Source organism: Geodermatophilus arenarius (assembly GCF_042654585.1).
Taxonomy (GTDB): Bacteria; Actinomycetota; Actinomycetes; order Mycobacteriales; family Geodermatophilaceae; genus Geodermatophilus; species Geodermatophilus arenarius.
The window spans coordinates 1-57,671 of sequence record NZ_JBHSGR010000020.1; the positions used below are offsets into that span (position 1 = coordinate 1).

Genomic DNA, 57,671 nt, shown 5'->3' on the forward strand with positions numbered 1-57,671 from the left:
CGACTTCGGCGCTGGCCCGCGGGGTGGAGGCCGCCCGCCGCGAGCTGGCGGCGGCCGAGCAGCGGCGCGACGCCGCCGCCGCGGCGCTGGCCGCCGAGCGCGAGGACCTGCAGCGGGTCACCGCCGAGTACGCCACCCGCGCCGAGTCCCACGCCGAGCTGGCCGCCCGCCTCGCCGACGCCCGCGGGGAGGACCGGGACCTGCCGGCCCGCGTCGCGCGGCTCACCGCCGAGGCCGCCCGCTTCGAGGCCGCCGTCGCCGCCGCCGTGGAGGAGGGCCGCGCCCGCACCGCCGCCGGGGAGGCCCGGGACGCCGCGGAGCAGCGCGCCGCCGCGGCCGGGTTCGCCGGCGTGGGGGAGGCGGCCGCCGCCCTGCTGGAGGACGGCCGGCTGGCCGCGCTGGACCGTCGGCTGCGCGACCACGACGAGGCGCACGCCGTGGTCGTCGCCACCCTCGCCGACCCCGAGCTCGCCGACCTCGGCGAGCGCCCCGATGTCGCGGCCGGGCAGCAGCGCTGCGCGGAGCTGACCGCCCGCCGCGAGGACGCCGTCACCGCGCTCGACCAGGCCCGCCGCTGCGCGGACGCCCTCGACGCGCTGGCCGGCGACGTCGTCTCGGCCGAGGTCGAGCTGGCCGAGCGGCGGGCCCGCGCCGAGCAGGTCTCGGGCCTGGCCGACCTGGTCGGCGGGCGCGGGGCGAACACGCTGCGGATGCGGCTGCAGTCGTTCGTGCTCGCCGCTCGGCTCGAGCAGGTCGCCGAGGTGGCCAGCAGGCGGCTGCAGGAGATGTCCCGCGGCCGCTACACCTTCCTGCACAGCGACGCGCTGGGCCGCCACGGCGCCCGCGGCGGCCTGGGCCTCGACGTCCTCGACGAGTACACCGGCGTGCGGCGGCCGACGAAGACCCTGTCGGGCGGGGAGAGCTTCATGGCCTCCCTCGCCCTGGCCCTGGGCCTGGCCGACGTCGTCACCGCCGAGGCCGGCGGGGTGCAGATGGACACCCTGTTCGTCGACGAGGGCTTCGGCACCCTCGACGCGCAGGCGCTCGACGCGGTCATGGGCGTGCTCGACGAGCTGCGCCGCGGCGGGCGGACCGTCGGCGTGATCAGCCACCTGGAGGAGCTGCGCACCCGCATCCCCACCCGCCTCGAGGTCGTCGCGGGACGGTCGGGGTCGCGGCTGGCCGGCTGAGCGCGGCCGGCGGCCGGGTCAGCGCGGCCGGCGGCCGGGTCAGCGCGGCTCGGCCGCCGCCAGGGCCGGGGCGGCCTCGGCGATCCGCTGCAGCAGCCGGTCGAGGGGGTCGCCGCACAGGGTGGCGATCCGGTCGACGGTCCGGGTGAGCTCGGCGACGGTGAGCGGGTGCTCGGCGACGCCGGCGTTCGACCACGCCGGCCGCATGCCGGGCTCGCCGTGCGCCGGCTCCCACACCGTGTGCACCACGGTCGTGCGCACCGCGTAGAGCTTGCGCACCTGGTGGGTCCAGTCGACGACGTCGTCGTTGAGCCGGCGGTCCCGGACGCGCAGCGGCATGAGGTTGCGGATGAGGCGGACCAGCGCGTCGAGCTCCAGCGGGAGCAGGTAGGGCGCGGCGACCCGGTCGATGCCGGACAGCGCCCGCGCCAGCCGGGACACCGCCCGCTCCGCCGACGCCGCCGCCGCGACCAGCCGCCCGACGGCGGCCTCCCACTCCGGGGCCTCGACCGCCGTCACGCCTCCCCTCCCGGGAGGGCCGTCGGCCGGGGGTCCCGGCGCTGCGCTCGGGCGGGTGCGGGGAGCGGTGCGTGCACGCCCCCAGTCTGCCGGGTCCGCGGCGCGGCTACCGGTCCGCGGGGGACAGGCGGCCGGTCGCCAGGCCCGCCGGCGCGCGCGGGGCCGGCGCGGCGGGGAACACCCAGGTGCGGTAGCTGACGAAGCGGATCACCGTGCCGACGGCGATGGAGACGACGTTCGCGGCCTGCAGCACCAGCGCGCTCTCCTGGCCGAGCGGGTGCCGGACCACGTAGACGATCGCCAGCCCGAGCAGCAGCGTCACCGCGTTGACCACGGCGAAGGCGAGGTACTCGCGGCGCAGCCCGGTGCGCGCCCGGCCGGCGAAGGACCACCAGCGGTGCCCGGCGAACGCCACCGACGTCGACACCGTGGTGGACACCAGCTTCGCCACCACCGCGCCGGCACCGGCGTGCGCGTACAGGTACTGGAACAGCGCGAGGTCGAGGACGAACGAGACCCCGCCCACCACGCCGAACGCCGACAGCTCCCGCAGCAGCACCCGCCAGGTGCCGCGCAGCCGCTGGAGGAGGGCGCCGCGGCGACGTCGACGTCCCGGGGCCAGCACGGACCCGAGGGTACGGGCCGCGGCGCGGCGGACGCCGGGACACACGGGATACTCGGGCATCGTGCGCAGCTCCCTCGGGTCCCCGTCCCTCCGGTGGCCGGGACGCCGGTGGGCGGCCGCCGTGCTCGCCGCAGCCCTCCTGACCGCCGGCTGCGGCGCCGCCGACGAGGCTCCCCCGTCGGCGAGCGCCACCGCGCCGGCCCCCCAGGCGGGCACCGCTCCGGAGGGGACGACGCAGACCGTGGGCTTCGCCGTCGTCGGGGACTCGATCACCGCCGGCCTGGACGCCCCCGTCGAGGGCACCGAGGTCCGCGGGCGGAACTCGTGGGTGCGCGCGGCCGACGTCGCCCCGCTGGAGTTCCGGGGCGGCTGGGCGGTACCCGGCGCCCGCACGGCGGACATGAGCGCGGGCGTCCGGCCGGTGCAGGCCGACGTCCTGGTCGTCCTGGCCGGCACCAACGACGTGCTCCACTCCGTCCCGTGGGAGGAGACCCGGCAGAACCTGCTCGACGCCGTGGCCACCGCCGGCGTGCAGCGGGTCGTCCTGGTCGCCGTCCCGCCGCTGGACGTCGACCCGGAGGGGCGGGAGGAGCTCGACGCGCGGCTGGTCGAGCTCGCCGGCGAGCAGGGCTGGGCGCACCTGGACCCGTGGACCGACGTCGACACCGGGGAGGGCACCTTCGCCCCGGGCGCCTCCGAGGACGGCGTGCACCCGACCCAGGCGGTCGCGGACCTGGTCGGCGCCCGCATCCGGGCGGCGCTGCTCGACCTCGCCGGGAACTGAGCCGGCCGGCCCCGGCTAGCCTCGTCCTGCCATGTCCTCCGATCCCGCCTCGCCCGATCCCGCCTCGCCCGATCCCGCCTCGCCCGATCCCGCCTCGCCGCCACCCGCCCCGACCGACCCCCGGACCGGGCTCCCCGTCGTCGCGATGGTCGGCGGGGGCCAGCTCGCCCGGATGACCCACCAGGCCGCGATCGCGCTCGGCCAGTCGCTGCGCGTGCTGTCCACCGGTCCCGACGAGTCCGCGGCGCTGGTCGCCGCCGACGTCCGGATCGGCGACCACCGCGACCTCGACGCGCTGCGCGCCGTGGCCGACGGCGCCACCGTGCTCACCTTCGACCACGAGCACGTGCCCACCGAGCACCTGCGGACGCTGGCCGCCGAGGGCGTCCGCGTCGCCCCCGGCCCCGACGCGCTCGTGCACGCCCAGGACAAGCTCGTCCTGCGCCGCGCCCTCGCCGCCGCCGGGGAGCCCCAGCCGGCGTGGGCCGAGGTCGAGACCCTGCAGGGCATCACCGACCTCGCGGAGTCGGTGGGCTGGCCGGTGGTCGTGAAGACCCCGCGCGGCGGCTACGACGGCCGCGGCGTGTTCGTCGTCGGCGCGGCCGAGGAGGCCGCCGGCCTGCTCGAGGCGCACGGCCGGCTGCTGGTCGAGGAGCGGGTGCCGCTGGTCCGCGAGCTCGCGGTGCTGGTGGCCCGCTCGCCGTTCGGGCAGGTCGCCGTCTGGCCGGTGGTGGAGACCGTGCAGCGCGACGGCATCAACACCGAGGTCCTCGCGCCGGCCCCGGACCTCGACGAGGACACCGCGACGGCCGCGCAGGAGCTCGCCGTGCGGGTCGCCGACCGCGTCGGCGTCGTCGGCGTCATGGCCGTCGAGCTGTTCCAGACCCCCGACGGCGTGCTGGTCAACGAGCTGGCGATGCGCCCGCACAACTCCGGGCACTGGACGATCGAGGGCGCGCGCACCAGCCAGTTCGAGCAGCACCTGCGCGCCGTCCTCGACTACCCCCTGGGGTCGACGGCGATGGCCGCGCCCGCCGTCGTCATGGCCAACGTCCTCGGCGGCCGCGCGTCGGAGCCCGGCTGGGACGGGCCCGGCCTCGACGAGCGCGTCCACCACCTGATGGCGCACTGGCCCGACGTCAAGCTGCACTGGTACGGCAAGGGCCAGCGCCCCGGGCGCAAGCTCGGCCACGTGACGGCGCTGGGGGAGGACCTCGCGGAGGTGCGCGCCCGCGCCGTCGCCGCGGCCCGCTACCTCGCCGACGGCGTGGTCGACCCCGCGTTCGCCTTCCCCGAGGAGCACTGACGTGAGCGAGCCGCTGGTCGGGATCGTCATGGGCAGCGACTCGGACTGGCCCACCATGGAGCCGGCCGCGGAGGCGCTCATGGAGTTCGGCGTCCCGTACGAGGTGCACGTGCTGTCCGCGCACCGCACGCCGCAGCGGATGCTCGACTACGCCGGCTCGGCCGCCGGGCGCGGGCTGCGGGTGCTGGTCGCCGGCGCCGGGGGAGCGGCGCACCTGCCGGGGATGCTCGCCGCGGCCACCCCGCTGCCGGTGGTCGGCGTGCCGCGGCCGCTGGACCGCCTCGACGGCCTGGACAGCCTGCTGTCGATCGTGCAGATGCCCGCGGGCGTGCCGGTCGCGACGGTGTCCATCGGGGGCGGCCGCAACGCCGGCCTGCTCGCGGTGCGCATCCTCGCTGCGGGCGACCCGGGGCTGCGGGCCGCCGTCGAGCGGTTCCAGGCCGACTTGGCCGACTCCGTCGTGGCGCGGGACGCGGCGCTGCGGGCCCGGCTGACCGGCGACGGCGGATCTGCTGGGACGTCCTAGCATCTACCCGTGAGTACGAGCGGGCTGTACCAGCTGACCGAGGAGCACGACGCGATCCGGGCCGCGGTCCGCGACATCGCCGAGCGCGAGATCGCCCCGCACGCCGCGGACGTCGACGCGAACTCCCGCTTCCCGATCGAGGCGCAGAAGGCGCTGACGGCGGCCGGCTTCCACGCCACGCACATCCCGGAGCAGTACGGCGGCGAGGGCGCGGACGCGATCGCCACCTGCATCGTCATCGAGGAGGTCGCCCGGGTCGACGTCTCGGCGTCGCTCATCCCGGCGGTCAACAAGCTCGGGTCGATGCCCGTCATCCTGTCGGCCTCGGAGGACCTCAAGCGGAAGGTGCTCCCGTCGATCGCCGAGGGCCGGGCGATGATCAGCTACGGCCTCTCCGAGCGGGAGGCCGGCTCCGACGCCGCCTCGATGAAGACCCGCGCCCGGCTCGAGGGCGACACCTGGGTGCTCAACGGCACCAAGGCCTGGATCACCAACGCCGGCGTCTCCGAGTGGTACACGGTCATGGCCGTCACCGACCCGGAGAAGCGCGCCAACGGCATCTCCGCCTTCGTCGTCCACCGCGACGACCCGGGCTTCGCGGTGGGCCCCAAGGAGCGGAAGATGGGCATCAAGGGCTCGCCCACCTGCGAGCTCTACTTCACCGACTGCGCCATCCCGGCCGACCGGGTCATCGGCGAGCCCGGCACCGGCTTCAAGACCGCGCTGCGGACGCTGGACTTCACCCGCCCGACCATCGGCGCGCAGGCCGTGGGCGTCGCCCAGGGCGCCCTCGACGCCGCCGTCGAGTACACCCGCGAGCGGAAGCAGTTCGGCAGGGCCGTCAGCGACTTCCAGGGTGTGCAGTTCATGCTCGCCGACATGGCCATGCAGATCGAGGCCGCCCGGCACCTGGTCTACGTCGCCGCGGCCCGCGGCGAGGCGGGCCACTCAGGCGGCAAGGTGGACCCCGACCTCGGCCGGCTGTGCGCCGCGGCCAAGGCGTTCGCCTCCGACGTCGCCATGAAGGTCACCACCGACGCCGTCCAGCTGTTCGGCGGCGCCGGCTACACGCAGGACTTCCCGGTCGAGCGCATGATGCGCGACGCCAAGATCACCCAGATCTACGAGGGCACCAACCAGATCCAGCGGATGGTCATCGCCCGCAGCCTCCTGAGGTAGGGCTCTCCCGCCCCGTGACGGCGCGCCGCCACGGGGCACGGGACCCGCCCACCGGCTCTCGCGGCGCGCGACGATGGCAGCTCCCAGCCCGGGCCGGGAGCCGTCCGGCCCCATGCAGTGGAGGGCCGGACCGATGGGCGCAGCGGTGCGAGCGGGCGACGTCAGGCTGTGGGTCGAGCAGCGGGGGAGCGGGCCCGAGGTCCTGCTCGTCAACGGCGGCGGTGACCCGCTCGAGGCCTGGCAGGCCCAGCTCGACGGGCTGTCCGACCGCTACCGGCTGATCGCCTTCGACAACCGCGACGTCGGCCGCTCGACCCGCCCGGACCTGGCCTACACGGTGGCCGACCTGGCCGACGACGCGGCCGGCGTGCTGCTCGAGTGCGGAGCCGGCCCCGCCCACGTCGTCGGCTACTCCGGGGGCGGCGTGATCGCGCAGGAGCTCGCCCTGCGGCACCCGGACACCGTCCGCAGCCTCGTGCTGGTCGGCACCTGGGGCCGTCCCGACGTCCGCTGGCACCACGTGGTCGGCTCCTGGCTCTGGATGGCCGAGCGGGCGCCGAGCGAGCGGGCGTTCCTCGAGGCCTTCTTCGCCTGGGCCTACACCCACCGCGCCCACGAGGACGGGCGGGTCGACCGGACGATCGAGGCCGCGCTGGCCTTCCCGTACCCGCAGTCCAGCGAGTCCTTCCAGCGCTTCGCCGACGCCTTCTGGGACCACGCGACCCTCGACCGGCTGCCGCGGATCGCCGTCCCGACGCTGGTCCTCACCGGCAGCGCGGACCCCATCGCCCCACCGGACTACGGCCGGGCGGTGGCCGAGGCCGTCCCGGGAGCGCGCTTCGAGCTGATCGAGGGCCAGGCGCACGCGCCGTTCGAGGAGGTGCCCGAGGAGTTCAACCGCCGGCTCGACGCCTTCTGGCGCGAGGTCCCGGACCTCCCGCGCTGACCTCGGCGAACAGCTCCTCGTACGCGTCGAGGACGGTGCCCAGGGCGTAGCGCTCCCGCGCCCGGGCCCGGCCCCGGTCGCGGTCCGGCGGCGCCGCCGCGAGCCGGCGGAGCCCCTCGGTGAGCGCGGGCACGTCGCGCGGCGGTGCCACGACGCCGAACCCGGTCTCCTGCACCGGCGTCCGGACGCCGGGCAGGCCGCTGGCCAGCACCGGGACGCCGGCCATCATCGCCTCCACCTGCACGATGCCGAACGCCTCGAAGGAGTTCACCGACGGCAGGGCGAACACGTCGATCGAGGCGTAGAGGTCGGCGATCTGCTCCTCGGGCAGGAAGCCGAGCAGCCGCACCCGCGGGTCGCCGTCGGCCGCGCGCCGCACCTCCTCGACGACCGACCCGCCGGCGACGTCGGCGAAGTCCCCGCCGATGAGCAGGCGCGCGTCGGGGTCCCCGAGGGCGAGGAAGGCGCGCACCAGGTACTGCAGCCCCTTCTCCTCGACGATCCGGCCGAGGAACCCCACGTGCAGCCCGTTGCCGTCGCGGAACCGCGGCCGCCCGGCCGGCCGCTCGCGGCACGGCGGCGGGATCGCGGCGGTGCGCCCGGCCATCGCCGGCCACAGCCGGCTGGACCGCGCGTAGTCCTCGCTGGACACCACGACGCGGGCGCTGCGCCGCAGCGTGGCGCGGCTGGCGAGGTCCACGCCGAGCGTCTGCGCCCGGTTGACCGCGCCCGGCGGCAGGCTGACGTCGCAGTGGTAGGTGCTGACCAGCGGCGTCCGCGTCCCGACGGCGAGCAGGCCCGCCTCCGGCATGGGCAGGTGCAGGTCCACCACGTCGGCGGTCCGGCCCGCCGCGCGCACCCGCCGCACCAGCGCCGGGCTCACCACGCCCTTGCCCAGCCGCGCCACGACCGGCGCGCGCTCGACCTCGACCCCGCGCAGCACCTCCCGCTCCGGCAGGGCCCGGTCGTGCCGGCTGGTGAGCACCCGGACGCGGTGCCCGCGCGCGGCGAGCCCCTCGGCGACGTCGCGCGCCACGTTGGTGAGGCCGCTGACGTAGGGCGCGTAGTAGTCCAGCGCCACCACCAGGTCCAGCCGGTCGCTCACCGCGCTCCTCCCGTCGACCCCGCGGGGACCGGCGGCACCGGCGCGGCCCCCGTGCCCCGGCGGGTCAGCACGACCGCGCACCAGGCCAGCGCCGCCGCCGAGCCGCCCGCGAACGCCCACGCCGCCCCCGCGGTGCCGGGCACCACCAGCGCGACGACGGCCGCCACGGCGAGCCCCGCTCCCCAGGCCAGCGCGCTGTCGCGGTGGCGCGCGTCGGCCACCACCGCCTGCGCGGCCACCAGCAGGGCCAGGTGCACGACGCTGCCGGCGGCCAGGACGGCGACGTCGGCGGCCGCGGGCTCGTAGCGCTCGCCGAACACCAGCCCCACCACCGGCGGGCCGGCCAGCGCCCCGACGACCGCGGCCGCCGCGGCCAGCGCGCCGACCGCGGCGAGCAGCCGGCGCACCACCCGGGCCCGCGCCCGCGGGGGACCCGAGCCGGCGTCGACCAGCGCCGGCAGCAGCGCACCCTGCAGGGGCACCGCCACGAACAGCGGCAGCCGCACGAGGGTGAAGGCCGCGACGAAGGCCGCGGCCGCGGTCCGTCCGGCGGTCCCGGCGGTCACCAGCACCGGCGCGGCGTTGAGCAGCGTCTGGGCGCAGACCGTGCCGACGACCAGGTGTGCCACGGCGCCGGGCGCCAGCCGCGGGACGCCGGGCGGCGCCGGGGGCCGGCGCCGCAGCCGCCACGCCAGCAGCGGCAGGTGCGCCAGCGCCAGCGCGGCGACCAGCGTCCACCCGAGGGCGGCCGGCCCCGCGGGACCGGCGAGCAGGACGACGACGGTGGCGCCGAGCACCCGCAGCACGGCGTCGGCCAGCAGCACGACGCCGTAGCTGCGGTAGCCGCCGGTGCCGACCAGCAGCCCGCGCAGCACGAACTGTCCGGGGGAGACCAGGCAGACCGCCGCCAGCGCGACGACCAGGCCGGCCGAGCCCAGCGTCGGCAGCAGCAGCGGGATCGCGGCGGCCACAGCGAGGAGGCCGGCCAGGGTCAGGACGGCGGCCACCCGCAGCGTGCCGCGGGGCAGGCCGCGGCCGGGACCCAGGTGCACCAGCCGGGCGATCTCGGTCTCCAGCGGCAGGAACAGGCCGAAGCCGAGCAGCAGGGACAGCGACCAGTACGCGCCGAACCCGGCGTACTCCCCGGCGGGCAGTGCGCGGGCCACCAGCGCCAGGTAGACGTAGACCAGGACGCCGGAGACGACGACGCACAGCGCCACCCAGCTCAGCGACGGGACGAGGCGGCGCGCACCGCGGGGTGCCGGTGTCCGATCCCGGCCGCGCTGGGGCACGGGCCGACGCTAGTGCTCCGGAGGGTGCCGGGCGCGCCGGGAACGCCTGGTGGGGGGCGACGCGGCACCCGCTCGGGGTGTTCACTGGCCGGAGCCGGTCAACAGCGATCAGCAGGGGGAGCGTGTGGACGTCGTCGGGGAGGCGCGCCCGCGCCCGGTGGCGGACCCGGGACCACCCCCGCCGCCGCGCTCCCGGGGCCTCTCCCGCCTGGGGGTCCTGGCCGCGCTGGTCGCCGTCCTCGGCGCGGTGCTCCTGCCGCTGGCCCCCGTCCGCATGAGCACCCCCGCCGTCACCTGGCCGCAGGACCCCGCGCGGCCGGAGTCGACGATGCTCGAGCTGACCAACCAGGAGCCGCTGGCCCTGGACCTGCGCGTCGGCTGCGCCGCGGTCCGCGCCGCGGCGGACGTCCCCGGCGGGGTCGTGTTCTCCACGATCGTGCCGGAGCACCCCGCGGCCGGGACCGACGGCCTGCTGGTCACCTCCTCGGACGGCCGGGTCCGGGTGGTCGACCGCGGCACCGAGGTGCTCGACCAGTCGGTCCCCGCCGGCGACTGCACCTACCGGGTGACGGCGGACGCGGACGGCCTCACCGTGGAGCGGGACGGCACCCGCGTGGCCGGCCTCGCGCCGCCCGACGGCGGGACGGTGCTGCCCGACGTGGACGTCCTCGCCACCGGCCTGACCGCCCTCCCGGACGGCGACCTGCGGGTCTCGCTCACCGTGGACGACCAGTTCGACACCACGCCGACGCCGGCGAAGCTGGCGCTCACCGGGCTGGTGCTGGTCGCCGCGCTCGTCGCGCTGCTCGCCCTCGCCGCGGCCGACCGGCGCCGCGGCCCCCCGTCCGGCCCGCGGGCACCGGAGCCGCGCGCCGCCCGTCCGCGGGGGGCCGCCCGGTGGGCGGGGGGCGCGGTGGACGTCGCCGTCGTCGCGACGGCGCTGCTGTGGCTGTTCATCGCGCCCACGTCCGACGACGACGGCTACTACGCGGCGATGGCCCGCAACGCCCAGGAGGCCGGGTTCGTCGGGAACTACTACCAGCTGCTCAACCAGTCGTTCACGCCGTTCACCTGGTTCTACCGGCTGCTGGGCTGGTGGCAGGAGCTGGGCGACTCACCGACGCTGCTGCGCCTGCCGTCGCTGGTCACCGGGCTGGTGACCTGGGTCCTCCTGCGCCGGCTGGTGGCCCGCGCCGGCGCGCTGCCGCCGGCGGTCGCGGCGTCCGCCTGGGGCCCGGTCGCCGCGCGGCTGCTGCTGGCCGCCGCGTTCCTCGCCTGGTGGCTGCCCTACGGCATCGGGGTGCGGCCCGAGGCCGTGGTGGGCGTGCTCGCGCTCGCCACGCTGGTGGCGGTCGCCGCCGCGCTGCGCACCGGCCGGCTGCTGCCGGTGGGGCTCGCGTTCGGGGCCGCGGGGCTGGCGGTGGCCTGCCACCCGACCGGCTTCGTCGCCCTCGCCCCGCTGGTCGCCACGCTGCCGCGGCTGGCCCGGCTGGTGGCGGCCGGGCGCGGGCGCGCGGAGGCGGCGGGGCGGACGCTGCTGGTCCTCGCCCCCGGGGCGTTCGCCGTCTGCGCCGCCTTCGCCGACGGCACCCTCAACGACTTCCGCCGCGGCCAGGAGATCTTCCTGTCCATCCAGCGGCAGGACGCCTGGTACGACGAGTGGCAGCGCTACGCCTTCCTGTTCCAGTCCATCCCGATGGGCTCCTACGCCCGGCGGACGGCGGTGCTCGCCGGGATCGTGGCGCTGCTGTGGTTCCTCGTCCTGGCGGTGGCCGCGCGGGCGCGCGACGTCCGGGTCCCGCCCACGCTGCTGCTGGCCGGCGGGTCGCTCGGCGCGGCCCTGCTGCTGCTGTGGTTCACCCCGAGCAAGTGGACGCACCACTTCGGCGCGCTGTCCGGGCTCGGGCCGCTGTTCCTCGCGCTGTTCCTCGTCGCGGTGCCCGGCCTGGTCCGGGCGGTCACCCGCGACCGTCCGGTGTCCCCGGCGGTCCCGGCGCTCGCCCTGGGCTCGGGGGTCGTCGTCGCCGCGCTGGCCATGCGCGGGCCGAACAGCTGGCCCTACACCTGGCTGCCCGGGATGCCGAACCCGGACGAGCCGCCGTCGGTCGGCCCGGTGGCGCTGGACGACCTGCTGACCTGGGCGGTCGTGGCGCTGGTCGTGCTCGCCGCCGTCCGGGGTCTCGGGCGGCGCGCCGGGGCGGGCTGGGCGGTGGCCGTGCCGGTCCTCGCGCTGGTCCTGCTGCTCACCTCGGTGGGGTACCTGGTCGGGAGCTTCACGCTGGCCGGCCTCCGCACGCTGGACACCTGGTCCCCGGGCGCCGCCGCGCTGACCGACCCGCTCGCCCGCTCCTGCGGCGCCGCCGGCGACGTCGACGTGCTCGACGTCGCCGCGGCCCGGCCGCTGGCGCCGGTGCCCGGAGGGCCGGCGTCCGAGGGGCCCGCGGACTTCGCCGCCGGGAGCGGCTGGTTCGCCGCCGGGCCGCCGCCGGGGGAGGGGGTCGCCACCTGGAGCTGGGGCAGCCTCACCGGGCCGGGGGGCGAGGACACCACCGGCGGGCAGGTCACGCCCTGGTTCCCGCTGCCCGAGCCCGCCGGCGACGAGGAGGCGGCCGTGCTGGCCGCCGGCCGCCTCGTCGGCGCCAACGGGCTGCGCGTCGAGTACGCCGAGCCGGCCGGCGACGGTGGTGCGCCACGCGTGCTGCGCACCCAGGACCTCGCCGACGGCCTGGACTCCCCGCGGTGGCGGACCTTCGTCCTGGACGCCCGCGGCGCCCGCGACGCCGGCGCCGGCCTCGTGCGCCTGGTGGCCGACGACCGCAGCGTCGGCCGGGGCGGCTGGCTGGCGTTCACCGGACCCTCGGTGCTGCCGCAGGTGCCCCTGACCGAGCTCCTCCCGGCGGACGCGCCGGTGGCCGTGGCCTGGCAGATCTCGTTCCTCTTCCCGTGCCAGCGCCAGCCCGTCGTGCGCTCGGGCGTCACCGAGCCGGCCGCCTACGGCATCGTGTGGCGGCCGGACGGCAGCACCGACGGCCTGGTCGACAACACCTGGCAGGTGTTCCGCGGCGGCGTGTTCGCCCCGGTCGAGCGCACCTCCGCCGTCACCGAGCTCGGCGTCCGGCTGCGCGGGACACCCGGGGTCCGCCAGGTGCAGGTGCTGCGCTTCGACGTGCCCTACGCCCGGGACGCCTACGACCTGGAGCGCTCCCGCGTGACCCGGCCCGGCTGGGCCGGCCCCGCCCCGGACTGAACCGTTCCGTCCCGGGACCGCGCGGGGGATTGTCCGGGGCGGGTTTCCCGGCCAGGCTCCCGGAGCATGTCCCGCCCCGGAGGACGGCCGCCGAGCCCGCGCTGGCCGTCCGGTGCGTTCCGGCAGCGCCGGGGAGGCCGCATGGACGTCGAGGACCAGCAGCTCCGGCCCCGTGCGGTGCACACGGCGTTCACCGGGAACGTCGCGGCGGACCTGCCCCGGGTGACCGGCGGCGCCCCGGCCCGCCCCGCGCGCCGCACCGCGGGCACGGTCCTCGCCGGGCTGGGGCGCACGATGCGGCCCCGGCAGTGGGTGAAGAACCTGCTGGTGTTCGCCGCGCCGCTGGCCTCGGGCACCGTGGTCCGGCCCGACGTCCTGGCCGCCACCCTGCTGGCCTTCGCCCTGTTCTGCGTCGCGGCCAGCGGCCTCTACCTGCTCAACGACGTCCGCGACGTCGACGCCGACCGCCGCCACCCGCGCAAGCGGACCCGGCCGGTGGCCTCCGGCGCGGTGCCGGTCCGGGTCGCGCTCGTCGCGGGCGGTGTCCTGCTGGCGGCGTCCCTGGGGACGGCGGCGGTCCTGGCCCGGCCGGCGCTCACCGCGGTCCTGGCCACCTACGTCTGCATCTCGCTGGCCTACAGCCTGGCGCTCAAGGACCAGCCGGTGATCGACCTGGCCTGCGTCGCCTCCGGGTTCGTCCTGCGCGGCGTGGCCGGGGGCGCGGCGGCCGGCGTCGCGCTCTCGCAGTGGTTCATCCTCGTCGCGGCGTTCGGCGCGCTGTTCATGGTGGCGGGCAAGCGGTACGCCGAGCTCCTGGCGCTGGGTGAGCAGGCGGAGACCCGGCGCAGCCTGCGCGAGTACTCCGCGAGCTACCTGCGGTTCGTGTGGAGCCTGTCGGCCGCCGTCACCTGCACGACCTACGGCCTGTGGGCGTTCGAGATGCGCAGTGACAGCGGCATCCCGTGGACCACGATCTCGGTCGCGCCGTTCGTCCTGGCCCTGCTGCGCTACGCCGTCGACGTCGACCGCGGCAGCACCGGCGCGCCCGAGGAGGTCGTGCTGCGCGACCGCGGGCTGCTGCTGCTCGGCGCCGTCTGGGCGGTCACCGTCGCCCTCGGCGTCTGGACCGGCTGACCGGCCCGCTCAGCCGAGCAGGCGGGAGACCGCGGCCAGCCGCGAGTCGCCGGCCATCGAGGCCAGCCACGCCGACCAGCCGGGACGGGCGCGGACGGCCTCCAGCGCGGCCCGCGCCGCCGCGCGGTCGCCCCGCCGGGAGGCGGCCAGCGCGGCGTAGAGGTCGCGCGCGCCCTCGGGGGCGAACAGGGCGAGGGTCTCGTAGTCGCGCTCGTCGTAGGCGCGCTGCAGGTTGCGCAGCACCCGCAGTTGCGCGACCGGGTCGCCGGAGTCGTCGACGCGCAGGTCCGTCCGCACGCCGTCGTCCTCCTCGGTGGCCGGCTCCCCGCTGACCACGAGCAGCGCCGCGGACTGCCGGCCGCGCAGGTCCCCGCCGGCGTCCTGGCCCGCGGTCAGGGCGGCCAGCAGCCGGTCGGCGAGGCCGCCGCGGGCGGCCTCGTACGCCTCCGCCATCGCCGGCAGCACCTCCGGCGAGGTGAGCATGTTGCCCTGCACGCTCCAGCCCTCGCCGAGCAGGTGGCCGCTGACCGGGAAGGAGCCCGGCCCGGTGTCGGCGGCGACCGCGCCGGAGGGGGCGAGGACGGCGAGCTGCCGGTCCTGGTCCTCGGCGGCGTGCGCCGCGCGGCGCACCAGCACCGACGGCGCGGTCCCCTCGGCGAGCCCGGACAGCAGCACGTGACCGGTGCCGCGCGGGCTGCGCGCCTGCACCGCGACGACGCCCACCCCGGGCCGGGCGCTGGGCACCGCCCGGCCGACGGCGAGGATGCAGGAGGAGACGGCGATGCCCATGTCCCCGGTGACCGGGTCGCGGGCGACGACCGAGAACGTCACCGGGGGAGCGGTGCCGCGCTCAGACCGCGGCCGGCAGCGCCATGGTGGGGACGTCGCCCGGCACGCCCAGCGGGGCGCCGGTCTTCTCGACCACCTCGTCGACCGACACGCCGGGCGCGACCTCGCGCAGCACGAAGCCCTCGGGCGTGACGTCGACGACGGCGAGGTCGGTGACCACCCGGTCGACGCAGCCCTTGCCGGTCAGGGGCAGCGAGCACTCCTCGACCAGCTTCGGGGACCCGTCGCGGGCCACGTGCTCCATCATGATGATCACGCGCTTGGCGCCGTGGACGAGGTCCATCGCGCCGCCCATGCCGTTGACCATCTTCCCGGGGATCAGCCAGTTGGCGAGGTCGCCGCGGGGGTTGACCTGCATGGCGCCGAGGATGGCGAGGTCCAGGTGCTTGCCGCGGATCATCGCGAAGCTGGTCGCCGAGTCGAAGAAGCTGGCGCCCGGCAGGACCGTGACGGTCTCCTTGCCGGCGTTGATCAGGTCGGGGTCCTCCTCGCCGTCGTACGGGTACGGGCCGACGCCGAGGATGCCGTTCTCCGAGTGCAGCACGACGTGCACGCCGTCGGGGACGAAGTTGGGCACCAGGGTCGGCATGCCGATGCCGAGGTTGACGTAGGCGCCGTCCTCGAGCTCGAGCGCCACCCGGGCGGCGAGCTCGTCGCGGGTCAGGGTCACTGGGCCTGCTCCTCCGTGGCTTCCTCGCCGGCAGCGGCCGGCGGGGCGGGCTCCGTGCCCGTGGTGGGCCGTGGGCGGGTGGTGCGCTTCTCGATCCTCTTGCCCTCGGCGCCGACGAGGACCACCCGGTCGACGAAGACCCCGGGCAGGTGCACGTGCTCGGGGCGGATCTCGCCGGGCTCGACGAGCTCCTCGACCTCGGCGATCGTGATCCGCCCGGCCATGCCGGCCAGCGGGTTGAAGTTCATCGCCGACTCGTGGAAGACGAGGTTGCCGTGCCGGTCGCCGACCGAGGCCCGGACCAGGGCGTAGTCGGCGGTCAGCGCGGTCTCCAGCACGTACTCGGTGCCGTCGAAGACCCGGGTCTCCTTCGGCGCGCTGGTCTCGACGACGTTGCCCTCGGCGTCGTAGCGCACCGGGATGCCGCCGTCGGCGACCATCGTGCCCACGCCGGTGGGGGTGTAGAAGGCGGGGATGCCGGCGCCACCGGCGCGCAGCCGCTCGGCCAGCGTGCCCTGCGGGGTGAGCTCGACCTCCAGCTCGCCGGAGAGGTACAGCCGGGCGAGCTCCTTGTTGCCGCCGACGAACGAGCTGATGGTGCGGCGGATCCGGCCGGCGTAGAGCAGCACGCCCAGCGCCTGGTCGTCGACGCCGCAGTTGTTGGAGATCGTCGTCAGGTCCCTGGTGCCCTGCTCGAGCAGCGCGTCGATCAGCGCCACCGGCACCCCGCAGAGCCCGAACCCGCCGACGGCGAGCACCGCGCCGTCGCCGACGTCGGACACCGCCTCCCGGGCGCTCGCCACGACCTTGTCCATCAGTCGACCACCGTCTCCTCCGGCGCGGCGGGCACCCGCCCCCTCAGGCGGGCCTGCCCAGCTCGCGGACGCCCTCGATCCGGAGGCCGAGCGTAGCGGTGACCCGTTCGGCCTCCGCCCGGCCGCCCAGGGCGGCGGGGTCGGCGTTGCGGCACAGCACGATCGAGGCGCCGGCGGCCAGCGGTGCGAGCAGCCAGGCGACCGGCCCGGCCTCGGCCGCGGTGGCGTCGTCGACGAGCACCCGGTCGCCGGCCGCGACGCCGAGCCGGCCGGCGAGCGCGGTGGCGGCCTCGGCCAGCCCGCCGAGGGTGAGCTCCAGCCCGCCGGCCAGCAGGCCGGGGGAGGCCGGGTCCGGGGGCACGTAGGGGGTGAAGGAGTCGCCGTGCGCGCGCACCTCGAGGGCGAAGTCGCGCGCGGGGCCGGCGTAGCCGGTCATGCCCAGGCCCAGGGGGTGCAGCGAGAGGCCGAGCAGCTCGGGCGGCTCCTGCTCCTCCAGCGCCGCCAGCCGGTCCTGGGCGGCGAGGACGACGTCGGCGGCGTCGAGCCCGCCGTCGTCCTCGACGGCGGTGTCGAGCACGGCCGCGCCGCAGCTCCACACGCCGAGCAGCACCGCGGCGGTCTGCCAGTGCACCGGCAGCGCGACGGCGACGGTGCTGCCCGGGCCGACGTCGAACTCGTCCTGCAGCAGGTTCGCCGTCTTCGCCACCCAGTTCGCGAGGGTGGTGCCGGACAGCTCGACCCGCTCGCCGGTCGCGTCGTCGTAGGCGGTGACCAGCGGCGCGGCGGCACCGCGCCGCAGCGCTCCGGCGAGCAGGTCGGCGGGGGTCACCGGTCCCGGCCGTCCTGCAGGTCCAGCCAGGCCTCGGTCAGCGCCGGGGCCAGCGACCGGGAGAAGGTGCTGGTCAGGTGGCTGCCGTCCCAGTAGACGACCGCCCCGCCGACGACCGCGTGGCACGTGTCGGCGTCGCAGAAGGAGTCGGTGAGGTCGACGACCGAGGCGCCGGGCAGGTCCTGCACGCCGTCGGCGATGGAGTCCGGGGTGACGCGCAGGTCGCGCGGGCCGGCGCACGGGTCGGTCCCGGCGTCGGTGGTGGCCAGGCAGTCGGGCACGGGCACCTCCTGGTTGCCCAGCACGCCGTCGGGGGAGACCCCGTTGGTGGTGGGCACGGCGCGCAGCACGACCACCTGCTTACCCGCGTCGACCAGCGGCCGCAGCGCGTCCTGCACGACCTCGGCGGGCCACTGGTTGAGCAGCCGGCCCTCCGGCCCGACGAACTTGTAGACGTCGGAGCGGTAGCTGGTGAACACGGTGGTGACCGCCGGGTCGGCGGCGACGGTCGCGATGACGTCGCGGCCCCACTCCGCGCAGGCGGCCGGCTGGGCCGGGTTCATGTTCGGCCCGGTGAACGAGGCGGTGGCCAGCGCCGGGCAGCCGGAGTGGACGTAGAGCGAGGCGTCGACGCCCTGGTCGTCGGCCAGGCCCTGCACCGCCTCCCACCAGGACGCGGCGTGCGAGTCGCCGATGAGGGCCACCTCGCTCGTCGCCCCCGTCACCTCGTGCCGGCAGGGCGCGACCTCGGTGGAGGTGTCGTTGGTGAGGCAGAACATCCCCGCCGACAGGTCGTCCTTGGCGAACAGCGGGTTGACCGTGTCGGTGACGGCGTGCACGTCGGAGCAGCCGTTGGCCGGGTCCATGGCCGGGGCGCCGAAGCAGGGCGTGCCGGCGAGCGCGACCGAGGCGGCGCGGGCGCCGTCGACCTGGGACTGCAGGTGCCAGGACCCGGACGCCGTCGTCGCCACGAGGGCGCCGGTCGCCACGGCGGTGAGCAGGTAGGTGGTGCCCGACCCGCGCCGGTCCAGGAACCGGTTGGTGCGCACCGGGTCCTCGACGAGGACCTTGGTCAGCCAGGCGGCGGCCACGGTGGCGGCGACGATGCCGATCTTGGACACCGTGCCGAGCGGGTGGCCGAGGACGAAGGGGAGCAGCACGACCAGCGGCCAGTGCCAGAGGTAGGCGGAGTAGGAGACGTCGCCGAGGAAGCGGACCGGGCCGAACTCGGCGATCCGGGTGGGGCTCCAGTCGCCGCGCGGCGAGCCGGCCCAGATGACCGCGACGGTGCCGAGCACCGGCAGCAGGGCGGCGGTGCCGGGGAACGGCGTGTCGTGCGAGTAGCCGAACGCCGCGTAGGCGATGGCGCCGAAGCCGGCCCAGGAGACCAGGCGGCGCAGCCCGTCGCGGCCGGTGGTGGTGGACAGCAGGGCCAGCAGGGCACCGGCGCCGAACTCCCAGGCGCGGGCCGGGGTGGCGAAGTAGGCGTAGGAGACCGAGTGGGTGGTGGCCCAGAGGGAGTAGCCGAACGAGGCGACCGTGACCGTTCCCAGGACGGCGGCCAGCACGGCGCGGCGGCCGCGGGAGAGCCGGGCGGCCAGCCACACCGCCGCGAGCACGAGCAGCGGCCAGACGAGGTAGAACTGCTCCTCCGTCGACAGCGACCAGTAGTGCTGGGCGGGGGAGGCGACGTTGGCCGCGGCCAGGTAGTTCACCGCGTCGCCGGCCAGCAGCCAGTTCTCGACGTAGAGCGCCGAGCCGCCGATCTCGCGCAGGAACTGGGCCCACAGCGTCGTCGGCACGAACAGGAACGTGACGACGGCGCTGGTGAGCAGGACCAGCAGCGCCGCCGGCAGCAGGCGGCGGGCGCGGCGGGCCCAGAACCGGCCGAGCCGGATGCGGCCGGTGCGCTCCACCTCGCGCAGCAGGTGGCCGGAGATGAGGAAACCGGAGACGACGAAGAAGACGTCGACGCCCACGTAGCCGCCGGGCACGCGCAGCGGGGTGACGTGGTAGAGCACCACGAGGGCCATGGCGAGCGCGCGCAGGCCCTGGATCTCGACGCGCACGCCGCGCTCGGCGGGACGGGCGGGCGGCTGGGGGCCCCGCGGCCGCGGGACGGGCGGCGTCGGCTGTGCGAGGACGGTCGTGTCCTCCACACCGGCCCTGCCGGTGTGGTCCAGCGTCGCGCTCATCGTCCCCCATCTCGGCCGCGCGGCCCTGCCCGGCCCGCGGGTCACACCGCGGCCCCTCGACCGGACCGCGCGGAAGTGCAGGCCAAGTGTGTAACGGTTCCGAGACGTCCAGGGATGGCAAGAACTGACGACCGTGACGGACGGGTCTGTTCCCGGCCCCTGTCGCACCACCCGTCACGGGCGTGTCCGCGGCCCGCCTGCGCCCGGTCCGGGAACGACGAGGCCCCCACCGCGCGGACGCGGTGGGGGACCTGGTGCCGTCGCGGGTGGCCCTGCAGGGGGCCGTCCACGGTGGGGGGCAGGAGGGTCCTCCCTCAGTAGATGCAGCTGGTGTCGGCCGCGGTGCGCGCCGGCTCGACGGGGGCGCTCGGCGACGCCGTCGGCGGGGTGGTCGCCTGGCCGATGCCGTTGAAGTCCGAGCCCAGGACGAGCTGGACGGTGCCGGACGTGGCGTCGTCGGCGACCTCGGGGACGGCGCCGGGGATCTGCCCGGCGAGGGTGGCGGCCAGCGCCTCGTCGCCGGCGGCGTGCCGGATCGTCGTCTGCTCGTAGTCGGTGCTGTCGGCGTTGCCGGTGCTGGTGACCGTGAAGCCGACGGTCTCGAGCGAGGACGCCGCCTCCGCGGCCAGGCCCGGGGTGCCCGAGCCGTTGTAGACCGCGACCGACACGTCCGCGGGCGCCACGGTGACCGGCGCCGCGGGGGCCTCAGGGGCGGCCGCCTCGGGCTCGGCGGACAGCTCGGCGAAGAAGTCGTGCAACTCGTCCTCGTCGGCCAGCCGCAGGATCGACCGGCCCTGCTCGTCCCGGTCGTCGCCGACGATCGGGATGGTCTGGAACTCGATGCTGCCGGCGGTCACCGACTGCATCTGCTGGGCGAGGTCGAGCAGGTCGAGGTCCTGGTCGATGGTCAGCGACTCCGACGCCGCCTGGATCAGCTCGCGCTGCTTGCCCAGGTCCAGCAGGACGTCCTCGGACAGCATCTTGCGGAGCACGCCGCCGATGAACACCTGCTGGCGGACGATGCGGTCCAGGTCGCCGCGGGGGAGCCCGTGCCGCTGCCGGACGAACTTCAACGCGTCCGCGCCGGAGATGGTCTGCTGCCCGGCCGGGAAGACCGCGCCGGAGTAGGCGGAGTCGTCCACGGCCTCGCAGAGGTTGACGTCCACGCCGCCGACGACGCTGGTGAGGTTGAAGAAGCCGAGCAGGTCGACCTCGGCGTAGTGGTCGATCTGCAGGCCGGTGAGCTGGCTGATCGTCTGGACCAGCAGCTGGGCGCCGCCGGCCTGCCGGTCGGCCTCGGGCGCGGCGTCGTCGACCTCGGCGTAGCCGTAGGCGTAGGCGGCGTTGAGCTTGTCCATCCCGTAGCCGGGGATCTCGACGTAGGAGTCGCGCGGGAACGAGACGAACGACGCGCGGGACCCGTCGGCGGGGACGTGCACCAGGATCATCGTGTCGGTGTTGATCCCGGAGTCCTCGCCGGCGTTGAGCTCGGCGAGCTGGTCGGGAGTCAGGTCGGCGCGGCTGTCGTTGCCGACCAGCAGCAGGTTCATCGCCTCGGTGGCGTCCCCGGCGTCGGAGTTGCCGGCGGTCGGGATCGCGTCGGTGCGGTTGACCGTCGCCTCGGCGACCCGGCCCAGGTACCAGCCCCAGCCGCTCGCGCCGAGCAGGACCACCGACAGGACGGCGGCCACGCCGCGGGCGACACCGGCGCCCCGGCGACGGCGCGGCGCGGCGGTCCCGCGGTCGGCACGGCGCCCCGCGGTCTCGCCGGCACCCCGGCCGCGGGGGCGCGAGGGACGGCCGGCGCGCGGGTCGAGCCGCGCCGGGATCGGGCGTCCCGGGGCTCCACCCTGCTCGTTGCGGTCTCGGCTCACCCGACCGAGGTTAGGGGCGGGTGGAGCGGCCGGTGGTCGCGCGACACGGGGGAACGCTCCGTCCCGGGTCGCGGGTGCCCGTCGCGCACCTGCTGCCCGTCTGGTCGCGCGCGACCCCACCCGGCACGGCCGTCACACCGGTCCCGGGTGCGCCGGAGCGGCCCGGCTCAACAACCGGCTCCTCGGTGACGAACCTCCAGGACCGGACCGGTGTCCCGGTCCGAGGACCAGAGGAGGCATCTCGGTGCGCCGACTGCTCGCCGGCTCCGTCGCGTTCGTCGCCCTGACCGGCACGGTCCTCGTGCTGCCGGTCTACGCCGCCCCGGGGCCCGAGCCGGTCCCCGTCGAGACCTCGACCGAGCAGCTGGAGCTGGGCTCGGTGAGCGCGCCGGAGGGCGGGGCCGAGGTGCAGGAGGGCACCACGGACCCGGTGGCCGGCGTCCCCGGCAGCGCGCCCACGCTGACCCTGACCGAGACCGACGTCGCGGAGTTCTCGCTGGTCGGCGTCACCTGGCGGGCCGACCCCGCGGTCACCGACACGCTCGTGCAGGTCCGCGTGCAGGACGAGGACGGGGACTGGGGCGGCTGGACCGAGGTCGGCCGCGAGGACGCCGAGCCCGGTAGCGGCGCCGGGGCCCGTCAGGGCACCGCCCCGCTGTGGACCGGCCCGAGCACCGGCGTGCAGGTGGAGCTGGTGACGCGGGCGGGGGCGCAGCCGGCCGACGTCCGGCTGGACCTGGTCGACCCCGGCACCAGCGACGCCGACGACTCGCCGGGCGCTCCCGACATCCAGGACACCGCCGAGGCCGCGATGGCGATGCCCGACGTCTACTCCCGGGCACAGTGGGGCGCCGACGAGCGGATCCGCACCTGGCGGCCGCAGTACGCGAGCACGCTCAAGGCCGCGACCCTGCACCACACCGCCGACGCCAACGGCTACTCCGCCGACCAGGTGCCGGCGATCATGCGGTCGATCTACCGCTACCACACGGTGAGCCTCGGCTGGGGCGACATCGGCTACAACGTCATCGTCGACCGGTTCGGCCGGCGCTGGGAGGGCCGCTACGGCGGCCTGGCGTCGACGGTCATGGGCGCCCACGCCGGCGGGTTCAACACCAGCACCTTCGGCGTCTCGATGCTCGGGAACTTCGACGTCGCCGCGACGCCGCAGGTCGTGGTCGACTCCGTGGCCGCGATCATCGCGTGGAAGTTCTCGCTGTTCCGCATCGACCCGCGCGGCACCACGACGCTCACCTCCAGCGGGGGCGGGACCTCGCGCTACGCCGCCGGGGTGCGGGTGACCCTGCCGACGGTCTTCGGGCACCGGGACGTCGGGGCCACCGCCTGCCCGGGCCGGTACGGCTACGCCCGCCTCGGCGAGATCCGCGAGAAGGCGGCCCGGCTGATCGCCGGGGCGCAGACCCCCGTCACCGACCGGTACGACTCCGACGCCGGCGCGCGCGCCGCGCTGGGCCCGGCCACGACGGCGGAGTGGCCGACCGTCGGCGGGGAGGGCCGGTACCGCTTCTTCGTCAACGGCGCCATGTACTGGTCGGCGCCGACCGGGGCCCGGTTCGTCCTCGGCGACCTCTACACCCGCTGGGCGCAGCTCGGCTGGGAACGCAGCCCGCTGGGCTACCCGACCTCCGACACCCTCCCGACCGGCGGGGGCGACGGGCGCTACAACCTCTTCCAGAACGGCGCCATGTACTCCTCGCCGGCCACCGGCCCGCGGTTCGTGCTGGGCGCGATCCACCGGCGCTGGGTCGAGCTGGGCTGGGAACACGGCTCCCTCGGCTACCCGACCACCGACACCCTCCCGACCCGTGACGGCGACGCCCGGTGGACCGGCTTCCAGGGCGGAGCCCTCTACGAGACGCCGCGCAACGGCGTGCGCATCGTCCAGGGCCGCATCCTCACGGCCTGGGCCGCCTCCGGCCACGAGCACGGGCCCCTGGGCTACCCGACCGGCGACCCGTTCCCGACCAGCAGGGGCGACGCGACCTACCAGCTGTTCGAGCACGGCGCGGTCTACGACTCACCGGCCGGCGTCCACCTGCTGACCGGCGACGTGCACGCCCGCTGGGTCGAGCTCGGCTGGGAGGGCAGCCCGCTCGGCTACCCGGCCACCGACACCGCCCCCACCGCCGGTGGGGACGGGGCCTTCTCGGTGTTCCAGGGCGGCTCGGTCTACGCCACCCCGGCGCACGGCGTCCGCGTCCTGCTGGGGACCCTGGCCACGGCCTACGCGGCGTCCGGCGCGGAGGAGGGTCCGCTGGGCTGGCCGACCGCGGACGCCCTGCCCACCGCCGGGCGGGACGCCACCTGGCAGGCGTTCGAGAACGGTGCCCTCTACGCGTCCCCGGCCGGGACCCACTTCTTCGTCGGTGACGTCCACCGGCGCTGGGCGGCGCAGGGGTACGAGGCGGGGCCGCTGGGCTACCCGACCTCGGACGACCTGCCCGCGCCCGGTGGCGTCGGCCGGTTCACGGCCTTCCAGGGCGGCGCGGTCTACGCCAGCCGCGAGGCCGGGGTGCACGTCGTCGCCGGCCCGATCCGGGTGGCCTGGAACGCCGGCGGCGCGGACGCCGGCCCGCTCGGCCTGCCCACCAGCGACGTCCTGCCCACCGGCGGGGGCGACGCGACGTGGCAGCAGTTCGAGCACGGCGCGATCTACGCCTCCCGCACCGGGGTGCACGTGCTCACCGGCGACGTGTACCTCCGCTGGATCGGGCAGGGCTGGGAGCACGGCCCCCTCGGCTACCCGACGTCGGACCCGCGGCGGCTGGCGGGCGGCACCGCCGTCCAGCAGGTGCAGACCTTCGAGGGCGGCGCGATCGTGCGGACGGCGTCGGGCACCCGGGTGCTGCCCGGCGAGACCGCCCGGCTGTGGGCGGCGCTCGGCGCGGAGGGCGGCGTGCTCGGCGTGCCGACCGGCGAGCAGCTGCCGACCCGCGACGGCGACGGGCGCTACACGCTGTTCAGCGGGGGAGCCGTGTACTGGTCACCCGCCACCGGCACCCACGAGATCGTCGGCCCGGTGCACCAGCGGTGGGTGCAGCTGGGCTGGGAGCACTCCCGGCTGGGCTACCCGGTGTCGGGCTCGATCCCCACGCCCACCGGCTGGCGCACCGACTTCCAGGGCGGCTCGATCACCCACGACCGCGCCACCGGCCAGACGACGGTCGCCTACCGCTGACCCCCATCCGGCACAGCGGTCCCACCCGACCCCGCCGTCCCGGCGGACCGGTCCGTACCAGGGCCGGTCCGCCGCGCGCAGGTAGCGTGGACCGCCGTGGCACTCGCACAACCGGCCGGACGGACGCTCGCCGCAGCCGTCGCGGACCTCAGGCGCGGCTGGGAGCAGCGGACGCTCTGGGGGCACCTCGGCTGGCAGGACATCCGCCAGCGGTACCGCCGCTCGGTCCTCGGCCCGATCTGGATCACCATCAGCATGGCGGTCACCGCCGTGGCGCTCGGGATCCTCTACTCGGGGCTGTTCGACATCGAGCTGTCGCGGTTCCTGCCGCACGTCCTCGTCGGGTTCATCGTCTGGAACTTCGTCAGCGGGTGCATCAACGAGGGCTCCGAGGTCTTCATCGCCAACGAGGGCCTGATCAAGCACCTGCCCGCGCCGCTGTCGGTGCACGTCTACCGCCTGGTGTGGCGGCAGACGCTGTTCTTCGCCCACAACATGATCGTCTACCTGGTCATGCTGCTGGTGTTCCCGCAGCCGCTGAGGTGGACGGCCGTCGCCGTCGTCCCGGCCTTCGTGCTGCTCGCCCTGAACGGCGCCTGGGTCTCCCTCGCCGTCGGCGTCATCACCGCACGGTTCCGCGACATCCTGCCGATCACGCAGAGCGTCGTGCAGCTGGCGTTCTTCCTGACGCCGATCGTGTGGATCTACGACGAGCTGGTCAACAGCCCGAACCCCGCCATCGCCGAGCGGGCGCGGCTGGCCGAGTTCAACCCCTTCCTGCACTTCGTGGAGATCATCCGGCGACCCCTCCTGGGCCAGGACCAGGAGCTGCGGTACTGGGTGGTCGTCCTCGCCATCACGGTGGCCGGCTGGGCCTTCACGATGTTCGTGCTGCGCCGCTACCGGTCCCGCGTCTCCTACTGGGTGTGAGCGTGAACGACGTCAACGGGGCCGGCACCGACGGCCCGATCGGGATCACGACCAAGGACGCGTGCGTCGACTTCCCCATCTTCGACGCCAAGAGCCGGTCGCTGAAGAAGACCGTCATGGGCCTGGTCGGGGGCAACATCGACAGCGGCGCCAAGGTGCCGGTCATCGAGGCCCTGCGGGACATCACCCTCACCCTCGAGCACGGCGCCCGGGTGGGCCTGGTCGGGCACAACGGCGCGGGCAAGTCCACGCTGCTGCGGCTGCTGTCGGGCATCTACGAGCCGACCCGCGGCCACGCCGAGGTGCGCGGCCGCGTCGCGCCGGTGTTCGACCTCGGTGTCGGCATGGACCCGGAGATCTCCGGCCTCGAGAACATCATGATCCGCGGGCTGTTCCTCGGGATGAGCCGGAAGCAGATGCAGGAGCGGGTCGACGACATCGCCGACTTCACCGAGCTCGGCGACTTCCTGCACATGCCGCTGCGCACCTACTCCACCGGCATGCGGGTGCGGCTGGCCCTCGGCGTCGTCACCAGCATCGACCCCGAGATCCTGCTGCTCGACGAGGGCATCGGCGCCGTCGACGCCGCCTTCCTCGAGAAGTCCAAGCAGCGGCTGGTCGAGCTCGTCGAGCGCTCGGGCCTGCTGGTGTTCGCCTCCCACTCCGACGAGTTCCTGCGCGAGCTCTGCGACACCGCCATCTGGATGGAGCACGGCCGGATCAAGCAGCAGGGCGACCTCGACGAGGTGCTGCGGGCCTACAAGGGCCTGCCGGCGTGAGCGCCGCGGTCCCGGCCGCGGGGGAGTGCGTCGTCGCCGTCGTCGTCACCCGGCACCGGCGGGAGCTGCTCGTCGAGAGCCTGGCCGCGCTGGCGTCCCAGACCCGCCGCGTCGACCACGTCGTCGTCGTCGACAACGGGCCCGACCAGTCGGCCGCCGACGTCGTCGCGGCCAGCGGGCTGCCGGCCACCCACCTGCCCAGCCGGCGCAACCTCGGCGGCGCCGGCGGCTTCGCCTACGGCATGCTGCACGCCCTCGCGCTCGGCGCGGACTGGGTCTGGTGCGCCGACGACGACGGCCGGCCCGCCGACGCGACCGTGCTCGCCACCCTCCTGGACGCCGCGCAGCGGCACGGCCTGGCCGAGGTCAGCCCGCTGGTCACCGACATGGCCGACCCGGACCGGCTCGCCTTCCCGCTGCGCCGCGGGCTTCGCTGGCGGCGGCGGCGCAGCGACTTCGCCGGCCTGGACCTGCTGCCGTCCTACGCCTCGCTGTTCAACGGGGCGCTGTTCCGCGCCGAGGCCCTCGACGTCGTCGGCGTCCCGGACTACCGGCTGTTCTTCCGCGGCGACGAGACCGAGATCCACCGGCGGCTGCTGCGCGCGGGCCTGCCCTTCGGCACCTGCCCGCAGGCGGCCTACCTGCACCCGGAGGGGACGACGGAGTTCGCCCCCATCCTCGGCGGGCGGCTGTCGGCGCAGTACCCGGCGAACGAGGTCAAGCGGTACTTCACCTACCGCAACCGCGGCTACCTCATGGCCCAGCCGGGCATGCGCTGGCTGCGCCCGCTGGAGACCGTGCGCTTCGGCTGGTTCTTCCTGGTGTCCCGCCGCGACCGCGCCGGCTGGCGGGAGTGGCTGCGGCTGACCCGCGCCGGCCGCCGGGAGCGCTTCACCCGCCCCTGACGCCCGCCCTCACGCGAGAAGGGCCCCGACCGGGGATCCGGTCGGGGCCCTTCCTCGTGCAGGCGCGGGCTACACCCGCTGGTAGCCCCACTCTTCGAACGCCTCGGTCCAGCGGTCCATGGAGGTCAGCTCGCCGGCCGCGGCCTGGTAGCGGCGCTGCAGCTCCGGGAAGTCGGCGGACATGCGGCGCAGCAGCTGCACCGACGTCGCCGCCAGCCGGCGGAAGGTCGCCGGGTCGCGGCGCCGGAAGGTGACCCCGCGGCCGTCGGCGGTGCCCACGGTCGCGCTGTCGAGCCGGGACAACAGGAACCACTGCGCGTCCTGGAACGCGAGGTTCAGCTGCGGGGTGTCCATGTTCTCGGGGTCCACCGGCCGGGCGTTGTGCACCAGCGCCTTGACCAGCGTCTTGCCGATCTGCAGCGGGTTGACCGGGATCCGGCGGAAGCGCACCGCCTTCGCCGTCGGCATCGAGGGCAGCGGCAGGTCCGCCGACGACGGCAGCACCTTGCCGTCGGCGTGGGTGGCCCGCACCTCGCGGGCGGTGACCACCGACTGCGGCATGCTGCTGAACAGCGCCTCCGGGCCGGCGAGGAAGTCGCGGTAGGCCCGGTGGTGCAGCTCGACCGTGGAGTACTGCAGGTTGATGAGGAACCGCAGGTCGGCCTTGAGCATCTCGCGGAACAGCTTGCCGCCGTGCTTGTGCGGCGAGTGCAGCGCCGCGGCGATCAGCCGGTTGCGGATGTGGAAGTACGCCTGCCAGTCGCTGGCGTCGTCCTTGTCGCCCCAGGACAGGTGCCAGATGGCGGTGCCGGGCAGCGACGCGGTCGGGAAGCCGGCGGCGAAGGCCCGCAGGCCGTACTCGGCGTCGTCCCACTTGATGAACACCGGCAGCGGCATGCCGATCTTCTCCGTGACGGCACGGGGGATGAGGCACATCCACCAGCCGTTGTAGTCGACGTCGATGCGCCGGTGCAGGTCCGGCGACTCGCGCAGCGTCTCCTTGCCGAAGTCGTGGTGGTACTCGGTGTTCGGCGCGTTGGTCCAGAAGAACGTCTCGCGGTCGACGATCTCGCCCATGCTGTGCAGCACCGAGCGGTTCTGCAGCGCCAGCATCTGGCCACCGACCAGCATCGGGCTCTTGGCGTAGGCGGCGAAGGCGCGGGCCCGCAGGATGCTGTCGGGCTCGATCATGATGTCGTCGTCGAGCAGCACCACGTGCGTGGCGTCGCTGCGGGTGAACGCCTCGTGCATCGTGCGGGCGAACCCGCCGCTGCCGCCGAGGTTGGGCTGCTCGACCACGTGCAGCCGGTCGCCCAGGGCGGCCTTCACCTCGGCGTAGCCGGCGGCGTCCTTGACGTGGTTGTTGCCCTGGTCGGCGATGGTCACCAGCGACAGGCGCTCGAGCACCGCGGGGTCCTCGACCAGCGCGCGGGCGGCGGCCAGCGCGTCGACCGGGCGGTTGTAGGTGCAGATGCCGATCGCCAGGCGCGGCTCCTCGGCCGGCGCCTGCGGGGCGTACCAGCCGGCCTCGCGGACCACCGTGTCGCTCTCGGCGGTGACGTCGAACCAGTACCAGCCGCCGTCGATGAACGGCGCGAGGTCCAGCTCGAGCTCGACGGTGCGCTCGTCGTCGCCCACGTGCGAGACGCCGGTGACGTGCATCGACTCGCCGTCGGCCTTGGAGCGGTGGACGTCGATGCGGCACGTGCCCGACACGGTCACCCGCAGCACCACCGAGTCCAGCACGCTCCACCGGCGCCAGTAGCTGGCCGGGAAGGCGTTGAAGTAGGTGGCGAAGGAGACCTCGGCGCCGGCGACGATGGTGCCGGAGTGGCGCCCGTCCTGCCGGACGCGCACCGGGGAGTTCTCCTCGTCGAGGTAGAGGCTGCGGACCTTCAGCGGGTCGGCCGGTCGCGGCATGAGGACCCGCTGGACCAGCGTGACGGCCTTGTCCGGGGTGAGCTCGGTGTCCGCCGGCTCGCTGACGGTGTCCGGCTTGACCGGCGCGTCAGCGACCTGGGGTGCGGTCGTCGTCATGGAGGGATCAGTCCTCGGCTCAGTCGTCGAGGCGGCCGTCGAGCGAGCCACCCTCGTCGAAGAAGGGGCGGATGCGGTTGTCGAACATGCTCAGCGCCGACCCGATCGCCATGTGCATGTCCAGGTACTTGTAGGTGCCCAGCCGGCCACCGAAGAGCACACGCTTCTCGGCGGCCTCCTTCTTGGCCAGCTCGCGGTAGCGCTCGAGCTTGGCGCGGTCCTCGGGCGTGTTGATCGGGTAGTACGGCTCGTCGCCGGTCTCGGCGAAGCGCGAGTACTCGCGGACGACGACCGTCTTGTCGGCCGGGTAGTCCCGCTCGGGGTGGAAGTGCCGGAACTCGTGGATCCGGGTGAAGGGCACGTCCTCGTCGGCGTAGTTCATCACCGAGGTGCCCTGGAAGTCGCCGATCGGCAGGACCTCGGTCTCGAAATCCAGCGTGCGCCAGCCCAGCTCACCGGCCTCGTAGCCGAAGTACTTGTCGATCGGGCCGGTGAAGACCGTCGGCACGTCGGCGGGCAGCTCGTCCCGGACGTCGAACCAGTCCGTGGACAGCCGCACCTCGATGTTCGGGTGGTCGGCCATCTTCTGCAGCCACGCGGTGTAGCCGTCCTTCGGCAGGCCCTCGTACGTGTCGTTGAAGTACCGGTTGTCGAACGTGTAGCGCACGGGGAGGCGCGCGATGACCGCGGCCGGCAGCTCGGTGGGGTCGGTCTGCCACTGCTTCTTGGTGTAGCCGCGGATGAACGCCTCGTAGAGCGGGCGGCCGATCAGGGAGACCGCCTTCTCCTCGAGGTTCTGCGCGTCGGCGGTGTCGATCTCACCGGCCTGCTCGGCCACCAGCGCACGGGCCTCGGAGGGGGAGTAGCTGCGCTCGAAGTACTGGCAGATCGTGGCCAGGTTGATCGGCAGCGAGTAGGTCTTCCCCTGGTAGATGGAGTAGACCTTGTGCTGGTAGCCGGTGAACTCGGTGAACTGGTTGACGTACCGCCAGACCCGCTCGTTGGACGTGTGGAACAGGTGGGCGCCGTACCGGTGGATCTCGATGCCGGTCTCGGGCTCGGGCTCGGAGTAGGCGTTCCCACCGATGTGGTTGCGTCGGTCGAGGACGAGCACGCGCTTGTCCAGCTGGCTGGCCACCCGCTCCGCGACGGTCAGTCCGAAGAAGCCGGAACCGACGACGACGAGGTCAGGTCTCGCTGAGGTCACGACTCGCGACGATACCGTCGCGGTGCCCCCGGCTCCCGCCGTCGCGGCCGATTCCTGGTACGGACCCGTCCCGTTCGTCACAGCCGCCCCGAGGGTGCCGCCGAGTCCCGTGGGTCACCGGGGGGTGACACCCGGTCGGGTAGGTTGCCGCCACGTGACGAGCGAGACGCTTGCCGAGTTGAACCGGCACGCCGCCGCCATCGGTGACGACCTGCGCCTGGTCCAGGGGGCCGGCGGCAACCTCAGCGGCAAGGACGGCGACCTGGTCTGGGTCAAGGCCTCCGGGACGAAGCTGGCCGAGGCGCTGGAGCGCCCGATCTTCGTCGGCGTCGACGGCCCCCGCGCCCGCGTGGACGTCCTGCAGGTCGAGGACCTGCGGCACGTCGTCGTCGAGCTGGCCGACGAGCGGGCCTCCCGCCCCTCCATCGAGACCGCCCTGCACGTGCTGCTGCCGCACCGCTTCGTCTTCCACGTGCACTCCGTGGGCGCCGTCGCGGCCGCGGCCCAGCGCCGGCCGGACGCCGTGCTCGACCGGCTGCGCGAGGTCGCGCCGGTCGGCTGGGTGCCCTACGCCAAGCCCGGCATCGCCCTGGCGCGCGCGGTCCTCGCCGCCCAGGAGGCCGCCGGGCCCACCGAGGAGACGGTGTTCCTCCTCGGCAACCACGGCCTGCTGACCGCGGCCCCCACGGCCGACCGCGCCCGGGAGCTCGTGGACCGGGCCGAGGCCGCGCTCCGCCGCGACGACCGGCCGGTCGCCGGCGACGACGAGACGACACTGGCCCCGGCGGGGACACTCGATGCGGACGCCACCCGGCTGCTGACCGGGGGCGTGCTCACGCCCGACTCGGCGGTGTTCCTGGGCAGCCGGCCCTTCGGGACCGCGCCGGGGCAGGGCAGCCCGCTCGTGGTGACGCCCGACGGGGGCGTCGTCGTGGACGGACCCCTCTCGGCGGACGCCCGGGAGATCGGCCGGGGACTGGTGGCGATGGCGCGGCACGCCGACCCGTCGGCCCCCGTGCGCTATCTGGACGACGACGAGGTCGCAGACCTCGTGGACTGGGAGGCCGAGAAGTGGCGACGCGGGATGGAGCGGTGACCCCGCAGCTGGTGATCCCCATGACGGGGATCAGCTCGCGGTTCACCGCCGCCGGCTACGACCGGCCCAAGGCGCTGATCGAGCTGGACGGCGAGACGGTCATCGACCACGTCGTCGACATGTTCCCCGGGTGGGACGACGTCGTGTTCATCTGCAACGCCGACCACCTGGCCGACCCCCGGCTGCGGCTGCGCGAGCGCCTGCTCGAGCGCCGGCCGAACGGGAAGGTCGTCGAGGTGGCGGCGCACAAGCTCGGCCCCGGCCACGCCGTGCTGGAGGCCGCCGAGCACATCGCCCGGGACAAGCCGGTCGTCGTCAACTACTGCGACTTCACCTGCTACTGGGACGCCGACGACTTCGCCGACTACCTGTCCTCGGGCGTGGTGACCGGCGGGGCCATCCCGGCCTACCGCGGCTTCCACCCGCACATGCTGCACTCGACGTCCTACGCCTACCCGAGGCTCGAGGGCGAGTGGGTCGTCGACATCCAGGAGAAGAAGCCCTGGACCGACGACCCGGCGAAGGAGTTCGCCTCCTCGGGCACCTACGGGTTCGCCAGCGGCCAGGTGCTGCTCGACGCCCTGGCCCACCAGGTCGAGCACGGCTACGACCTCAACGGCGAGTACTACCTGAGCCTGACCTACAAGAGCGTCCTCGACATGGGCCTGACCATCGGCGTGTACGAGCTGCAGCACTTCATGCAGTGGGGCACCCCGCAGGACCTCGAGGAGTACCGCGAGTGGTCGACGGCCCTCGCGCACTGGACCCGCGGCCCGGCCGCGCCGCAGCCGGGCGCCGCCCGCGTGGTGCTCGCCAGCGGCGCCGGCAGGCGCTTCGCCGACCTCGGCTACGACCGGCCCAAGCCGCTGCTCGACGTCGCCGGGCGGACCCTGCTCGAGCACGCGCTGCTCGCCGTCCCCGGCTCCCGGTCGGTCGTGGTCACCCGCGCCGACCTGGGCGACGGCGGCGAGGTCGCCCGCCTGGCCCGCGCCCAGGGCGCGGAGGTCGTGGAGCTGGAGAAGCTGTCCCGCGGGCAGGCCGACTCCGCCCTCCAGGGCCTGCGCCCGCTGCTCGACGGCGCCGCCGAGCAGCCGGTCACCGTCACCGCGTGCGACGCGGTGCCCCGCCCGGCGCCGGGCGCGCTCGACGCCGCCCTGGCCGCGGCCGGCGAGGACGGCCTGGTCGTGTGGGTCGCCCCCGGCTACCGGCTGGCCCGCCGCCGGCCCCAGCAGTACGGCTGGGTGACCTGGGAGCAGGCCGGCGAGCAGGTCGGCCGGGTGCAGCGGACCTGGCTCAAGGAGGCCCCGGACGACCCGGCCACTGCCGGCGTGATCATCGGGACGTTCACGTTCCCGACCACCCGGGGCGCGGTGGCCGACGTCGAGGAGCTGCTGGCCAGCGACGAGACGGTCAACGGCGAGTACTACCTCGACAGCCTGGTGCGGCGGTTCACCGCCGCCGGCCGCCCGGTGGTCGCGCTGCTGCTGGACAGCTTCGTCTCGCTGGGCACGCCCGACGAGTACGAGACCTTCCGCTACTGGCAGAGCTGCTTCCACAAGTGGGTGCACCACCCGTACGCGCTGGCGGCCGACCCGATGGTCCCGCCGACGGCGCGCGCGGACCTCGACCGCGCCTTCCGTGCCTTCGTCCCGGCCGCGAGCGGCCGGACGTGGACCTGACCGGTCCCGTGACCGTCGCCGGAGGGGGGAACCGGTCGTGAGGGGTTCGCTGGCACGCTTCGTGCTGGTCGGTGGCACCACCGTGCTCATCGACGCCGTCGTCTACCAGCTGCTGCTGTGGGGCGGGGTCGGGCACGGCTGGGCCAAGGCGCTGGGCTTCATCGCCGGCGCGGTGTTCGCCTACGTCGCGAACTGGCGGTTCACCTTCCGCGGGCAGTCGCACCGCTGGTCGCTGGTGGCGTTCGTGGTGGTCTACCTGTGCGCCCTGGGGATCAACGTCGGTGCCAACGCCCTGGTCCTGGCCGTCCTCGACGACGGCCGGACCTGGCAGGTCGCCGTCGGCTTCCTGGTGGCCACGGGCCTGTCGGCCGCGTGGAACTTCGTGGGCATGGCCCGCTTCGTCTTCCGGTCGCCCGTGCGCGGCCCCGAGCCCCGAGAGGTGGCCTCCCCGCATGGCTGAGCCGACCCGGCCCACGCCCGCCTTCAGCCTCGTCGTCCCCTGCTACAACGAGGCCCGCTCGCTGCCCGAGCTCGTGCTGCGCGCCCGCTTCACCGCCGAGGCCGGTGACGGCGAGGTGATCCTGGTCGACAACGGCAGCACCGACGACACCCCCGAGGTGCTCGCCCGGCTGCTCGACCCCGCCGACGACCGGGTCCGGTCGATCCGGGTCGACCCCAACGAGGGCTACGGCTGGGGGATCACGTCCGGACTGGCGGTGGCGCGCGCGCCGATCGTCGGCTGGACCCACGCCGACCTGCAGACCGACCCCGCCGACGCGCTGCGCGCCGTCGCCGCGATGGAGGGCGCCGCGGGCCCGGTGCTGGTCAAGGGCCGCCGCTACGGCCGGCCTGTCGCCGACCGGGTGTTCACCGCGGGCATGAGCGTCTTCGAGACCGTGCTGCTGCGCCGCCGGCTCACCGACATCAACGCCCAGCCGACGATGTTCTCCCGCGAGCTGCTCGACCAGTGGGGCACCCCGCCCAAGGACTTCTCGCTGGACCTGTTCGCCATGTACACCGCCGCCGAGCGGGGCTTCGACATCCGCCGGGTGCCGGTGGTCTTCGCGCCCCGGCGCTTCGGCACCTCGTCCTGGAACGTCGACCTCGCCGCCAAGCGCAAGTTCATCAAGCGCACGGTCGACTTCAGCCTGGCGCTGAGGAAGCAGCTGTGACCCTCGTCGTGGCCCACCGGCGGAACCTGCCGGCCGAGCTGGCCGACACCCCGCGCGAGCTCGGCATCGAGATGGACATCCGGTCCTACGGCGAACGGCTCGTCGTCACCCACGAGCCGTTCGACCCGGGCGTGGACCTCGAGGAGTGGCTCGACGCCTACGCGCACGCCTTCCTCGTGGCCAACGTCAAGGAGGAGGGCCTCGAGGAGCGGGTCGAGGCCGCGCTGGCCGCCCGCGGCGTCGAGGAGTGGACCTACCTCGACCAGTCCTTCCCCTTCATGGTGCGCACGCTGCGCCGCGGCGAGAGCCGCTGCATGGCGCGCATCTCGGAGTACGAGTCGGTGCACACCGTGCTGGCGCTGCAGCCGCGCGCGCAGTGGGTGTGGCTGGACTCCTTCACCGGCGCCCTGCCCCCGCGCGAGGACCTCGCCGCGCTGGCCGGCACCGGGTACCGGGTGATGGTGGTCAGCCCCGAGCTGCAGGCCCGCGACCCCGAGCCGGAGGTGGCGGGCATCCGCCGCGCGCTGGCCGAGGCCGGCCTCGAGCTCGACGCCGTCTGCACGAAGAGGCCCGCACTGTGGGCCTGAGGGAACTGGGCCCCCGGCAGAAGCTGCTGCTCGCCGCGGGGTTCGCGGTGCGCGTCGCGCTGCTGGCCGTGCTGGTGCCGGCGGTGCAGCGGGCCTGGTTCGCGCCCTTCGTCGAGCACTTCCTCGAGCAGCCCTCGTTCACCCCGTGGTCGGAGTGGCTGGCCGACGGCGGCGTCGAGCAGGCCTTCCCGTACGGGCCGCTCATGCTCGTCTGGTTCGGCTTCTTCGGGCTGCTGACCTCGTGGCTGCCGGTGCCGTGGGCGGTGCAGCTGGGCATGGCGGTCGGCGTCCTGGTCGCCGACCTGCTGATCACCTGGCTGCTGCTGCGGACCGGCGGCTCCCGCCCCGGCCGCGCGGTCGTGCTCGCCGCCGTCTCGCCGATCCTCGTCTACGCCGCGTACGTGCACGGCCAGCTGGACCTGGTGCCGACGCTGCTGATGTTCGCCTCCGTGCTGGCCTTCCGCCGCCGGCAGTGGTCCGCCGCCGGCGTGGCCGCGGGCCTCGCGGTCGCGGTCAAGGCCAGCTCGGTGCTGATCGTGCCGTTCGCGCTGCTGTTCCTGCTGCGCAACAGCCGCTACCGGGCCGCTCTCGTCCCGTACCTGACCGGGCTGCTGCCCGGCCTGGTGCTGCTCTTCCTGCCGGCGGTCTCCGGCGGCTACCGGGAGATGGTCCTGGGGACGCCGACCTTCGGCGCCGCCGTCGACTACGTCATCACCCTCGGGCCCGGGCTGCAGCTGGTGCTGCTGCCGGTGGTCTACGCCGCGCTGCTGGCGGTGCTGTGGCGGTTCCGGCGGGCCAACCCCGACCTGGTCTTCACCGTGACCGCGGTCGCCCTGGCCGCGGTCGCGCTGCTCACCCCGGCCTCGCCGGGCTGGTTCCTGTGGTCGGTGCCCTTCCTGGCCGTCATCGCCGCCGGCACCGGCCCGCGGGTGCGCGCCGCCGTCTTCTGCTTCTGGGTCGCGGTCACCGCCTCGCAGGCGGTGTCGGCCAGCGGCGCGGCGCCGCGGTGGGACGCGCCGGCGCTCGGGATGACCTTCCGGGACGTCGACCGCACCGCCTTCGACCTGCCGGCCTGGCTGTTCGACCTGCTGGCCACCACGGCCGTCGTCGCCGGTGCCATCGCCCTGGCGATGGTGCTGCGCGGGGCGCTGCAGCAGTACGACGTCTACCGGCTCTCCCGGGCCCCGCTGTCGATGGCGGTCGCCGGCGACAGCGGCACCGGCAAGGACACGCTGTGCATCTCGCTGTCCGACGTCTTCGGCGAGCAGGCGACGTCGTTCCTCATGGGCGACGACTACCACCTGTACGAGCGGCACGCGCCGCTGTGGAACGTCACCACCCACCTGGACCCGGCGGCCAACGACCTGCCCCGGCTCACCCGGGACACCTTCCGGCTGCTGGCCGGCGAGGAGGTGTGGTGCCGCCACTACGACCACGCCCGCGGCCGGTTCACCAAGCAGCGCCCGATCGCCCACCGCGAGCTCGTGGTGGTCAGCGGGCTGCACGCGCTGACCAGCGGCGACGTCCGGGCCAAGGTGGACCTCACGGTCTTCACCGACATGGACGAGCCGCTGCGGCGCCGGCTGAAGATCGAGCGCGACGTCGGTGAGCGCGGGCACGCGCTGACCTCGGTGCAGGCCTCGATCGACCGGCGCGAGCCCGACCGCGACCGCTACATCCTCCCGCAGCGCCCGCTGGCCGACGTCGTCCTGCGGCTGGAGTCCGAGCGGTGCCTGCCGCCGGAGGACCAGCCGCTGGACGCCCCGCTGTCCCTGCGCGTGGTCGCCCGGCTGCGCGGCCTGGCGTTCGCCGAGCGGCTGAGCCGGGCACTGATCTCCGTGGGCGGCGTCCCCTCGCGCCTGGAGTACCTCAACGAGCCGGGCGCGGTGGAGCTCACCGTCTCGCCGTCCCCGCTCACCCCCCGGGACGTGCGCAGCCTCGCCCGCCACCTGCTCGACCGGCCGGAGGAGCTGTTCGTCAGCGAGCCGGTGTGGCTGGGCGGCAGCCGCGGCCTCATGCAGTTGATCCTCGTCCTGGCGATGCTCGAGCGTCGCCGCAACCGGTTGGAGTCGACCCTCCGATGACCACCCCACGCCTGCCGTCGCTCGTCATCTTCGACCTCGACGACACGCTCTACCCCTACGAGCCCTGCCACCGGGCGGGGACCGCGGCGGTGGTGGCCTTCGCCGCCCGCGAGCTGGGCGTCAAGGACCGGGCGTTCCTCGACGTCTGGGACGGCGCGCGCAAGCGGGTCAAGGCGCGGCTGGGCGACACCGGCAGCTCGCACAGCCGGCTGCTCTACGGGCACGAGGCGATCGAGATGCTGGGGCTGCGCAGCCAGCCGGCGCTCGCGCTGGCGCTGGAGCAGGAGTACTGGCGGGAGTACCTGCTGGCGGCCAAGCTGCGCCCCGGCGCCCGCGACCTGCTCAGCTCGCTGCGCTACAACAACATCCCGATCGCGATCGTCACCGACCTGACCGCCCAGATCCAGTTCCGCAAGCTGGTGCACCTGGAGCTCGACCAGGTCGTCGACCACGTCGTCACCTCCGAGGAGGCGACCGGCGACAAGGTCACCCTCGAGCCGTTCCGGGTGCTGTTCGACCGGCTGCCCCGGCAGGAGTCCAGCCACGTCTGGTTCGTCGGGGACTCGGTGCCCGACGTCTCCTGCATCGAGCGGCTGGTGGCGGACAAGCTCATCGAGTCCGGCACCGGCTGGCTGCTCGCCGGCCGCGGCGACGCCCCGACCAGCGCGCTGACCTGGTCCCGCATGGAGCAGATCGAGGACGCCCTGCACGACCTGATCCCCGGCGGGCGGGAGGCCTCCGCATGAGCTCCCGGGCGTCCGTGCTCGACCGGCCGGGCACGCCGCCCGGGTCGCCGGAGTCCCCGGGCGCCGGCCTGCGCCGCCCCGGCTCCCCGGCACGCGCCGGCCTGGTCGCGGCGGGGCTGTTCGTCGCCGCCGAGGCCGTCCTGCTGCTGGTCGTGCGGCTGTGGCAGCCGCGGTTCTTCTACATCGACGACATGCAGGCGCAGTACCTGCCGGTCTTCTCCTGGTTCGGCCGGCAGCCGGGGACGCCGCCGCTGATCGACCCCGACCAGGGCTCGGGCGGCGCCTTCGTCGCCGACCTCCAGTACGGCGTGCTCGACCCGGTGCACTGGCTCCTGGCCCAGGTCGTCGGCTCGGCGCAGGACCTCAACGCCGCGGCGTGGGGGATGAAGATCCTGGTCGTCGCGGTGATGGGGCTGGGCACCACGGTCCTGGCCACCCACCTCGGCGCCCGCCCGGTGTGGGCGGCCGCGGCCGCGCTCGGCGCGGTCAACTCCGGCTTCATGCTCTGGTACGCGACGTCCTGGTGGCCCTCGGGGTGGGGCACCGCCTGGATGCCGTGGCTGTGGTGGGCGCTGTCCAGCCGCAGCCGCTGGGCGGTGCCCGGTGCGGTGGTGGCCGCCTACATGACGATCACCTCCGGCTACCCGTACGCGCTGCCCTTCTCGGCGATCGTGGTCGCCTGCGTCGCGCTGGTCCGGCTGCAGCAGCCGCGCGCCGAGGGCGGCGTGCGCGACCTCGTCGTCCGGCTGGCCGCCGGTGCCGGCGGCGCGCTGCTCGGCGCGCCGGGCCTGCTCACCGCGAGCGCCCTCACCCCCTTCAGCCAGCGCAGCCTCGGCGGCGCCGGCGACGCGTTCGGCAACGCCGGCGAGCACATCCCCAACCTGCTCGACGTCCTCCTCGGCAGCGCGACCCTCTCGCCGTCGGTGCTCGGCTGGTGGGGCGACCGGATGCAGCCGGCGGTCATGGCGCTGGCCTGGTTCGTGCTGCCCGTGCTGGCGCTGGTCCGGTGGCGGGTCCGCCCCGACGGCGTCCGGCTCTGGCGCACCCCGGGCGTGCTGCCGGCGGTGGCGCTGTGCGTCGTCGCGGTGGTGGCCACGCAGAGCCCGACGGTGCTGTTCGACCTGCGCTACCCGTGGCGCTACGTGGTCGTCCTGCAGGTCGTCTCGCCGGTGCTGGTCGCCGTGCTGGCCAGCCGCTGCGGGCTGGACCTCGGCCGGCGGCGGCTGGCCCTGGCCGCCGGGCTGCTGGTCGCCCAGGGCGTCCTGGCCTGGTCGCGCACGCCGGTCATGTGGAAGTGGCACGCCTTCGTCGTCTTCTGGGGGCTGGTCGTCCTCGCCGTCGCCGGGGTGCTCGCCTCCCGGCGCGCCGCCCGCGACGCCGAGCCGGCCGGGGACGGCGGGACCCCCGCCCGGGCGCGCGCCGGCGCCGTCCTGGCGGTGCTCGCCCTGGTGGCCACCGCGGCCGCGCCGCTGGCCAGCATCGGCGCGGCGATCACCTACCAGCGCATCGACGCCCGCGACCACGGCGCCGAGCCCACCGGGCTGCCGGCCCGCGGCATCTACGACACCACGGTCTGGCCGTCCCTGGTCTCGGACTTCGAGGAGGCCAGCCAGGGCGTCGGGCTCAACGCGACCGTCCTCTGGTGGGGCGAGCCGGGGGAGGACCGCGGCGCGCTGCGCGGGGCCGCCGTCGGCAACGCCGCGCTGCTCGCCGGCATCCGGCCCGGCTACGCCTACACCTCGCTCGGCCAGGCCGGGTGGGCGAACCGGTGGTGCGCGAGCTTCGTCGGCGTCGTGGGCGACTGCCCCGACCCCGTCGACCGGCTGCTCGCGCAGGTCCCCGGCACCGACGTCACCTGGCTCGAGGCGCTGTCGAAGGACGTCGTCCTGCTCGACGAGCGGGCGCCGGCCGAGATCCGCGCGGCGCTGGACCGCTCCTACGAGCGCACCGGCGAGGACCGCGGGCTGCTGCGCTACGAGCGCCGCGAGGCCACGCCGGGCCGGGTCACCTGGGTCAGCGACGGCGTCGACTCGGTCGAGGCCATCGACGTCGGGTTCGAGCAGGAGAGCTACCGCGTGAGCTGGTCCGGCGACGACGCCCGCGTGTTCACCCGGATCCCGTGGTGGCCGGGCTACGTGGCGCGGGTCGACGGGCAGCCGGTCGACGTCGAGGTCGTCGACGGCACCGCCGTCGAGGTCGTGCTGCCCGCCGGCGGCGGGGAGGGCACCCTGGAGATCGCGTACGAGCGGCCCCGGGCCGGGCTCGGGACCGTCGCCGTCGGCGCCGGCGCCGTGCTCTCGGTCCTCGCCCTCGCCGCGGGCCTCGGCGCGACCGCCGGGCTGGAGCGACGGCTGACGAGGAGGCGGAACCCGGCGGGATGACCGCGACGCAGGCACACCGGTCCGAGACGGCCCCGATCGCGGCTCCCCGCGGCCCCGCGGGCCGTCGCCGTGCCCGTGACGCGGCGCTCGCCGTCGGCGGGTACCTGGTGGCCCAGGTCGCCTTCCTCGCCGCCCTCCGCGCGCTCGTCCCGCGGTTCTTCTGGCTCGACGACCAGCAGGCGCAGTACGTGCCGGGCTTCGGCCACCTCGGCCGTTCCCCGGGCGTCCGCCCGCCGCTGCTGGACCCCGAGCTCGGCTCGGGCGGCAACTTCGTCGCCGACCCCCAGTACGGCGTCCTCGACCCCACGCACTGGCTGATCAGCGCGGCGGTCGCCCGCCTCGACACGCTCCGGGACGCCGGCTGGCTGCTGGGCGCCGGCGCCACCCTGGTCCTCGGGCTGGGCCTGGTGCTGCTGCTGGTCGCGCTGCGGGTGCGCCCCGCGCTGGCGGCGGCCGCGGCGGTGGGGGCGGCCAGCACCGGCCTGTTCCTGTGGGTCGGCGGGTCCTGGTGGCCGCTGATGTGGGGCACCGCGTGGCTGCCCTGGCTGTGGCTCGGCCTGGTGCTGCGCCGCTGGCCCGGCGCGGTCGTGACCGCGCTGGCCGCCTGGCAGCTCACCGCCTCCGGCTACCCGTACGTGCTGGTCCCCGCCGGGGCGCTGGTCGCCGGGCACCTGCTCGAGCAGCGCCGCCGCCGGCGGGAGGGCCGGAGCACCGCGCCGGTGCTGTCCCGGCTGGCCGCCGGGGCCGCCGGCCTGGTCGCCGGGGCGCCGGGGCTGCTCGCGTCGCAGGAGATGGCCGAGGCCTCCACCCGCAGCGAGCCGCCGGAGACGGTGCTGGCCAACGTCGGCTCGCTCATCCCGAACCTGCTCGACGCGGTGCTCGGCGGGAGCACGCTGACCCCCAGCGTCTCCGGCGCCGCCGGCGGGTACCTCTGGACGCCGCCGCTGGCCGCCACCGCCGTCCTCGCCCTGCCCGCCCTCGCGCTGGTCGACTGGCGGCGGGCGCTGCGCGGGCGCGGGGTGCTCACCGGGATGGTCCTGCTCGGGGCGGCGCTGGTGCTCACCCAGATGCCGACCGACGTCGGCCAGCTGCGCTACCCGTTCCGCTACCTCGCCGTGTCCGGCCCGGCCCTGGCCGTGCTCGCCGCCGTCGCGCTGACCGCCGCCGCCCGGCCCACGCGCCGCCGCGTCCTCGCCGCCCTCGGCCTGGTCGGTGCCCAGCTGGGGCTCGCCCTGGTGCGCTCGCCGGCCCTGTGGGCGTGGCACCTGCTCGCCGCGGTGCTGGCCGCGGCGGCGGTGGCGGCGCTGGCGCTCCTGCTGCGCCGGCGCACCGCCGCGGCCGGGGGAGCGCTGCGCGCCTGGCTGCCGCGGGTGGCCGGTCCGGTGCTGGTGGCGCTGGCGGTCGCGGCCGACCTCGCCCCGGTCGGCTCGACCACGCTGGCGCAGGCGCGGGCCGACGAGCAGGCGGAGCTGCCGGCCACCGGGCTGCCGTTCCGCAACATGGCGCTGCGCCCGGCCTGGGGGGACGACGTCGCCGCCTTCCGCGACCGCTCGGTGGCGACGGACACCGCGCTCACCGTGTACGTCTTCGGCGGGTTCGACGACGTCGGCCGCGAGGTCCAGGACCAGGGCTGGGACTGGGGCGTGCTCCCCGGCAACGCGAACCTCGTCGCCGGCCTGCGCCCGGGTTTCGGCTACGTGGCGGTCGGCCACGACGCGTGGACCGAGCGGCTGTGCCAGGACCTGTTCGGTCAGGTGCAGTCCACCGAGGAGTGCACCGACGGGCTGCTCGAGCGCGTGCCCGGCACCGACCTGCGGTGGATCGACGCCCTCTCCTCGGACCAGGTGCTGCTCTCGCCGTACGCCCCGGACGCCGTCGAGGAGCACTTCCGCGACGGAGGCGCGTGGACCGAGGCGGGCCTGGCCGGCGTCTACGGCCGCTTCGTCCGCGACGACGGCCTGCCCGGCCGGGTCACCTGGGCCTCCGACGGCGTCTCCGTCGAGGCCGCCGGGGACGATGCCGCGGGGGACACGGCCGCGGCCTTCCGCAGCGGCGAGCCGGGGGAGTCCCTGCGGGTCTCCACGCCCGCTGACGGCGGCCGGCTGGTGCTGCGGATCCCCGCCTGGCCGGGCTTCCGGGCCGAGGTGGACGGCACCGCGGTCGAGGTCGGCTCGGTGGAGGACACGCTGTTGACGATCGAGCTCCCCGGGGACCTCGACGACGCCCGGGTGGACCTGTACTTCGACCCGCTGGCCGACCGGCTGCTGGTGCCGGCCGCCGGCGCCGGGGTGCTCCTGCTCGCGCTGGCGGTGGCCGTCGAGGTCGTCGTCCGGCGCCGCCGCACCGCCTGACCGGCACCGCCCGGCACGCGCCACCCGGCCCCCCGCCCGACCGGCGGGCCCCGGACGACGGACGGCCCCGGGACACCGTGGTGTCCCGGGGCCGTCCGCGTCGTACCGCGCGCCGGTCAGTCGGTCGTGAGCGTCACCGTCGCCCCGTCGGCGCTGGTCCAGCGGATCGAGCCGTGCTGGAAGTCCTGGCGCTGCGCCCCGTCGGGCTCGGTCACCAGGTCCCCGGTCGGGTAGCCCAGCTCGCCGGACTCGGCCCCGGCGGCGGCGTAGGCCTGCGCCACCGACCCCCGGACGGCGTGCGCACCGGTGGTGGAGGACCAGTAGATCCGGCCGTTCTCGAACACCTGCACCCAGCCGCTCCCGGCCGCCCGTGCCCGGTCCGCCGTCGGGTAGCCGAGGGGACCGGACTCGCCGAGCAGCGCGTCGTAGGCCGGGGAGAGGGGCGCCAGGACGGCGTGCGCGCCGGTGGTGGGGGACCAGTGGATGCGCCCGTTCTGGAACGCCTGGGTCCACCCGCCGCCGGCCGTCTGGTACCGGTCGCCGACCGGGTAGCCGAGGGGCCCGGACTCGCCGAGCAGCGCGTCGTAGGTCGCCGAGATCGGCGCCAGGACCGCGTGCGCGCCGGTGGTGGGGGAGTAGTGGATGCGGCCGTTCTGGAAGGCCTGGGTCCAGCCGTCGTTCCACGTCCGGTAGCGCGCGCCGACCGGGTACCCGAGCGGGCCGGACTCGCCGAGCAGCGGGTCGTAGGCCGTCGAGATCGGGCTGAGCACCGCGAACGTGCCGCTGGCCGGGGAGGAGTGGATGCGGCCGTTCTGGAACGCCTGGGTCCACCCGCCGCCGGGCGTCGCGTAGCGCGACCCGACCGGGTAGCCCAGCGGGCCGGACTCGCCGGTCAGCGAGTCGTAGGTCGCCGCGATCGGCGCCACGACCGCGTGCCCGCCGGTGGCCGGCGACCAGTGGATCCGCCCGTTCTGGAAGGTCTGGGTGAACCCGTTGCCCGGCGTCGGGTAGCGGTCGCCCGTCGGGTAGCCCAGCGGGCCCGACTCGCCGAGCAGCGCGTCGTAGGCCGTGGAGATGCCGCCGATGACGGCGTGCGCCCCGGTGGCCGGCGAGTAGTGGATCCGGCCTTTCTCGAAGCCCTGCACCCAGCCGCTGTTCACCGTCTGGTAGCGGCCGCCGACCGGGTAGCCGAGCGGCCCGGACTCGCCCAGGAGCTCGTCGTAGGCCGGGGAGATCGGCGCCAGGACCGCGTGCGCGCCGGTCGTGGGGGACCAGTGGATGCGGCCGTTCTGGAAGCCCTGCACCCAGCCGTTGCCCGCCGTCTGGTAGCGGTCGCCGACCGGGTAGCCGAGCGGGCCGGACTCGCCGAGCAGCGCGTCGTAGGCGGCGGAGATCGGCGCCAGGACCGCGTGCGTGCCGGTCGTGGGGGAGTAGTGGATGCGGCCGTTCTGGAAGCCCTGCGTCCAGCCGTTGCCCCACGTCGCGTAGCGCGGGCCGACGGGGTAGCCGAGCGGGCCGGACTCGCCCATCAGCGGGTCGTAGGCCCACGAGATCGGCGCCAGCACCGCCTGCGCGCCGGTCGCCGGCGAGTAGTGGATGCGGCCGTTCTGGAAGCCCTGCGTCCAGCCGTTGCCCCACGTCGGGTACCGCGCGCCCACCGGCGCGCCGAGGGCGCCGCCGATCCCGCCCATCCGCTGCCAGAGGGCGTCGATCTCGCCGACCACCGAGTACTGCGTGCTGCCGAACCAGTCGGTGAACATCCGCCAGAAGTTGCGGTTGCCGTAGGACGAGCAGCCGTCGCCGGTGCCGTAGAGGTTGTTCATCGCCGCCTGGTTGGGCGGGTAGGGCGTGTAGATGTACAGCCCGGCCGTGGCCTGGTTCTCGATGTAGACCGACGTCGTCCCGCAGGCGGCGTTCGGGTGCCACTGGATCGTGTTCCAGCGGCCGGCCTGGTACGAGTAGTTCCTCCAGTTCACCGCGTACCGCCGGTACTGCCAGGCGGCCTTGTAGACCTGGTTGTAGAAGCCGTAGTACTGCGCGTCGCACGGGGCGGTGTCCGGGCAGCCGTAGCCGGTGGCCTTCTTGTAGGCGTTGTCCCACGTCGGGTTGGTCTTGGTGACCAGGCTGGTCTCCTTCTGCAGGAGGACCAGCAGCACCCGCGGGTTGACCTGGCAGGCCTGGGCGACGTTCCAGATGATGTCGGCGGCCGTCTGCCCCGCGACGCCGTTGTACTGGGCGCACTGGGCGTCGGCCGGCCGGGTCCAGGTGTTCTCCCGGTAGTCCTTCAGGCAGGTGTAGCCGGCCTGGCAGGACGAGACCTTGCCGTTGAGGAAGGCCTGCACGTCCCAGGGCGCCATCGTGGAGGCGTCCCAGAAGACGGCGTCGCTGATGATGTTGCCGGCGCGGAAGTCCGCGGCGCTGGCCGCCTGCGCGGGCGCAGCGGTGGTCACCTGCACGACGCCGAGGCCGGCCAGGGACGCCAGCACGCAGGCGAGCGCCAGCAGCAGCCGCGCCCGCCGGGGGACGGAGCGGCCGCTCACGGGACGTCCACCGTCACCGTCTCGGACTCCAGCTCCGTCGAGCCGGACGTGTAGGTCACGGTGACCGCCCACGCGCCGGTGCTGCCCTCGGGCAGGACGACGGCGAGCGCGCCGCACTCGGTGGTCGCCGGGCCCGGCTCGGCCTCGGTGGCCTCGCTGGACACCGCGTCGCCGCCGTCCGCGGGCTCGGCGACGGCGGTGCACTCGCCGCCGGTCTCGACCAGGCCCTGGACGAACGCGGCGGCCTCGATGCCGGGCAGGCCGGGCGACCACTCGGCGCGGGCCAGCACCAGCGAGGCGGAGTCCACGGGGGCGTCGGTCTGCACGGCGTCGGTGTCCACCGCCGGCGAGCCGTCCGCCGCGGGCGTGCCGGCGGTGGGGTCGGCCGGGGAGCCGGTGGCGCCGGTGGAGGTCGTCCCGTCGGCGGTGGTGGTCGTGTCCGCCTGGGTCCCGCCGGTGCTGCAGCCGCCGAGCACGAGCAGGCCACAGGTCAGCGCGAGCGGGACGGCGGCGCAACGGTGGGTGAGGAGGTACTTGCGCACAGACACCCATCGACCGTAGGGAGCCGGTCCTTGAGTCCCGGGGACCTCGGCGGCGGGGTGGGAACGTCCCGTCACAGTCGTCCCGGACGCCTCACCCACCCCGGTCGCCTCCCTCGCGCGGAGGTCCGCGGGGAGGCGCATCTAGGTTGGGAGGCGTGAGCGCACCGCCGTCGGGCCCCCTGCGCGTCGTGGCGGTCACCTACTCCCCCGGCGAGGCGCTCGAGGGCTTCGTGTCCTCGCTGGCCGAGGCGACGACCCGGCCCGTCGAGGTGGTGCTGGCCGACAACGGGTCCACGGACGGCGTCCCGGAGCGGGTCGCCGCCGCGCACCCGCACGTGCGGCTGCTGCGCACGGGTGGCAACGTCGGCTACGGCGCGGCGGTCAACGCCGGCCTGGCCGGGGCCCCGGGCCGGTACGCGCTGGTGGCCAACCCCGACGTCCGCTTCGAGCCCGGGTCGGTCGACGAGCTGCTCGCCGTCGCCGCCCGCTGGCCGCGCGCCGCCACCGTCGGCCCGGCCATCCGCACCCCCGAGGGCGAGCTCTACCCGTCGGCGCGCGAGCTGCCGCGGCTGTCCACCGGCGCCGGCCACGCGCTGGTGGGCTGGGCGTGGCCGGGCAACCCGTGGACGGCGCGCTACCGCCGCGAGCGCGAGGCGCCGCGCGAGCGCACCGCCGGCTGGCTGTCGGGCTCCTGCTTCCTCGTCGACCTCGAGGCGTTCCGGGCGGTGGGCGGCTTCGACCCCGGCTACTTCATGTACTTCGAGGACGTCGACCTCGGCCGGCGGCTGGGGCGTGCGGGCTGGCTGCACGTCTACGCGCCGAGCGCCGTCGTCGTCCACGAGGGCGGGCACGCCACCCGCCGGGAGCCGCACCGCATGCAGCGGGTGCACCACACCAGCGCGCTGCGCTACCTGTCCGGCCAGTACCCGGGCCCCCGCAACGCCCCGCTGCGGGCCGCGCTCCGGGCCGGCCTCGGCGGCCGGATGCTCGTGTCCTACGTCAGCGGGCGGGTCGCCGCCGGGGCCCGCTTCCAGCGCCGCGCCGACGACGTCGGCCGGGCCCGTCGAGGAGGTGTGGCATGAGGCACGCGGTGGTCATGGCGGGAGGCTCCGGGACCCGGTTGTGGCCGCTGTCGCGCGCCGCCCGGCCCAAGCAGCTGCTCGACGTGCTCCAGGACGGCGACGGCCCTCCGCACAGCCTGCTGGCCGAGGCCTTCACCCGGCTGGAGGCCGTGCTCCCGGCCGAGCGGATCTGGGTCTGCACCGCGGCCCGCTACGGCGCCCAGGTGCGGGCGGCCCTGCCGCGGCTGCGACCGGACCGGCTGGTGCTCGAGCCGGTCGCCCGCGACACCGCCAACGCCGTCGGGCTGGCCGCCGCCCTGGTCGCCGAGGCCGACCCCGACGCCGAGCTGGCCGTCGTGAGCGCCGACCACGTGATCCGCCCGGTCGAGCGGTTCGCCGCCACGCTGACCACCGCCTTCGACGCCGTGACCGCGCGGCCGCGGGCGCTGGTCACCCTCGGCATCACGCCGACCGCCCCGGCGACCGGCTTCGGCTACGTCCGCCGCGGCCCGGCCACCGAGGTGCCCGGGGTCGCCGAGGCCGCCGCGTTCAAGGAGAAGCCCGACCGCGCCACCGCCGAGGCCTACCTGGCGTCGGGTGAGTACCTGTGGAACTCCGGCATGTTCGTCTGGCGGGCCCGCACCGTCCTCGATGCGCTGGCCGACCACCTGCCGGCGTCGGCGGAGGGGCTGGCGCGGATCGTGGCCGCGCCGGCCGGCGCGGAGCGCGACGCCGTCCTCGCCGAGGTGTTCCCGACGCTGCCGAAGACCAGCGTCGACTACGCCGTCCTCGAGCCCGCGGCCACCGAGCCCGGCCGGGTGCTGGTCGCCGACCTCGACGTCGAGTGGCTCGACGTCGGCTCGTGGCCGGCGCTGGCGCAGACGCTGGCCGCCGCCGACGGCAACGCCGTGGGCGGGCTCGCGGTGACCCTCGACAGCGCGGGCAACATCGTGTTCAGCGACGACCCGGAGCACCTCGTGGCGCTGGTCGGGGTCCGCGACAGCGTCGTCGTGGCCACCGCCGACGTCACGATGGTCTGCCCGGTGTCCGACGCCGAGCGGGTCAAGCAGCTGCTGTCCGCCGTGGAGGAGCGGCACGGTGCCCGCTTCAGCTGAAGGACCCTCCTGCCCCCCACCGCTCGGGGGCTCGCGGCGGACCCCTGCAGGAGGGCCGGTCCAGCACGTCACCGTGTGCGTGGTGTGATGCCGGTCATGAAGAACTTCGACGTCGCAGCTGTCGTGTCCGGTGGGGCCTCCGGTCTCGGGGAGGCCACCTCCCGCGCGCTCGCCGCGCGCGGTGCCGCGGTCACCATCGTCGACCTCAACGAGGAGCGCGGGAAGGCGCTGGCCGACGAGCTCGGCGGGCACACCACCTTCGTCCGCACCGACGTCACCGACGAGTCCCAGGTGGCCGCCGCGATCGAGGACGCCACCGGCAAGGACCGGCCGCTGCGCGTCGCGGTCAACTGCGCGGGCATCGGCTGGGCGCAGCGCACGGTCGGCAAGGGCAACACCCCGCACGACCTCGACCCGTTCCTCCGCACGGTGATGGTCAACCTGGTCGGGACCTTCAACGTGCTGCGCCTGGCCGCCGCCGCCATGGCCGCCACCGAGCCGGAGGAGGACGGGGAGCGCGGCGTCGTCGTCAACACCGCCTCGATCGCCGCCTACGACGGCCAGATCGGCCAGGTGGCCTACAGCGCCTCCAAGGGCGGCATCGTCGGCATGACGCTGCCGGCCGCGCGGGACCTGTCCAGCGTCGGCGTGCGGGTGTGCACCATCGCCCCCGGCCTGGTCGACACCCCGCTGCTCGGCGGCCTGCCCGAGGAGGCCCGCACCGCGCTGGCCAACGGCATCCCGTTCCCCAAGCGGCTCGGCCGCCCCGACGACTTCGCCCAGCTGGCGCTCGCCATCGTCGAGCACGGCTACCTCAACGGCGAGGTCATCCGGATGGACGGCGCGCTGCGCATGGCCCCCCGCTGACTCCCCGGAGACCCGCGTGACCGCTGCACCGCCGGCCCCGACCCCGCCGGCACCCGCACCCCCCGCCGTCCTCGCCGGCGCCGACTTCACCGACTGCTGGCGGCCGGACTGGCGCTTCGACCTGGAGGCGGTGCTGCGCCCCCACCAGCGCAGCGCCGGGGACCCCGCGATGCAGTGGGACGGGGACGCCGTCTGGCGGACGACGACCACCCCGTGCGGGCCCGCCACGGTGCGCGTCACCCACCGCGGCGGCGAGGTGCGGGTGCAGGCGTGGGGCCCGGGCGCGGAGTGGGCCGGCACGGCGGTGCCCGGCTGGCTCGGTGCCCACGACGACTGCGCGGACTTCGACCCGGACTGCCACCCGCTGGTCCGCGAGATCGCCCGGCGCACGCCCGACCTGCGGCTGGGCCGCACCGGTCGCACCTGGGACGCGCTGGTCCCGGCGGTGCTGGAGCAGAAGGTCACCGTCGTCGAGGCGCACCGGGTGTGGCGGGCGCTGCTCCGGCTGGCCGGCGACCCCGCGCCCGGCCCCGCCCCCGAGGGCATGCGGGTGCTGCCCTCGCCGCGGCGGCTGCGGGAGGTCACCGACTGGGAGTGGCACCGCTGCGGCCTCGACGGCGCCCGCCGGCGGGCGCTGCTGCACGTGGCGTCGGTCGCCCACGCGCTCGAGCCGGACGACGGCTGCGACTCGCCGACCCTCCAGCGCAAGCTGCGCACGGTGCCGGGCATCGGGGTGTGGACGGCGGCCGAGGTCGTCCAGCGCACGCACGGCTGCCCCGACACCGTCAGCTACGGCGACTACCACCTGAAGAACCTGGTGGGCTGGTCGCTGGCCGGCCGGAGGACCGACGACGACGGGATGATGGAGCTGCTCGAGCCCTGGCGCGGGCACCGGCAGCGGGTGGTGCGGCTGCTGCACGTCGGCGGGAGCATGCCGCCCCGCCGCGGCCCCCGGATGGCGCCGACGGACCACCGCCGCTTCTGACCGCGGCCGGCCGGTCGCCGTGTGCACGAGGCGCGGCTGCCCGGCCGTCGCGGGCGCGCTGTGTGCACACACCGGGCCCTGGAGGCCCCGCGAGACCCTGGCGAGTGCACTCCCGGCGCCGCCCGGTCGCGCCGGGCGCCGTCCTCAGGGGCGCGGGTCGTCCAGGAGGCGCAGCAGGTAGTCGCCGTAGCCGCTCTTGCCCAGGGGCCCGGCGGCGCGGCGCAGGCCGTCGTCGTCGAGCCAGCCCTGCCGCCAGGCGACCTCCTCGATGCAGCCGATCTTGAGGCCCTGCCGCTCCTCGACCACCGAGACGAACTCCGTCGCCTGACGCAGCGAGGCGAACGTCCCCGTGTCCAGCCAGGCGGTGCCGCGGTCGAGGACGGTGACGGTCAGCCGGCCCTGCCGCAGGTAGTGCTCGTTGACCGCGGTGATCTCGAGCTCGCCGCGGGCGCTGGGCCGGATGCCGCGGGCCACCTCGACCACCGACGACTCGTAGAAGTACAGCCCGGGCACGGCGTAGGAGCTCTTGGGCCTCGCCGGCTTCTCCTCGATGGAGAGCACCGTGCCGCTGCCGTCGAACTCCACGACGCCGTAGTCCTGCGGGTTGGCCACGTGGTAGGCGAACACGTGCCCGCCGTCGGGGGCGGGCAGCCGTCCCAGCGCCGTCCCGAGGCCCGCGCCGTAGAAGATGTTGTCGCCCAGGACCAGCGCCACGGCCTCGTCACCGACGAAACCGGCGCCGATGAGGAAGGCCTGCGCCAGGCCCTCGGGCTTCTCCTGCACGGCGTACTCGATCCGCATCCCGAGCCGGCTGCCGTCGCCGAGCAGCGCCCGGAACGCGGCCTGGTCGCCCGGGGTGGTGATCACCAGCACCTCGCGGACGCCGGCCATCATCAGCGTGGAGAGCGGGTAGTACACCATCGGCTTGTCGTAGACCGGCATGAGCTGCTTGCTCACCGCCTGGGTGATGGGGAACAGGCGGCTCCCCGTGCCTCCGGCCAGGATGATCCCCCGCATGACCGGCGACGCTAGCGGCTGCCGGCCGGTCAGGCCCGGGGGGAGCCCAGCCACAACCTCCCGACGAGTGAGGACCCGCCCGGCGTGCCGACCGGCTCCCACCGGGTGGCCCAGCCCTCGGCGTGCAGCTGGACGAGCACGGCCCCGATGTGCGCGCCGAGGTTCAGCGCGGCGGTGACCGTGGCGCGCTCGGGGAGGTGGACGTCGACCACGCCGTCGCCCTCGCCGCCGTGCCGCAGCACCACCGGGAACTCCGGCAGCGCGGCGCTGGCCACCCGGAACGCCTCGGCGACCGCCTCGCGGTCCCCGGGCCGCGGCACCAGGTCGCGGACCGGCTGCCGGCTGGCGACCAGGTCGCGGCTGCCGTAGGGGAACAGGTCGCCGGGGCCCAGCCGCACCAGCGGCCGGGTGCCCGTGTCCTCGGCGGGCACCTCGAACCGGAGCCCCCGCACGACGGCGACCGGCACACCGTCGAGCTTGCCCTTGACCAGGTCCGCGGCCGCGGCGACCTCGTCGACGACGGCCGTCTGCGTCGTCTCCAGCCGGTTGCCGTGCGCGTCGACCGCGCCGCGGTGGTCGGTGAGCGCCGCGATCCCCGCCGAGCCGACGGCGACGTCGGTCAGCCCCTCCCGCCAGGTGCGGCCGAAGGTGTCGCTGACGACCACCGCCACCTCGACGCCGAGCAGCGCGCGCAGCCGGTCGCGCAGCCCGCGGGCGGAGGCGTCGGCGTCGGCGGGGAGCAGGACGAGCGAGTCGCCGGGCACGTTCGAGGCGTCGACGCCGGCGGCGGCGACCACCCAGCCGTGCCGCGTCTCGACGATCTTCAGCGGCCCGCGCCGGGCGACGACGCGGACGCTCTCGTCGTCGATCGCCCGCTGCCGCACCGCCTCGCGGTCGGCGCCCGGCGGCACCGGGACCACCCGGCCCTCCACCTTGGACACCACCTTGGAGGTCACGACGACGACGTCGCCGTCGGCCAGCCACGGCGCGGCGCCGGCGACCGCCCCCGCCAGGTCGTCCCCGGCGGTGAACTCCGGCAGCCCCCGGACGGGCAGGACCCGCAGACCCCCGGCCGGTTCAGCCATCGACCGAGACGCCCGCGGCGTCCAGCGCGGCCCGGGCCATCGCGGCCGTGGCCTCGGGGGAGCTCATGAGCAGCGGCACCGCGCGCACGTCGACGCCGGGCACCTCGGCGCGGTCGCCGGTGTGCACCAGCCAGGCGTCGAGCAGGCCGCCGTCGGACCGCGCGCCGTAGTGCCGCCCGACGCCCTCGGCGCTGACCTCGACGCCGAGCACCGGCAGGCAGCGGTCGGCCATGCCGCGGACGACGTCGCCGCCGACGACGGGGGAGATCCCGACGACCCGGCCCGGGGTGGCGCGCAGCGCGTCGCGCAGGCCGGGGACGCCCAGGATCGTGCCGATCGACACCACCGGGTTCGACGGCGCCAGCACGACGGCGTCGGCGCGGGCCAGCGCCTCGACGACGCCCGGTGCCGGGCGGGCCTGCTCGGCGCCGACCTGGACGAAGGCGTGCGGCTCGAGCCCGGCGCGGTGGCGCACCCACCACTCCTGGAAGTGGATCGCGCTGCGCCGCCCGCTGCCGGGGTCGTCGACGACGACGTGCGTCTCGACCCGCTGGTCGCTCATCGGCAGCACGGTGACCCCCGGCTGCCAGCGGTCGGCGAGCGCGGCGGTGACGTCCGAGAGCGGGTAGCCGGCGTCGAGCATGCGGGTGCGGACGAGGTGGGTGGCCAGGTCGCGGTCGCCCAGGCCGAACCAGGTGGGCTCGGCGCCGTAGGCGGCCAGCTCCTCCTTGACCGTCCAGGACTCGCCGGCCCGGCCCCAGCCGCGCTCGGGGTCGATGCCCCCGCCGAGGGTGTAGACGACGGTGTCGAGGTCCGGGCAGATCCGCAGCCCGTGCATCGTCACGTCGTCGCCGGTGTTGACCACCGCGGTGACCGACGAGGGCGGTGCCACCTCCCGCAGACCGGTCAGGAACCGGGCCCCGCCGACGCCACCGGCGAGCACGACGATCTCCACGAAAGTCATCGTGCCCCATGGGCACTTGTCCACTGTTCGACGGGCGTGTCGGCTGCGTGGACGAGAAGTGACGAACGGCGTGTGACGGGTGTGGCCCGTGTGGTCAACCGCTTACACCGGGCGAAGTTGACGCTCGGGCAACGACACGCGTGTAATTCCCGCGGTGTGCGGCGCGGAGCAACCGCGTCCGGGACGAGAGCGAGAGGGGACGCATCGTCATGGCAGAGGTCTCGTGGCTGAGTGACTACGTCGGCGGGTCGGAGCGGGGCTCCCGCAACAGCGGGCCGGCCGACCAGGGCCTGATGGGGCTGCTCGGCATGGGCCTGGCCGACGACGTCGCGTCCTGGCAGGAGCGCGCGCTGTGCGCCGAGACCGACCCGGAGGCGTTCTTCCCCGAGAAGGGCGGTTCCACGCGCGAGGCGAAGAAGATCTGCACCGGCTGCGAGGTCAAGGCCGAGTGCCTGGAGTACGCGCTCGCCAACGACGAGCGGTTCGGCATCTGGGGCGGGCTCTCCGAGCGGGAGCGCCGCCGCCTGCGCCGCCGCGCCATCTGACCCCCGGCGTCCGGGGACGGACGGGACCGCCCAGCACACCGGCGTGCGACGTCCCCCGACCCCTCCCACAGCCCCCGACCACAGCCCCCGACGGCAGTGCCGCCGGGGGCTGCGTCGTCCCGGCGGCGTCTCGGCGGCGTCTCGGCGGCGTCCCGGCGGCCGGACGGCGGTGTGGTCGGATGACCCGGTGACCGGAGCGGACAGGGACACCCGGACGGCGCTGGGCCGGGCCCGCGTGGTCCGCGAGGTCCGGGCCGCCGTCCCGCTCGCCCGGGACCTCGCCGCGCCGCTGACCGCCGCGGCGCCCTGGCTGACCACCGTGCTGTCGGTGCAGTCGGCGCACCCGCGACCGCGGCTGGTGCCCGCCGCGGTCGTCGTCGAGCCGCGCTGGTCGGGCCGGCCCGACGCGCTGGCCCTGCTCGCCCTGGCCACCGCCGGCCCGGTGGTCACCGCGACCCTGCTCGGCGACGGCCTCCCGGTCCCCGGCGGCCGGCCGCCGGCGCGGCTGCTGGCCCGCGACGACGACGCCGCCGAGCGCCTGGCAGCGGGCGTGCTCGGCCTGCTCACCGGGCTGCGCCGGCCCTGGCGGCTGCGGCTGGCCGGGCTGCCGCTGGGCGACCCGACCGTGCGGGCACTGGCCCGGCTGCGCCCCGACGCCCGGGTCGCCACCTCCCGCAGCACGCTGCTCGCCGACGGCCTGGACGACGTCGCACCCGGCCGGGTCGTCCGCAGCCGGGACCCCCGCGACCTCGACCGCGCGCTGCCGGCCCTGCTCGCGACCGCGCCCGACGCGCGGGCCCGCGACCTCGTCCGCGCGGCCGCCCGGCTGCACGCCGCCCTCGGCCGGGTCGAGGTCGCCACGGTCACCGACGGCGGGCGGCTGAGCGCCGGGCTGCTCACGCTGGTCGACGGCGCGGACCGGCTGCCGTGGTGGGGCCGCTCCGGGATCGGCGGGCTGGGCACCGTCCGGGGCGCGCCGCTGGTCGGCGTCGCGGTGTCCGGCCGGGGCCGGGTGCTGCGGCCGGTGCTGGACCGCGCGGCCCGGCTGGTCCCCGCGCTGCCGGTCAGCCGGCGACGCGGATCCGGCTGAGCGACGGGTCGGGCAGCGCCTCGGCCCGCTCGGTGCCGAGGAACAGCGTCCCGTCCGCCGGGGCCTCGCCGCCGTCGAGCCCACCGGCCGGGGCCACGGTGACGCTCAGGTCGTAGACCCGGCCGGTGTACGCCGGCGGCGTCGCGGTGGGCCGGGTGTAGGTGGGGAAGCGGCCGGCGAGCCGCAGCGCGTCGCCGTCGCGGGTGACGGTCAGCGCCGGGGTGGGCAGGTCGGCGTACTCGGTGGGGACCGGCGTGCACCCGGCCGCCTCCGGGTCCGCGGGCGCGGTGGTGCCCAGGCAGTTCCAGGCGGGCAGCAGCACGTGCGCCAGTGCCGTCCCGTCGGTCCCGACGCTCACGCTCACCGACGGGTAGCCCACGGTGACGCCGACCGCGCGCCGCTCGAGCACCAGCCCGCCCAGGGCCAGCCGGGCGGCGACGCCGGCGTCACCGAGGGGCACCGACCGCGCGGCGAGCAGCCCCGCTCCGCGCTCGCCGGGCAGCGGGTCGGCGGGGACGGGGGGCAGCTCGGGCCGCGCGGGAGTGGGGGAGGCGGGCGGCGTGGACGGCCCGGGGACGGCCGGTCGCGGCGCGCCAGCGGCCACCGGCTCCCCGCGGTCGCTGCCCAGCGCGACGCCCGCGAGGACGGCGACCAGCGCGAGGCCCGCGGCGGCCAGCGCGGCCACTGTGCGGGCGGACGGGTCGGGTCCCGGCGGTGCCGCCGGCGCGGGGGCCGCGGCCGGTCGCGTCTCCGGGACCGGGGTGCCCGGCGGCGCCTCGAGGAACGCGGGCAGGTCGTCGACGGCCCAGTGGGGACCGGGCGGCCGCTCCGGCGGCGGGGGCCGCTCCTCCTGCCGCGGCCGGGCCGGCGCCCTCCGCCGGCTCAGCGCCAGCCTCGCGACGACCGCCACCAGCGCCACCAGGGCCACGCCGAGCACGACCCAGGGGGCGACCGGCGCGGGGGAGTCCATCCCCCCGAGCATCCCAGGGGCCGCCCGGGGGGATCCCGTGCGGCACACCGGGCCGCCTGACACGATCCCGGCGTGGCCGAGAACCCGGGAGCGACGGCGTCGGGGACGGTGTCCGCAGCCCGCGACCGCGTGGTCTCGCTGCTCGCCGAGCTGGGGGTGTCCGACCCGGTCCTCGCCGTCACCGACCTGTCCGCGCGGGTCGGCGTCGTGCAGGGCGTGCTCGCCGACCGGGTGCTCGACCTCGCCGTCACCGAGAGCGGCCGGGGCCGGCTGCAGGCCGAGCTGCGCGGCCGGCGGTGGGCCGAGGAGCGGCAGGTCGGCGTCCCCGAGGTGGTCGCCGCGGCCGACGACGGCCGGTGGCTGCTGTCCCGCCGCGTCCACCCCGGCCCCTCCGGCGGGCCGCGGTGGACCGCCGCCGCGGTCGAGGCGGCGGTGCGGATCGCGCCGCTGCCGGTGCCGGCCGGGCAGCCGTGGGAGCCGCCGGCCGGCGGGTCGCTGCGCCGCGCCCGCGCCACCGTCGAGGACGCCTCCCGGCTGGTGCGCGGCGGCGTGCGCCTGGGGGAGCTGCGGGCGGTCCGCGCGGCCGCCGCGCAGCTGCCGCTGTCCGAGGTGGCGCACGGCGACCTGCGCGCCGCCAACGTCGTCGTCGACTCCGGCGGGCCCGACGGGGAGGGCCGGCTGGTGGTCCTCGAGTGGTCCGGCGTCCGGCCCGCGCCCCGGCACCGCGACCTGCTGACGCTGTGGGCCACCACGCCCGACGCGCAGGACCGGGCGCAGATCGGGGAGGTGGTGCTCTCCCGCACCGCCGGCTGGGAGGAGCCCGACGTGGGGCTGCTGTGGCACGCCGTCGCCCTCGAGCAGCTGGTGGCGCGGCTGACCCGCGCCGACCGCGGCGACGGCCTGGACACCGCCTTCGCCCGCGCCCGCCTCACCGAGGCCCGCGCGATGGCCGCCGAGCTGGGCAGCCCGTTGTCGACCTGATGGAACGGCCCGCTCGCAGGGGCCCGCGGCGAGCCTGCGAGCGGGGGGGGGGGGCGAGGGGGTCCTCCTCCTACCCCGTGGGGTCGATCTCCTCCGGGTCGCGGCCGAGCAGCACCGCCACCTGGTCCACGACGACGTCGCGCACGAGGTCGGCGAGGTCGTCGCGGTCGTGCGCCCGGATCTCCAGCGGCCGCCGGTAGACGACGATCCGCGCCGGCACCTCCCGCCCGTCCTCACGGTGCGCCGGCAGCACCCGCGCCAGCGGCACCGTGCCGTCGTCGAGGACGTCCGGGTCGAGCACCACCTCGTCGGGGCTGGTGTGGTCGACCCAGGGCACGTCCTCGACGGCGAACTCGACGCCGGCCAGCTCCCGCTCCCAGCGGCGCTCGAGGTCCTCGACCGCGTCGAGCACCAGGTCGTCGAACTGCTCGGCGCGGCTGCGGGCGAGGGGGACCTCGTCGGGGACGAGGCGGCCCCGCAGGCCCCGGCCGTGCCGGTCGCGGCGGGACCGGGCGGGCCGGGAGCGGTCGGGACGGACGGGTCGGCTCATGGCGGGGCGAGCGTACGGCGCACCACCGGGACGGGGCAGCGGGGCGTTGCCGTGCCCCCGGTGACGGGGCGCGCGGGGACGTCGGGTTGGATGGGAACGGAGGGGCGCCGGTCCGGTGTGCCTGTCGCCGACTCCCCGGGTACGCGGCTACTGTGCCCAGCGTGAGGAACCGGTGGTGAGGCAGTCACGTCGCTGCAGTCGCAGCGGCTGCGCGCAACCGGCGGCGGCGACACTGACCTACGTCTACGCCGAGTCGACCGCTGTCGTCGGCCCGTTGGCCACGTTCTCCGAGCCGCACAGCTACGACCTCTGCGAGTTCCACGCCGAGCGGCTGACCGTGCCGCGCGGCTGGGAGGTCGTCCGGCACGAGATCGACGTCGAGGACTCCGGCCCGACCGGGGACGACCTGCTCGCGCTGGCCGACGCCGTCCGCGAGGCGGCCCGCCCCGAGCCGCCGCGCGCCCCGGCCGACGACGGCCGCGGCACCCGCCGCGGCCACCTGCGCGTCCTCCCCGACCTGGACTGAGGGGCTCCGCCGCTCGCACCTCCGAGGGATCCGCACCGGCCTCCGGGAGCCCGGGCCGGTGCCCGCGGATAGGGTCGGCCGGACCGGGGGACGCGCCCGGCCAGTCCAGGCGAGGGTGTGCAGTGACGGACCTGTCGGCGATCATCAAGGCCTACGACGTCCGGGGCGTGGTCCCCGACCAGTGGGACGAGGACGTCGCGCGGCGCATCGGCGCCGCCTTCGCCGAGTTCGTCACCACCGAGAGCGGTGCCACCGCCGTCGTCACCGCGCACGACATGCGCCCGTCCTCGGTGCCGCTGTCCCGCGCGTTCGCCGAGGGCGTCCTGTCCCGCGGCGTCGACGTCCTCGAGGCGGGCCTGGGCTCCACCGACCTGCTCTACTTCGCCGCCGGCTCGCTGGACGTGCCCGGCGCGATGTTCACCGCCAGCCACAACCCGGCGCAGTACAACGGCATCAAGCTCTGCCGCGCCGGTGCCGCCCCGGTGGGGCAGGAGTCCGGGCTGGTCACGGTCCGCGAGTGGGCCGAGCGCGACTCCTACGACCGCGTGCCCGACCGCGTCGCCGAGATCGGCCGGCGGGACCTGCTGCCCGACTA

Annotated in this window: 49 protein-coding genes (1 of these 49 running past the window's edge); 30 read left to right on the top strand and 19 right to left on the bottom strand. The window is 75.8% G+C overall.

Annotation, left to right across the window (positions count from 1 at the left end):
- A partial coding sequence (locus ACFO3M_RS17020) for an SbcC/MukB-like Walker B domain-containing protein (protein WP_387991365.1) occupies positions 1-1,190 on the top strand: 1,190 nt, incomplete at its 5' end.
- Positions 1,191-1,229: 39 nt separating this feature from the next.
- Here ACFO3M_RS17020 and ACFO3M_RS17025 read toward each other — a convergent pair.
- Together ACFO3M_RS17025 and ACFO3M_RS17030 are read right to left on the bottom strand one after the other, a co-directional pair.
- Positions 1,230-1,709, bottom strand: coding sequence for a hypothetical protein (locus ACFO3M_RS17025; RefSeq protein ID WP_387991368.1), 480 nt, complete (start codon positions 1,707-1,709; stop codon positions 1,230-1,232).
- A gap of 106 nt (positions 1,710-1,815) precedes the next feature.
- Entirely contained in the window at positions 1,816-2,334 is a 519-nt protein-coding gene (locus ACFO3M_RS17030) for a GtrA family protein (RefSeq protein ID WP_387991371.1), read from the bottom strand.
- Positions 2,335-2,455: 121 nt separating this feature from the next.
- Here ACFO3M_RS17030 and ACFO3M_RS17035 point away from each other — a divergent pair, with 121 nt between their 5' ends.
- The 5 genes from ACFO3M_RS17035 (at position 2,456) to ACFO3M_RS17055 (ending at position 7,075) form a co-directional block, all read left to right on the top strand.
- Complete coding sequence (locus tag ACFO3M_RS17035; protein WP_387991374.1) at positions 2,456-3,118, top strand: SGNH/GDSL hydrolase family protein; 663 nt, start codon at positions 2,456-2,458, stop codon at positions 3,116-3,118.
- Between the two features lie 31 nt (positions 3,119-3,149).
- Positions 3,150-4,424 (top strand): 5-(carboxyamino)imidazole ribonucleotide synthase, encoded by a 1,275-nt coding sequence (locus tag ACFO3M_RS17040; protein ID WP_387991376.1) that lies wholly within the window; start codon positions 3,150-3,152, stop codon positions 4,422-4,424.
- Position 4,425: 1 nt separating this feature from the next.
- Positions 4,426-4,950 (top strand): 5-(carboxyamino)imidazole ribonucleotide mutase, encoded by a 525-nt coding sequence (gene purE, locus ACFO3M_RS17045; protein ID WP_458166541.1) that lies wholly within the window; start codon positions 4,426-4,428, stop codon positions 4,948-4,950.
- Positions 4,951-4,959: 9 nt separating this feature from the next.
- Positions 4,960-6,129, top strand: a complete 1,170-nt coding sequence (locus ACFO3M_RS17050; RefSeq protein WP_387991379.1) for an acyl-CoA dehydrogenase family protein — start codon at positions 4,960-4,962, stop codon at positions 6,127-6,129.
- Positions 6,130-6,262: 133 nt separating this feature from the next.
- Complete coding sequence (locus tag ACFO3M_RS17055) at positions 6,263-7,075, top strand: alpha/beta fold hydrolase (protein WP_387991382.1); 813 nt, start codon at positions 6,263-6,265, stop codon at positions 7,073-7,075.
- On the opposite strand, the gene ACFO3M_RS17060 is transcribed toward ACFO3M_RS17055, so the two are convergent.
- Positions 7,023-8,180 carry a glycosyltransferase family 4 protein gene (locus ACFO3M_RS17060; protein ID WP_387991385.1) on the bottom strand — a complete coding sequence of 386 codons (1,158 nt, stop codon included), beginning with the start codon at positions 8,178-8,180 and terminating at the stop codon, positions 7,023-7,025. The two genes, ACFO3M_RS17055 and ACFO3M_RS17060, sit on opposite strands and share 53 nt — an antisense overlap.
- On the bottom strand, positions 8,177-9,472 hold the full coding sequence (locus ACFO3M_RS17065; RefSeq protein ID WP_387991387.1) for a hypothetical protein: 1,296 nt from the start codon (positions 9,470-9,472) through the stop codon (positions 8,177-8,179). The genes ACFO3M_RS17060 and ACFO3M_RS17065 overlap by 4 nt, the downstream gene beginning before the upstream one ends.
- A gap of 124 nt (positions 9,473-9,596) precedes the next feature.
- Between ACFO3M_RS17065 and ACFO3M_RS17070 the strand changes: the two genes are divergently transcribed.
- A complete protein-coding gene (locus ACFO3M_RS17070; RefSeq protein ID WP_387991390.1) occupies positions 9,597-12,719 on the top strand; it encodes an arabinosyltransferase domain-containing protein in 3,123 nt (1,040 codons plus the stop codon).
- A gap of 141 nt (positions 12,720-12,860) precedes the next feature.
- Positions 12,861-13,853 (top strand): decaprenyl-phosphate phosphoribosyltransferase, encoded by a 993-nt coding sequence (locus tag ACFO3M_RS17075; RefSeq protein WP_387991393.1) that lies wholly within the window; start codon positions 12,861-12,863, stop codon positions 13,851-13,853.
- A 9-nt stretch (positions 13,854-13,862) separates the two neighbouring features.
- Here the strand turns inward: ACFO3M_RS17075 and ACFO3M_RS17080 are convergent, their stop codons facing one another.
- The 6 genes from ACFO3M_RS17080 to ACFO3M_RS17105 all read right to left on the bottom strand — a co-directional run bounded on the left by ACFO3M_RS17080 (position 13,863) and on the right by ACFO3M_RS17105 (position 21,085).
- A complete protein-coding gene (locus ACFO3M_RS17080; RefSeq protein ID WP_387991396.1) occupies positions 13,863-14,684 on the bottom strand; it encodes a DUF1028 domain-containing protein in 822 nt (273 codons plus the stop codon).
- 19 nt (positions 14,685-14,703) lie between these two features.
- On the bottom strand, positions 14,704-15,372 hold the full coding sequence (locus ACFO3M_RS17085; RefSeq protein WP_387991399.1) for a CoA transferase subunit B: 669 nt from the start codon (positions 15,370-15,372) through the stop codon (positions 14,704-14,706).
- The gene (locus tag ACFO3M_RS17090) at positions 15,369-16,187 is read right to left on the bottom strand and encodes a CoA transferase subunit A (protein WP_387991402.1); all 819 of its coding nucleotides are present in this window, start codon (positions 16,185-16,187) and stop codon (positions 15,369-15,371) included. Before ACFO3M_RS17090 ends, ACFO3M_RS17085 begins: the two co-directional genes overlap by 4 nt.
- A 43-nt stretch (positions 16,188-16,230) precedes the next feature.
- Positions 16,231-17,016: a TIGR03089 family protein gene (locus ACFO3M_RS17095; protein WP_387991405.1), complete on the bottom strand. Its 786-nt coding sequence runs from the start codon at positions 17,014-17,016 to the stop codon at positions 16,231-16,233.
- The gene (locus tag ACFO3M_RS17100) at positions 17,013-19,211 is read right to left on the bottom strand and encodes an acyltransferase family protein (protein ID WP_387991407.1); all 2,199 of its coding nucleotides are present in this window, start codon (positions 19,209-19,211) and stop codon (positions 17,013-17,015) included. Before ACFO3M_RS17100 ends, ACFO3M_RS17095 begins: the two co-directional genes overlap by 4 nt.
- A gap of 314 nt (positions 19,212-19,525) precedes the next feature.
- Positions 19,526-21,085, bottom strand: coding sequence for an LCP family protein (locus ACFO3M_RS17105; RefSeq protein WP_387991410.1), 1,560 nt, complete (start codon positions 21,083-21,085; stop codon positions 19,526-19,528).
- Between the two features lie 244 nt (positions 21,086-21,329).
- Between ACFO3M_RS17105 and ACFO3M_RS17110 the strand changes: the two genes are divergently transcribed.
- The 4 genes from ACFO3M_RS17110 to glfT1 all read left to right on the top strand — a co-directional run bounded on the left by ACFO3M_RS17110 (position 21,330) and on the right by glfT1 (position 26,898).
- A complete protein-coding gene (locus tag ACFO3M_RS17110) occupies positions 21,330-24,284 on the top strand; it encodes an N-acetylmuramoyl-L-alanine amidase (protein WP_387991413.1) in 2,955 nt (984 codons plus the stop codon).
- 96 nt (positions 24,285-24,380) lie between these two features.
- Complete coding sequence (wzm, locus tag ACFO3M_RS17115) at positions 24,381-25,214, top strand: galactan export ABC transporter permease subunit Wzm/RfbD (RefSeq protein WP_387991416.1); 834 nt, start codon at positions 24,381-24,383, stop codon at positions 25,212-25,214.
- A complete protein-coding gene (wzt, locus tag ACFO3M_RS17120) occupies positions 25,211-25,993 on the top strand; it encodes a galactan export ABC transporter ATP-binding subunit Wzt/RfbE (protein ID WP_456903309.1) in 783 nt (260 codons plus the stop codon). Before wzm ends, wzt begins: the two co-directional genes overlap by 4 nt.
- Positions 25,990-26,898 carry a galactofuranosyltransferase GlfT1 gene (gene glfT1 / locus ACFO3M_RS17125; protein ID WP_387991419.1) on the top strand — a complete coding sequence of 303 codons (909 nt, stop codon included), beginning with the start codon at positions 25,990-25,992 and terminating at the stop codon, positions 26,896-26,898. Before wzt ends, glfT1 begins: the two co-directional genes overlap by 4 nt.
- Before the next feature lie 69 nt (positions 26,899-26,967).
- Here glfT1 and ACFO3M_RS17130 read toward each other — a convergent pair whose 3' ends face one another.
- Together ACFO3M_RS17130 and glf are read right to left on the bottom strand one after the other, a co-directional pair.
- Positions 26,968-28,935: a glycosyltransferase gene (locus ACFO3M_RS17130; RefSeq protein ID WP_387991422.1), complete on the bottom strand. Its 1,968-nt coding sequence runs from the start codon at positions 28,933-28,935 to the stop codon at positions 26,968-26,970.
- Between the two features lie 19 nt (positions 28,936-28,954).
- Complete coding sequence (glf, locus tag ACFO3M_RS17135; protein ID WP_387991425.1) at positions 28,955-30,142, bottom strand: UDP-galactopyranose mutase; 1,188 nt, start codon at positions 30,140-30,142, stop codon at positions 28,955-28,957.
- A gap of 154 nt (positions 30,143-30,296) precedes the next feature.
- On the opposite strand from glf, the gene ACFO3M_RS17140 reads away from it, so the two are divergent.
- From ACFO3M_RS17140 to ACFO3M_RS17180, 9 genes are read left to right on the top strand one after another with little or no spacing between them, the layout of a single operon-like run.
- Positions 30,297-31,238: a class II aldolase/adducin family protein gene (locus tag ACFO3M_RS17140; RefSeq protein ID WP_387991427.1), complete on the top strand. Its 942-nt coding sequence runs from the start codon at positions 30,297-30,299 to the stop codon at positions 31,236-31,238.
- Entirely contained in the window at positions 31,235-32,917 is a 1,683-nt protein-coding gene (locus ACFO3M_RS17145; RefSeq protein ID WP_387991429.1) for an NTP transferase domain-containing protein, read from the top strand. The genes ACFO3M_RS17140 and ACFO3M_RS17145 overlap by 4 nt, the downstream gene beginning before the upstream one ends.
- 37 nt (positions 32,918-32,954) lie before the next feature.
- Positions 32,955-33,377, top strand: a complete 423-nt coding sequence (locus ACFO3M_RS17150; RefSeq protein WP_387991432.1) for a GtrA family protein — start codon at positions 32,955-32,957, stop codon at positions 33,375-33,377.
- Positions 33,370-34,089 carry a glycosyltransferase family 2 protein gene (locus ACFO3M_RS17155; protein ID WP_387991435.1) on the top strand — a complete coding sequence of 240 codons (720 nt, stop codon included), beginning with the start codon at positions 33,370-33,372 and terminating at the stop codon, positions 34,087-34,089. Before ACFO3M_RS17150 ends, ACFO3M_RS17155 begins: the two co-directional genes overlap by 8 nt.
- On the top strand, positions 34,086-34,676 hold the full coding sequence (locus ACFO3M_RS17160; protein ID WP_387991438.1) for a PI-PLC domain-containing protein: 591 nt from the start codon (positions 34,086-34,088) through the stop codon (positions 34,674-34,676). Before ACFO3M_RS17155 ends, ACFO3M_RS17160 begins: the two co-directional genes overlap by 4 nt.
- The gene (locus ACFO3M_RS17165; RefSeq protein ID WP_387991440.1) at positions 34,667-36,760 is read left to right on the top strand and encodes a hypothetical protein; all 2,094 of its coding nucleotides are present in this window, start codon (positions 34,667-34,669) and stop codon (positions 36,758-36,760) included. The genes ACFO3M_RS17160 and ACFO3M_RS17165 overlap by 10 nt, the downstream gene beginning before the upstream one ends.
- A complete protein-coding gene (locus ACFO3M_RS17170; protein ID WP_387991443.1) occupies positions 36,757-37,506 on the top strand; it encodes an HAD family hydrolase in 750 nt (249 codons plus the stop codon). Before ACFO3M_RS17165 ends, ACFO3M_RS17170 begins: the two co-directional genes overlap by 4 nt.
- Positions 37,503-39,887 (top strand): hypothetical protein, encoded by a 2,385-nt coding sequence (locus ACFO3M_RS17175; protein ID WP_387991446.1) that lies wholly within the window; start codon positions 37,503-37,505, stop codon positions 39,885-39,887. The genes ACFO3M_RS17170 and ACFO3M_RS17175 overlap by 4 nt, the downstream gene beginning before the upstream one ends.
- The gene (locus ACFO3M_RS17180; RefSeq protein WP_387991448.1) at positions 39,884-42,238 is read left to right on the top strand and encodes a hypothetical protein; all 2,355 of its coding nucleotides are present in this window, start codon (positions 39,884-39,886) and stop codon (positions 42,236-42,238) included. The genes ACFO3M_RS17175 and ACFO3M_RS17180 overlap by 4 nt, the downstream gene beginning before the upstream one ends.
- Positions 42,239-42,354: 116 nt before the next feature.
- On the opposite strand, the gene ACFO3M_RS17185 is transcribed toward ACFO3M_RS17180, so the two are convergent.
- Positions 42,355-44,778 carry a hypothetical protein gene (locus ACFO3M_RS17185; protein WP_387991451.1) on the bottom strand — a complete coding sequence of 808 codons (2,424 nt, stop codon included), beginning with the start codon at positions 44,776-44,778 and terminating at the stop codon, positions 42,355-42,357.
- On the bottom strand, positions 44,775-45,326 hold the full coding sequence (locus ACFO3M_RS17190) for a hypothetical protein (RefSeq protein WP_387991454.1): 552 nt from the start codon (positions 45,324-45,326) through the stop codon (positions 44,775-44,777). The genes ACFO3M_RS17185 and ACFO3M_RS17190 overlap by 4 nt, the downstream gene beginning before the upstream one ends.
- A 149-nt stretch (positions 45,327-45,475) precedes the next feature.
- On the opposite strand from ACFO3M_RS17190, the gene ACFO3M_RS17195 reads away from it, so the two are divergent.
- From ACFO3M_RS17195 to ACFO3M_RS17210, 4 genes are all read left to right on the top strand, one after another.
- The gene (locus ACFO3M_RS17195; RefSeq protein WP_387991457.1) at positions 45,476-46,402 is read left to right on the top strand and encodes a glycosyltransferase family 2 protein; all 927 of its coding nucleotides are present in this window, start codon (positions 45,476-45,478) and stop codon (positions 46,400-46,402) included.
- Positions 46,399-47,496 (top strand): mannose-1-phosphate guanylyltransferase, encoded by a 1,098-nt coding sequence (locus ACFO3M_RS17200; RefSeq protein WP_387991460.1) that lies wholly within the window; start codon positions 46,399-46,401, stop codon positions 47,494-47,496. Before ACFO3M_RS17195 ends, ACFO3M_RS17200 begins: the two co-directional genes overlap by 4 nt.
- 96 nt (positions 47,497-47,592) lie before the next feature.
- Positions 47,593-48,363, top strand: a complete 771-nt coding sequence (locus ACFO3M_RS17205) for an SDR family NAD(P)-dependent oxidoreductase (RefSeq protein WP_387991463.1) — start codon at positions 47,593-47,595, stop codon at positions 48,361-48,363.
- A 16-nt stretch (positions 48,364-48,379) separates the two neighbouring features.
- Positions 48,380-49,348: a DNA-3-methyladenine glycosylase family protein gene (locus ACFO3M_RS17210; protein WP_387991466.1), complete on the top strand. Its 969-nt coding sequence runs from the start codon at positions 48,380-48,382 to the stop codon at positions 49,346-49,348.
- Between the two features lie 144 nt (positions 49,349-49,492).
- Here the strand turns inward: ACFO3M_RS17210 and rfbA are convergent, their stop codons facing one another.
- From rfbA to cofD, 3 genes are read right to left on the bottom strand one after another with little or no spacing between them, the layout of a single operon-like run.
- Positions 49,493-50,365, bottom strand: coding sequence for a glucose-1-phosphate thymidylyltransferase RfbA (rfbA, locus tag ACFO3M_RS17215; RefSeq protein ID WP_387991469.1), 873 nt, complete (start codon positions 50,363-50,365; stop codon positions 49,493-49,495).
- Between the two features lie 29 nt (positions 50,366-50,394).
- Complete coding sequence (locus ACFO3M_RS17220; protein ID WP_387991472.1) at positions 50,395-51,450, bottom strand: coenzyme F420-0:L-glutamate ligase; 1,056 nt, start codon at positions 51,448-51,450, stop codon at positions 50,395-50,397.
- Complete coding sequence (gene cofD / locus ACFO3M_RS17225) at positions 51,443-52,405, bottom strand: 2-phospho-L-lactate transferase (RefSeq protein WP_387991474.1); 963 nt, start codon at positions 52,403-52,405, stop codon at positions 51,443-51,445. Before cofD ends, ACFO3M_RS17220 begins: the two co-directional genes overlap by 8 nt.
- 302 nt (positions 52,406-52,707) lie before the next feature.
- Here cofD and ACFO3M_RS17230 point away from each other — a divergent pair, with 302 nt between their 5' ends.
- The gene (locus ACFO3M_RS17230; protein WP_387991615.1) at positions 52,708-52,959 is read left to right on the top strand and encodes a WhiB family transcriptional regulator; all 252 of its coding nucleotides are present in this window, start codon (positions 52,708-52,710) and stop codon (positions 52,957-52,959) included.
- Between the two features lie 187 nt (positions 52,960-53,146).
- Positions 53,147-54,049, top strand: coding sequence for a hypothetical protein (locus tag ACFO3M_RS17235; protein WP_387991477.1), 903 nt, complete (start codon positions 53,147-53,149; stop codon positions 54,047-54,049).
- Here the strand turns inward: ACFO3M_RS17235 and ACFO3M_RS17240 are convergent.
- Positions 54,024-55,019 carry a hypothetical protein gene (locus tag ACFO3M_RS17240; protein ID WP_387991480.1) on the bottom strand — a complete coding sequence of 332 codons (996 nt, stop codon included), beginning with the start codon at positions 55,017-55,019 and terminating at the stop codon, positions 54,024-54,026. The genes ACFO3M_RS17235 and ACFO3M_RS17240 overlap by 26 nt on opposite strands.
- 72 nt (positions 55,020-55,091) lie before the next feature.
- Here ACFO3M_RS17240 and ACFO3M_RS17245 point away from each other — a divergent pair, with 72 nt between their 5' ends.
- The gene (locus tag ACFO3M_RS17245) at positions 55,092-56,000 is read left to right on the top strand and encodes a phosphotransferase (protein WP_387991482.1); all 909 of its coding nucleotides are present in this window, start codon (positions 55,092-55,094) and stop codon (positions 55,998-56,000) included.
- Between the two features lie 70 nt (positions 56,001-56,070).
- Here ACFO3M_RS17245 and ACFO3M_RS17250 read toward each other — a convergent pair whose 3' ends face one another.
- Positions 56,071-56,550 carry a metallopeptidase family protein gene (locus tag ACFO3M_RS17250; RefSeq protein WP_387991485.1) on the bottom strand — a complete coding sequence of 160 codons (480 nt, stop codon included), beginning with the start codon at positions 56,548-56,550 and terminating at the stop codon, positions 56,071-56,073.
- Between the two features lie 175 nt (positions 56,551-56,725).
- Here ACFO3M_RS17250 and ACFO3M_RS17255 point away from each other — a divergent pair, with 175 nt between their 5' ends.
- Both ACFO3M_RS17255 and ACFO3M_RS17260 read left to right on the top strand, forming a co-directional pair.
- A complete protein-coding gene (locus ACFO3M_RS17255; protein WP_089402638.1) occupies positions 56,726-57,076 on the top strand; it encodes a DUF3499 domain-containing protein in 351 nt (116 codons plus the stop codon).
- Between the two features lie 122 nt (positions 57,077-57,198).
- Positions 57,199-57,671 carry the 5' end (the start) of a phosphomannomutase/phosphoglucomutase gene (locus ACFO3M_RS17260; protein ID WP_387991489.1) on the top strand. 889 nt of this gene lie beyond the right edge of the window, so 473 of the gene's 1,362 nt are visible here — the first part of the coding sequence; the start codon lies at positions 57,199-57,201; its stop codon lies beyond the right edge, outside the window.

Coding starts and splice junctions, on each gene's coding strand:
- ACFO3M_RS17090 (WP_387991402.1), bottom strand. CDS start 16,187: ATGGACAAGGTCGTGGCGAGCGCCCGGGAGGCGGTGTCCGACGTCGGC.
- rfbA (WP_387991469.1), bottom strand. CDS start 50,365: ATGCGGGGGATCATCCTGGCCGGAGGCACGGGGAGCCGCCTGTTCCCC.
- ACFO3M_RS17055 (WP_387991382.1), top strand. CDS start 6,263: ATGGGCGCAGCGGTGCGAGCGGGCGACGTCAGGCTGTGGGTCGAGCAG.
- ACFO3M_RS17220 (WP_387991472.1), bottom strand. CDS start 51,450: ATGGCTGAACCGGCCGGGGGTCTGCGGGTCCTGCCCGTCCGGGGGCTG.
- ACFO3M_RS17200 (WP_387991460.1), top strand. CDS start 46,399: ATGAGGCACGCGGTGGTCATGGCGGGAGGCTCCGGGACCCGGTTGTGG.
- ACFO3M_RS17230 (WP_387991615.1), top strand. CDS start 52,708: ATGGGGCTGCTCGGCATGGGCCTGGCCGACGACGTCGCGTCCTGGCAG.
- ACFO3M_RS17040 (WP_387991376.1), top strand. CDS start 3,150: ATGTCCTCCGATCCCGCCTCGCCCGATCCCGCCTCGCCCGATCCCGCC.
- ACFO3M_RS17130 (WP_387991422.1), bottom strand. CDS start 28,935: ATGACGACGACCGCACCCCAGGTCGCTGACGCGCCGGTCAAGCCGGAC.
- ACFO3M_RS17100 (WP_387991407.1), bottom strand. CDS start 19,211: ATGAGCGCGACGCTGGACCACACCGGCAGGGCCGGTGTGGAGGACACG.
- ACFO3M_RS17170 (WP_387991443.1), top strand. CDS start 36,757: ATGACCACCCCACGCCTGCCGTCGCTCGTCATCTTCGACCTCGACGAC.
- ACFO3M_RS17075 (WP_387991393.1), top strand. CDS start 12,861: ATGGACGTCGAGGACCAGCAGCTCCGGCCCCGTGCGGTGCACACGGCG.
- ACFO3M_RS17205 (WP_387991463.1), top strand. CDS start 47,593: ATGAAGAACTTCGACGTCGCAGCTGTCGTGTCCGGTGGGGCCTCCGGT.
- ACFO3M_RS17250 (WP_387991485.1), bottom strand. CDS start 56,550: ATGAGCCGACCCGTCCGTCCCGACCGCTCCCGGCCCGCCCGGTCCCGC.
- ACFO3M_RS17175 (WP_387991446.1), top strand. CDS start 37,503: ATGAGCTCCCGGGCGTCCGTGCTCGACCGGCCGGGCACGCCGCCCGGG.
- ACFO3M_RS17155 (WP_387991435.1), top strand. CDS start 33,370: ATGGCTGAGCCGACCCGGCCCACGCCCGCCTTCAGCCTCGTCGTCCCC.
- ACFO3M_RS17180 (WP_387991448.1), top strand. CDS start 39,884: ATGACCGCGACGCAGGCACACCGGTCCGAGACGGCCCCGATCGCGGCT.
- ACFO3M_RS17240 (WP_387991480.1), bottom strand. CDS start 55,019: ATGGACTCCCCCGCGCCGGTCGCCCCCTGGGTCGTGCTCGGCGTGGCC.